Consider the following 57,671-nt stretch of genomic DNA (forward strand, 5'->3'; position numbering starts at 1 on the left):
CGTCCAGGTTGAATTGACCCAGAGATTTGTTGTCACTTGAACGCTTACGTTCACCCTGCAACACATGGATGGTCACTGCAGACTGGTTGTCTTCCGCAGTAGAGAACACCTGGCTGTGTTTCGTCGGGATAGTGGTGTTTTTGGTGATGAGCGGAGTCATCACGCTGCCCATTGTTTCGATACCCAGAGACAACGGGGTAACGTCCAGCAGCAGAACGTCTTTCACGTCACCGGCCAATACACCACCCTGAACTGCTGCACCGATTGCCACAGCTTCGTCCGGGTTCACGTCTTTACGTGGTTCTTTACCGAAGAAATCAGCAACTTTCTTCTGAACCATTGGCATACGGGTCTGACCACCCACCAGGATAACGTCCTGAATGTCAGAAACTGACAGACCTGCGTCTTTCAGCGCCACTTTCAGTGGTTCGATAGAACGGTTTACCAGGTCTTCAACCAAAGATTCCAGTTTTGCACGGGTCACTTTGATGTTCATGTGTTTAGGACCTGTCGCATCAGCAGTGATGTACGGCAGGTTCACGTCAGTTTGCTGAGCAGAAGACAATTCAATCTTCGCTTTTTCAGCGGCTTCTTTCAGACGTTGCATCGCCAGTGGATCGTTACGCAGATCCATGCCTTGCTCTTTCTTAAACTCTTCAACCAGATAGTTGATCATACGGCTGTCGAAGTCTTCACCACCGAGGTGAGTATCACCGTTGGTTGCCAGAACTTCGAAGGTTTTTTCGCCGTCAACTTCATCAATTTCGATAATAGAGATATCGAAAGTACCACCACCGAGGTCATAAACCGCGATAGTACGGTTACCGATTTCACGATCCAGGCCGTAAGCCAGTGCCGCTGCAGTCGGTTCGTTGATGATACGTTTGACTTCCAGACCTGCGATACGGCCAGCATCTTTAGTTGCCTGACGCTGAGCATCGTTGAAGTATGCAGGTACAGTGATAACAGCTTCAGTCACTGGTTCGCCCAGATAATCTTCAGCGGTTTTCTTCATTTTCTTCAACACTTCAGCAGAGATCTGCGGAGGTGCGATTTTCTGACCTTTAACGTCGATCCAGGCGTCGCCATTGTCAGCGCCTACGATCTGGTAAGGCATGATGCCTTTATCACGTTGTACTTCTTCATCCTGGAAGCGACGGCCAATCAGGCGCTTAATCGCGAACAGTGTGTTCTGTGGGTTAGTCACAGCCTGACGTTTAGCCGGAGAACCCACCAGAGTCTCGCCATCTGCCGCATAAGCGATGATGGACGGAGTGGTGCGGTCGCCTTCAGCATTCTCCAGTACACGAGCAGTCGTGCCATCCATGATAGCTACACAAGAGTTGGTGGTGCCCAGGTCGATCCCAATAATTTTACCCATCTAAAACGTCTCCACTTAAATTCATATTCGTTCAGGTTGCTACTGTATATGCGGCCAATCTTATCGATTTCAATAGCCCCATATTACGGATTTCCCGACGGTAACAACTGCGGTTGGGAATAAGATGGGGCCATGCTGCTCAGCATCAAGGGGCAAAGTGAAAAAAAATCTTCAATTGCTGTTACGCCAGATCAATGTTTACTGACGCAACCCTCCTTATGATGCCGCGCGCTTCCAAAGATATGCGGCTTTTTTACCCATTTCCCAAGCGTTTCTTCCCCCGATTATCAATGAATAATAAATCTGATACAGAGGATCTATGCACAGCAAAACCCTGGCAAATCCAGGCCCGCTTGGGCTGATGGGATTTGGTATGACCACTATCTTATTGAATTTACACAACGCAGGCTTTTTTCCCCTGACCGCAGTCATTGTCAGCATGGGGATTTTTTATGGTGGTTTGATTCAGATCCTTGCAGGGATGATGGAATTTAAAAAAGGGAATACCTTCGGTACCACCGCATTCACGTCTTACGGTGCGTTCTGGTTGAGCCTGGTCGGCATCTTAATGCTGCCACGCATGGGCATGGCTGACGCCAGCAGTGAAAGTTTCCTCGGCGCTTACCTTGGCATCTGGGGCGTGTTCACATTATTTATGTTCTTTGGCACCCTGAAAGCCAACCGGGGTTTACAGGTTGTTTTCGGCAGCCTGGTGATTTTGTTCGCACTGTTATGTTTCGGCAACATGACCGGTAACACCGCGGTACTGCACTTTGCCGGTTTTGAAGGCATCTTCTGCGGTGCCAGCGCGATTTATCTCGCCATGGCCGAAGTGCTGAATGAACAATATGGCCGTACTGTTTTGCCTGTCGGCGAACCGAAAAGCCACTCCCCACAAGGAGAGGCAGTGACGGCATAACCGCCCCGCTGTCAGACGACAAAGCCCTGCATCGCAGGGCTTTTTTATGCATAGCGTAAGGCAAAAGGAGCGGGATTTACTGACCTGAAGAGGCACCTTCGGCAAATTTTGCCGCGCGGGTCGTCTCACTGTTCAAATCACGGCTGAGATAAATACCGGTCAGCAACCCAATCGCGGACAAGGCCAGCACATAATATGCCGGTGCCATCGGGGTCAGGCGCATAATCAGCGTAACGAAAACCGGTGTCAGCCCGCCGAAAATCGCGTAGGCCACGTTGTAAGAGAAGGAGATGCCGGTAAAACGCACTTCTGCCGGGAATGCCCGCACCATCACATACGGCACCGCGCCGACCACACCGACGCTCAGTCCCGCCAGGGCATACATGCCCATCAGCACCGAGGCATCCGCCGCGACCATATGATAGAAAGACCAGCTGCAAATCCCGAGGAACAGGCTGCCGAAGATGAAGGTTTTGCTGGCACCGAGGCGGTCCACAATGCTGCCCGAGATAATGCAGCCAAACATCAGCGCGATGGTGGCCAGACAGTTTGCCTGCAATGCCGCTGCCGCCGGAATGCCAAACTGTTTCTGCAACCAGGTCGGCGTCATCAGGATCACCACCACGATGCCGGCCGATAACAGCCAGGTCATCAGCATCGAGACCACGATTTCTTTTTTATGATTGGCCACCACGGCTTTCAGCGGTAACTCTTCCGCCAGCGCTTTGTGCGCTTTCATCTCCATAAAGACAGGCGTTTCCTGTAACCAGCGGCGCAGGTACATGGCGATCAGACCGAAAATCCCACCAATAAAGAAAGGAATACGCCAGCCATACTGGCTGATGGTCGCAGGTGTCATGCTTGTGTTCAGTAAAGTTGCCACCAGTGAGCCCAGCAGGATCCCCAGGGTTAACCCGGCGGTGAGTGTACCGCAGGCAAAACCAATGCGGTTACGCGGCACATGTTCTGCCACGAAGACCCATGCGCCCGGCACCTCGCCCCCGATCGCCGCGCCCTGTAACAGCCGCATCAGCAGCAGTAGTAACGGTGCCGCCATACCGATCGAGGCGTAGGTCGGTAACAATCCCATCGCCAGCGTCGGCAAAGCCATTAATAAAATGCTCAGGCTGAACATCCGCTTACGGCCCACCAGATCGCCAAAGTGCGCCATGATGATGCCACCCAGGGGCCGCGCCAGATATCCGGCGGCGAAAATACCAAAGGTCTGAACCTGACGCAGCCAGTCGGGCATGTCTGCCGGGAAGAAGAGATCGCCAATCACCGCAGCGAAGAAGACGAAAATAATGAAGTCGTAGAATTCGAGAGCGCCGCCCAAAGCCGCAAGGGAGAGCGTTTTGAAGTCCTGCCGGTTCAACCGGCGCGATTGTGCGTGTTGCATAGGATACCGTCAGACACCAGAGAGAAGAATGGAAAAAGGCTTTGCCACCTCATGTAAAGTAATCATTACTATAACGGCAAATATTTTTCACACCAGTGGTGTCTGACGCATAACTACGCTTAATGTTAAAAATGATCGCTATTCAGCTTTTTGTATCGCGGCGGGCACTTTTGGGACGGAAAGCTGCTACCACGTTGTCATGGGTCTCGATATAAGGGCCGTCGAGCAACTGGATGCAGTAAGGCACGCTGGCAAAAATGCCGGAAACAATCACTTTACCGTCGGCATCTTTCAGCCCTTCCAGCGTTTCCTGAATGGATTTCGGCTGGCCGGGTAAATTAAGGATCAGCGCCTGTTTGCGGATCACGCCAACCTGCCGCGACAAAATCGCCGTCGGCACAAAATGCAGGCTGATCTGGCGCATCTGTTCGCCAAAGCCAGGCATCTCCCGGTCAGCCACAGCCAGCGTGGCATCCGGCGTGACATCACGGCGCGCAGGCCCGGTTCCGCCGGTGGTCAGCACCAGATGACACCCGCTTTCATCCACCAGTTCACTGATCGCCTGTTCAATTAACGGTTGCTCGTCGGGGATCAGTTTTTTCTCCAGCTTAAAAGGCGTAATGAGCGCTTTTTCCAGCCACGCTTCCAGCGCCGGAATGCCTTTGTCCTGATAAACACCGTTCGACGCGCGGTCCGACACCGATACCAGACCAATTCGTAATGTATCCATGCTATTTCTCCACAGCATTTTTCTTCATTGTCACAGCCCTCAGTATATCGGTAACCGGCCGGTGGTTTTATCGCAGGCACAAAAAAAGCGGCTGATTAGCCGCTTTTTGCTGAAACTGAGTGCTGATTACAGCAGGTCAGAAATCATTTTTTCCAGTTTGCCCTGATCGACTGCAAACTTACGGATGCCATCCGCCAGTTTGTCGACAGCCATTGGATCCTGGTTGTGCTCCCAGTAGAACTGAGGTTCAGTCAGTGGCGCCGGACGTGGTTTGGTTTCACCGGAGAAGGACAGTTTGCGCTCCAGCGGGCCTTCGCTTTCTGCCAGCTCTTTGAGCAGCGCAGGGGCGATGGTCAGACGGTCACAGCCAGCCAGTTCGATGATTTCGCCGATGTTACGGAAACTTGCACCCATCACGACAGTTTCGTAGCCGTGTTGTTTGTAGTATTCGTAGATTTCAGTCACGGACACAACGCCCGGATCTTCATGCGGTGCGAATTCTTTTTTGTCGCCATTGGCTTTGTACCAGTCGAGGATACGGCCAACGAACGGAGAAATCAGGAACACACCAGCTTCCGCACACGCACGAGCCTGAGCGAAGGAGAACAGCAGGGTCAGGTTACAGTTGATGCCTTCTTTTTCCAGTTTCTCTGCAGCGCGGATGCCCTGCCAGGTAGAAGCCAGTTTGATCAGGATACGGTCGTTGGTGATGCCTGCATCGTTGTAGAGTTTGATCAGGCGTTTAGCTTTCGCCACGCTGGCATCGGTGTCGTAGGACAGACGCGCGTCAACTTCTGTTGAAATACGGCCCGGGACCAGTTTCAGGATTTCCAGACCGATATTTACTGCCAGTTTGTCAGCGGCATCAGTGATCTGCTGGTCATGATCGCTGCTCTGGTCACGTGCCCAGGCGATAGCTTCGTCGATCAGTTTACGGTATTCAGGAATTTGCGCAGCGCTGAGGATCAGTGACGGGTTAGTGGTCGCATCCTGCGGCTGGTACAACTTCATTGCCGCGATATCTCCGGTGTCAGCAACAACCTGAGTCATTTGGCGTAGGGAAGTCAGTTTATCGGTCATTATGGCATATCTCATCGTTTGGACGTTTTCGTATAGGCATTTTCATGCCTTGCCTTTGGCTGATGATAACATGCAAAAAGCCAGGCGCAAGGCGCATATCACGGCATGCTCGGCTACGAACATCTATGGATTTCTCACCTTCTAAAACACACAAATTCAGCCAAAATGCATATGTTACCGGTTCGATAAAAAAGGTATGTTAGCCCTCCGAAGTGGTCATTGCCCTGAAGGAAAACCATAAAAACGATGAAGGGTAATCAACCAAGGATAACTCATGAATGATCTGCTGGATTTTTTCGACACCATTCTCTGGAGTTCGATCCTGATTTACCTGCTGTTTGGCACCGGCATTTATCTGACCTTCCGTCTGGGCCTGATTCCGCTACGCCGCTTTGCCCATCTGTTCTCCCTGTCCCATTTTGCCTCCAACCATGATCCGCGCGGCGTTTCCCCCTGGCGCATTTTGTGTCTGAGTCTGGCTTCGCGCATCGGGACCGGCAACCTGACTGGCGTCGCCATCGCCATTACGCTCGGCGGGCCGGGCGCCGTCTTCTGGATGTGGGTCATTGGCGTGTTCAGCATGGCGACCGCACTGATAGAAAATACGCTGGCGCAGATTTATAAAGGCATCGGGACCCGTGGAAAATTTCGCGGCGGTCCGGCCGATTATATGGAGAAAGGGCTGGGCATGCGCTGGATGGGCGTCCTGTTTTCGCTGCTGATGGTGCTGTCCTGCGGCTTTATTTTCAGCGCGTTACAGGCCAATTCCATTGCGCAGGCGTCTTTCCATCTGCTGCATGTTCCGGTGCTGACGACCGCCTTTATTTTAGCCTCGCTGGTCGCCCTGATGATCTTTGGCGGAATACGCGCCATTGTCTGGCTTTCCAGCTGGCTGATCCCGCTGATGGCCTTCGCATTTTTGCTGCTGGCCCTGTGGGTCATCGGCCATCACATTGGACAGTTGCCCCGCGTTCTGATGCTGGTGTTTAAAAGCGCGTTCGGTCTGCAGGAAGCGGCCTCCGGCGCGCTGGCATACGGTGTCACACAGGCCATCACTCAGGGCATGCAACGCGGCGCGTTCGCCAGTGAAACCGGGGTGGGTTCCTCACCAAACGCGGCGGCGATGGCGTCGGTCAGCCATCCGGCGGCCATGGGGTTTAACCAGATGCTGGCCGTGTTTATCGATACCGTGGTGATCTGCACCGCCACCGCGCTGATCGTACTGACCTCCGGCGTGCTGGATAATCCCGACGCGCCCTCGGGTATCCGGCTCATCCGGGAAGCGATCAGCCCGTCTATGCCCGGCTGGAGCCACATTGTGCTGGCGGTGCTGGTGTTCTCTTTTGCGTTCACATCCATTGCCGGTAACTATGTGTATGCCGAAAATAATCTCAGCTTCGTGCACCGTGCAGCGCCAGTTAAGCTGCTGATTTTCCGCCTGCTGGTGATTGCGATGGTGTTCTGCGGCTGTCTGATGGAACTGCAACTGCTGTGGAAACTGGCCGATATTTTCATGGCCCTGATGGCGATACTCAATCTCACCGCCTTACTGCTGCTGTCGGGCGTCGCGGTCAAGGTGGTGAAAGATTACGATCGCCAGCGGCGCATGGGGAAAACACCGGTGTTTAATCCCGATCATTACCCTGAATTACGCGGTCAGCTGGATCCGGGTATCTGGGATAAACGCCCTCCTCCGCGCTGATTTTCTACGCTTTTACCTATTGATATCATGCCTCCATCGTCGTGGCTTTTTTGCTACAGTAGGGCAACTCATCATTCCTGAATGTGAACCGTCACTGACCAACGGACGAGACTATGCTGACCATTATTTCACCTGCCAAAACGCTCGATTACGAAAGCCCGCTTGCGACAACGCGCTATACCCAACCGGAACTGCTGGATAAATCCAGCCAGCTGATCACCGTGGCGCGCAAAATGTCCCCTGCGCAGATCTCTTCACTGATGGGGATCAGCGATAAACTGGCCCATCTCAATGCCGAACGTTTCAATGACTGGCAGCCGGATTTCACGCCGGAAAATGCCCGTCAGGCGCTGCTGGCCTTTAAAGGCGATGTGTATACCGGTTTGCAGGCAGAAGATTTCAGCGAAAAAGACTTTGATTTTGCACAGAAACATCTGCGGATGTTGTCGGGTTTATACGGCCTGCTGCGCCCGCTGGATTTGATGATGCCGTACCGTCTGGAAATGGGTATCCGTCTGGAAAATCCCCGGGGCGCGAACCTGTATGCCTTCTGGGGCGAGTTACTGACTGACAAACTCAATCAGTTGCTCAGCGAACAAAAAAGCAAAGTGCTGGTGAATCTGGCCTCCGATGAATACTTTAAAGCGGTGAAACCGAAACGGCTGGAAGGCGAAATCATTAAGCCGGTGTTCCTCGACGAGAAGAACGGTAAATACAAAGTCATCAGTTTCTATGCCAAAAAAGCGCGTGGGCTGATGAGCCGCTTTATTATCAAGGAACGCCTCGATAAGCCGAAACAACTTCAGGATTTCAATCTGGAAGGCTATGCCTTTGACGAATCACGTTCGCAGGGCAATGAGCTGGTGTTTACCCGCCCTGAACGCTGATTTACCCGAACGGCAGGCATAAAAAAGCCCTCGTGAAGAGGGCTTTTGCATTTCAGCTCACAGCGTTTATTCAGGCAGCGCCATCAGGAATGCGCGCATTTCGCTGAAATCAGCCGGCAGGTTGTGCGACAGCAACGGCAGGTCAGCGCGATCCGCCAGTTCTTTCGGCAAACCGATATCCTGATCCAGAATCGCTTCCACGCTTTCCTTAAATTTCGCCGGATGTGCGGTGCCGATAAACAGACCGAACTCGCCCGGTTGCAGCTGATCGCGCAGCACGCGGTAGGCGATAGCGGCGTGAGGTTCTGAGATATAACCGATATTCGCCAGCTCACGCATCGCGTCTTCGGTGGTGTCATCGCTGACCGCGCCGAAGCCCAGATCTTTCAGCTGCCAGGTTTTACGGCGATAGAGTTCTTCCACGCGCGGCCAGTTGTTTGGCTGGCTGACATCCATCGCGTTCGACAGCGTCGCAACGGTTTTCTTCGGTTCCCACTCGCCGTTTGACAGGAAACGCGGCACCGTGTCATTGGCGTTGGTCGCTGCGATAAAGCGTTTCACCGGCAGGCCGAGAGATTTCGCCAGCAGACCGGCGGTCAGATCACCGAAGTTACCGCTTGGCACAGAAACCACCAGCTGATTGCGCGCTTCCTGCGGCAACTGGGCCACCGCTTCAAAGTAGTAACAAATCTGCGCCAGCAGACGGCTGATGTTGATGGAGTTGGCCGAGTTCAGCTTCAGCGCATGTTTCAGTTCTTCATCATCAAACGCCTGTTTCACCAGCGCCTGACAGGCATCAAAGTCGCCGTCGATGGCGACAGTATGGATGTTGCCGCCAAGGGTACAGAACAATTTTTCCTGCAACGGGCTGATTTTGCCGCGCGGATAGAGGATTACCACACGGACATTCTTCAGGCCGTGGAAGGCATGCGCCACTGCCGCACCGGTATCACCGGACGTTGCGGTCAGAATGGTCACCGGCTCGTCACCTGAAACCTGAGTCAGGATCTGCGCCATGAAGCGGCCGCCGAAATCTTTAAAGGCCAGGGTCGGGCCGTGGAACAGCTCCAGACAGGCAATGTCTTCTTCTACTTTGGCAACCGGCGCCGGGAAGGCAAACGCATTTTTCACGCGCTGATGTAACTCTTCTTCCGGGATCTCATCGCCGATGAAAGCAGAGAGAATACGGCTGCTGCGGGTGACGAAATCCAGTTCCAGCAAGCGGTCGATTTCAGTCAGTTCAAACTCAGGCAGCTCCAGCGGGAAGAATAAACCCTGCTGTTTTCCAAGACCTTGTTTGACGGCCTGAGCAAAGCTGACCTGCTCGTTGTGATCCTTCAGGTTGTACAGTTTCATTAGTTATCCCAATAAATTATCGAGTTATCCCAATACCCGCGCGCCCGCGGTATCAAGACGACAAATATGAACAAAGCCTTCGTCATTTTGCAGATAATGCGTCTGCAACCAGTCAGCCATACGTTTCGCTGTCGCGCTGTCGTTACATACTGCAAACAGCGTCGGGCCGGAACCGGAAATCCCGCACGCCAGTGCACCAATTTCTTCTGCGGCACTGCGCGCCTCGGCAAAGCCCGGCAGCAAACGGGTGCGGTAAGGTTCAGCAATCACATCTTTCATCAGTTTCGCGGCCAGCGCCGGTTGCTGCGTATGGCAGGCGTGAATAAAGCCTGCCAGATAGCGCCCGTGGCTGATGCAATCCTGACGGCGATATTGCGCGGGTAAAATAGCGCGCGCTTCCGCGGTGGAGACTTTAATCCCCGGATACGCCATCACCCACAGCCAGTCGTCAAAACAGGGCACGTTCTGGCTGATGATATCGTGCTCTTCAAGCATCAGCTGAATGCCGCCCAGGTAGCATGGCGCCACATTGTCGAAATGCACGCTGCCGGAAATACGCCCTTCCAGCTCGCCCATCAGCAACAGCATCTGGTTTTCATTCAGCGGCTTACCGCAGAATTCATTCATCGCCATCAGACCGGCGACCACCGAACAGGCGCTGGATCCCAGACCGGATCCAATCGGCATGTTTTTTTCCAGCGTCATCGCCACCGGCACTTCCCTGCCGATTTCCTGACAGAAACGCTGCCAGCACTGATAAACGATATTGTCTTCCATGCGGTCAGGCAGTTTGGAGACAAACTTGCCTTCGTTTTTCAGACTGAATGCTGTGGCCGCTTCCACGGAAACACAGTCGCCCAGCAGCGTGCCATCCACCGGAGACACCGCTGCGCCCAGAACATCGAAGCCGACGCTGACGTTCCCGATTGAAGCCGGGGCATACACCTTAACCATATTAAACTCCTAACTTCCATGACAGCGTTCTCAAAAGATCGGCAAACACACCTGCCGCCGTCACATCATTACCTGCACCGTAGCCACGCAGAACCAACGGCAATGGCTGATAATAGCGGCTGTAAAACGCCAGCGCATTCTCCCCATTTTTTACTTTATAAAGCGGGTCATTACCATCGACGGCATCGATTTTTACTTTGCACTGACCGTCTTCGATAGCCCCGACATAACGCAATACTTTTCCTGCGGCGGTCGCCTCTGCCACACGCTGCGCAAATTCAGCATCCAGTTCCGGCAGACGCGCCACAAAATCGTTCACTGAGCCTTCTGAATTGAAAGACGGCGGCAGAACAGATTCCACATCGATATCGGTCAGTTCCAGTTTGTAACCGGCCTCACGCGCCAGGATCAGCAATTTACGGGCGACGTCCATACCGGACAGGTCATCACGCGGATCCGGTTCGGTGTAGCCCATCTCCTTCGCCTGCAAGGTGGCGGCAGACAACGACATGCCTTCATCCAGCTTACCGAAAATGAAGGACAGCGAGCCGGACAGAATACCGGAGAAACGCACCAGTTCATCACCGGCATTCAGCAGGTTTTGCAGGTTCTCAATGACCGGTAAACCCGCGCCGACGTTGGTGTCGTAGAGGAATTTACGGCGTGAACCATCCGCCGCTTTACGCAGCTGATAGTAATAATTCATGGAGGAAGTGTTGGCTTTCTTGTTTGGCGTCACGACGTGGAAACCGTCGGCCAGGAAATCGGCGTATTGATCGGCCACTTCCTGACTGGACGTACAGTCAACGATCACCGGGTTCAGCAGGTGATACTCTTTCACCAGACGGATCAGACGGCCCAGATTCAGCGGCTCTTTGGCGGCACCCAGCTCATCACGCCAGGTTTCCAGCGCAATGCCGTGCACGTTGGTCAGTAACGCGCGGGAGTTGGCGATACCGCAGACGCGCAGATCGATATGTTTGGTTTTCAGCCACGCCTGCTGACGGCGGATCTGTTCGATCAACGCCCCGCCGACACCACCGACGCCAATCAGGAAGACTTCGATCACCTGATCGGTATTGAACAACATCTGGTGGCTGACGCGCACGCCGGTCGTCGCATCGTCATTATTGACGACCACGGAAATGGAACGTTCGGAAGAGCCCTGCGCGATCGCCACAATATTGATATTGGCGCGCGCCAGTGCAGAGAAAAATTTCGCCGAAATGCCGCGCAGTGTGCGCATACCGTCGCCGACCACGGAAATAACGGCCAGCTTCTCCATCACATCCAGCGGCTCCAGCAGGCCGTCTTTCAGCTCGAGGTAGAACTCGTCTTCCAGCGCTTTACGGGCGCGCTCCAGCTCGCTCTGCGGTACGCAGAAACTGATGCTGTATTCGGAAGAAGACTGGGTGATCAGCACCACGGAAATGCCTGAACGGGACATCACCGCGAACACACGCGCCGCCATGCCGATCATCCCTTTCATTCCCGGACCGGAAACGTTGATCATCGCCATGTTGTTCAGATTAGTGATGCCTTTCACCGGCGTGTTATCGCCGAGGCTTTCGCTGCCAATCAGGGTGCCCGGCGCCTGCGGGTTGGTGGTGTTTTTGATCAGGCAAGGGATCTGGAACTGAGCAATCGGCAGGATGGTACGCGGGTGAAGGACTTTCGCCCCAAAATACGACAACTCCATCGCTTCCTGATAGGACATCGATTTCAGTAAGCGGGCATCCGGCACGGTGCGCGGGTCACAGGTATAAACGCCGTCGACGTCGGTCCAGATCTCGCAACAGTCGGCGCGTAAACAGGCGGCCAGCACGGCGGCAGAATAGTCGGAACCGTTGCGTCCGAGCACCACCAGTTCCCCCTGCTCGTTACCGGCAGTGAATCCGGCCATCAGCACGATATGATCGGCAGGAATGGCACTGGCGGCGATGCGGCGGGTGGATTCGTTGATATCTACGGTGGATTCGAGGTAATGCCCCTGCGCGAGCAGTTTTTCCACCGGGTTAATCACGGTGACGCCAAAACCTTTGGCACGGAACACCGCTTCCATGATGGCAATAGACAGTTTTTCGCCGCGACAGATGATGGAAGCATTGACGCTGTCCGGGCATTGCCCCAGCAGGGTGATGCCATGCATCAGCTGTTTCAGCTGAGCGAACTCATGATCGACGAAGGCTTTCACTTTCGGTAAATCAAAACCGGGCTGGGCGGCTGCGAGGCCGGTGATCAGCTGACCAAAAATGTTTTCTGCATCACTCATGATGGTCTGAATGTCCTGTCCTGCGACAGTTCGCTCAATCATGGCGACCAGATAGTTGGTGATTTTGGCAGGCGCGGATAATACCGTCGCGACCTGTCCCTGACGCGCATTGCTTTCCATAATGTCCGCAACCCGCAAGAAGCGTTCTGCGTTTGCTACCGAGGTCCCGCCAAATTTCAACACTCGCATTTCTGGTTCTCTCCTGAAGCTCTCGTTAAAAGGTAAAAAAAAAGCCCGCACTGGTTAGGTGCGGGCTTTTTTCTTTTTCCTGTACGCGTCAGCCCGCCCCGTTACCTGTGGTATCGGTGGTGGTAATAATTGTTGTGTTCAGGCTGATGATTCGCATTTTTATTTTCTGTCTGTCTTTAGGTTTGTACTCTGTCTGCCTCTATTAGCTAAAGCATAAGGCACAATAAGTCAATTTTTTTCTGTTTTCGCCCGGTTTATCACGCACAGAATCAAAGGGGTAATGCTCTGCCATCGCAACCCATTCCAGTGGAATCGCCAGGCCTGCGCATCACTCACCGGATATCAAACTGTCGCTGCAAAGATTCCCCTCACATCATTGGGTCAGCTTTTTTTCGATGTCATGCAGCAAAGTATGCAGCATCGCCGCGTCCCGTTGCTGCAACAGACCCAGGCGCTGATGCAGCCAGTCGGACAATTTCTGGTCATCTTCTGCCCCGACATTTTCCAGTAAGCGTCCGACCCGCGCACGCAATGCGGACAACTGTCCGGCTTCGGCATTTTCAGGTTTGGCTGACGTCACCTGGTTAAGCGAAGAGAGCTGATAGCAGAACACCATCACCGCCTGGCCGAGATTGAGTGACGGGTAATCCGCCACCATCGGCACGCCGGTCAGCACGTCGGCCAGTTCCAGTTCCTCATTGGTCAGCCCGGAATCTTCTCGCCCAAACACCAGCGCCGCATGGTTCACCCAGTGGCTTTTCTCTTCGAGCTGCACCTGCAGTTCCTGCGGCGTGCAGTAATAGTGAAACTTCGCCCGGCTGCGCGCCGTCGTGGCTACCGTGAAATCGATACCGGCCAGGGCTTCTGCCAGCGTGTCGAAATGAAGGGCATTTTGCAGGATCTCCTGCGAGCCGTGAGCGACCCAGCCCGCTTCCGGCTTGAGGTGCGCTTCGCTGTCAACAATCCGCAAGGAAGCAAAGCCCATGGTTTTCATGGCACGGGCTGCCGCACCGACATTTTCCGGCCGCGCCGGGGAGACTAAAATAATATGAAGTTGCATATCGCGCCTTTGCAGGGAGAGGGAAGAATTTGTCGCCTGTATTTCAGCGATGAAATTTTATCCTGTTTCAGACCTATTCATCGTTTATATTCTTCACAAGAACTTAACAGTCTACTGGATATATTCCTTTATTTTATCGGAAAAGCTTAGCCGGCAGGTAAAAAAGCTGCTGGCGCGGTTAAGCACATTTCCTTAAAAAATTAGTCATTATTTTTCATATGGATATATAATAATGACCCATACAGATTTTGCATTTATCTTTCGTTTCATGAGGATTTGCTGAATCGTGTACAATAAAGGCCGAAATGTGACTCAAGCGTGCATTCTTGTAAGTGTTTTTCACTGTTCTGTTACCGTGCTACAATTGAACTTGATATATGTCAACAAACCGTAATTTTGTTGGGTGGTAATTTCGGCACTCGCTGTTATATTGCTGTTAATAGGGTTAGGATATGCGCCGCTTTAGGACCCCGTGGAACTGCAGAAAGTGGAATCCCTGACCGAGCTTGCGATGTTGTTGCCGTTGATGGAAATTGCATCGAGAACGCGTTTACGTACTTTAGTCATGTAACGAGTGAGATGGCCAATAAGGCATCATAATTCATTGGGATAACAAGGACTTCTGTACTCCTATTTTCTATTTGTTGGCAATCTTAGGTAGCAATCATGCAGACCCCTCACATTCTGATCGTCGAAGACGAGTTAGTGACACGTAATACGTTAAAGAGCATTTTTGAAGCAGAAGGCTACATGGTACATGAAGCTAATGATGGCGCTGAAATGCACCACATTCTGTCCGAAAATGACATCAATCTGGTTATCATGGACATCAACCTGCCAGGCAAAAACGGCCTGCTGCTGGCACGCGAACTGCGCGAACAAGCCAGCGTTGCTCTGATGTTCCTGACCGGCCGCGACAACGAAGTTGATAAGATTTTAGGTCTGGAAATCGGCGCTGATGACTACATCACCAAGCCATTCAACCCGCGTGAGCTGACCATCCGCGCCCGTAACCTGCTGTCCCGCACGATGAACCTGGGCACTACCGGTGAAGAACGTCGTCTGGTTGAAAGCTACAAATTCAATGGCTGGGAACTCGACATCAACAGCCGTTCACTGATCAGCCCGCAAGGCGAACAGTACAAATTACCGCGCAGTGAATTCCGCGCCATGCTGCATTTCTGCGAAAACCCGGGCAAAATCCAAACCCGTGGCGATCTGCTGAAGAAAATGACCGGCCGCGAACTGAAACCGCATGACCGTACCGTTGACGTGACCATCCGTCGCATCCGTAAGCATTTCGAAGCTACGCCGGATACCCCTGAAATCATCGCCACCATTCACGGCGAAGGTTACCGTTTCTGCGGCGATCTGGAAGACTGATACAGAAGGTTGCCAACCGCTGTGTAGTCGATGTGATCCAACGTTAAAGGCCAGCGAAAGCTGGCCTTTTGTTTTGTGCATCATGCTGAAAATTCAGGGTGCGCTGTGCGCCCACGGAATAATCGGCACCGCGCTGAGCGCATTTTTCGGTGAGCCATCGACGACTTTATCGGAATAGCTCAGGTAGATAAGCGCGTTACGTTTTTCATCATAAAAACGCACCACCTGCAGCTTTTTGAACACCAGCGATGTCCGTTTCTGGAAAACCACGGTGCCCTTATCTTTCCCCTGCTTAATCTTGTCACTGAGATCAATAGGGCCGACCTGCTGACAGGAAATCGCCGCATCCGACGTATCTTCGGCCAGACCTAATCCGCCCTTAATTCCACCGGTTTTTGCGCGACTGATATAACAAGTTACATTTTTAATATCAGGATCATCAAAGGCCTCGACCACGATTTTGTGGTCCGGACCGAATAACTTGAAGACCGTGTCGACAGACCCGACCTGCTCTGCCTGTGCTGCTCCCGAACAAAAAGCAAACATCCCAAAAACAAAAATCCAACATTTATTCATTAAGTTACTCCACGTCATGAGCATGACGTTGTTTTCTAAAGAAACCCCAATCAGAAAGCGTGTATTCACACTTTCGGAATGAAATACTCTGTAACACCTGTAAATAGCACAGATAGCCAAAAAATTCTTAGGAAGTCTTCTCAGGAAAAAGTTGTTATTATGCCGCCCATCATTCTGTGCATTTATCTTAGTTCAACGAGGACGATCTATGGATCAAGCAGGAATCATTCGTGACCTTCTTAGCTGGTTAGAAACCCATTTAGACCAGCCCTTGTCACTCGACAATGTCGCAGCCAAGGCCGGCTATTCCAAGTGGCACCTGCAGCGCATGTTTAAAGATGTCACTAATAATGCCATTGGCGCTTATATTCGTGCCCGCCGCCTGTCAAAAGCGGCTGTCGCTTTACGCCTCACCAGTCGCCCGATTTTAGATATCGCTCTTCAGTACCGTTTTGACTCTCAACAGACGTTTACCCGGGCGTTCAAAAAACAGTTCGCGCAAACGCCGGCCTTATACCGTCGTGCTGAAGACTGGCATTCCTTCGGTATCTGCCCGCCGATCCGTCTGGGAGCCTTCATTCTGCCGCAGCCTGAGTATATCTCGTTGCCGGAACAGCATCTGGTCGGCATGACGCAAAGCTACGCCTGTACGCTGGAGCAAATCACCACCTACCGCAATGAGATGCGTCGTCATTTCTGGCGTCAGTATATCGGCGAGGCGAAAACGCTGCCGCCGATCCTTTATGGCCTGCACCATTCGCGTCCAAGCCAGGAAAAAGATGACGAGCAGGAAGTATTGTACACGACTGCACTGGAAGCCCAGCATCTGCCGGAAAACGTAGAAGGTCAGCCGATTGTGTTGCAGCACGGTGAATATGCCATGTTCCATTACAATGGCACGCCGGAGCATTTGCAGGAATTTATTCTGACGTTGTACAGCACCTGTCTGCCAACATTAAAACTGACCCGCAGAAAGGGACAGGATATCGAACGCTTTTACACGAATGGCCGTGCCCCCGGCACGACGCCAACCGAATTACAGTGTGATTACCTGATCCCTATCCGCCGCTAACGCCTTCTGGCGTTAGCGTTGCAACTCGTCTAACGCGGGCAAATCAAGATGTGAGACATCGCCCGCCGTTTCCACAATCCAGCCATTCGCCAGCCAGGCGCTTTTCTGGTGATCGACACGCGACAGTGAACAGTTACGCAGACGCAGACGGCGCTCCGCATACGCCGGTAATCCGAGGATCGTGCTGATCAGGCAACCCAGCGCGATGCCGTGGCTGACCAGCAGCGGTTTGCTTCCCGGCGGTAAATCCAGGCAGCTGTCGAGCGCGGCACGCATACGCGCGGCCAGTTCGGTCATGGTTTCGCCTTCGGGGATACGCCCTTTCGGTGAGCCATCGACCATCTGCTTACGCCAGCCTTCTTCCTGTTCCGTCAGGCCATCCAGAATACGTTCTTCCAGCACCCCCATATGCAATTCGCGCAAACGCGGCTCATCGATGACTTCACAGCCACAGGCATCAGCGATAATCTGCGCCGTGTGGCGGGTACGTCCTAAATCACTGGTGATAACGTGAGTGATCCCTTCATCGCGCACGCGCTGAGCAACCTGACGGGCCTGATACAGACCTTTTGCTGTCAGCGGGCTGTCTGACTGCCCCTGAATACGGCGTGCGGCGTTCCATTCTGTTTCGCCATGACGGACGAGATATACCTGTAACATGAGTGTTTTCCGTTATACTGCGTGAAATTTGCTAAAGGATGCTAAAACTCTATGTACCATGTTGTCGCTGCAACCACTAACCCGGCAAAAATTAAAGCTATCGCCATGGCTTTTGAAGATATTTTCGGCGCTGAGGCATTTCGCATTGAAGGCGTTGACGTCGACAGTGGTGTTCCCAGTCAGCCTATCGGCAGTAATGAAACCCGTACCGGAGCACGCCACCGCGTAATCGGCGCACGTCAGGTTCGTCCCGAAGCAGACTTCTGGGTCGGCGTGGAAGCGGGTATCGAAGACAATATGACCTTCGCGTGGATGGTGATTGAGAATATGCACCAGCGCGGCGAATCCCGTTCAGCCAGTTTAATGTTACCTGAAATCATTTTACAGGGGATCAACCAGGGCAGTGAACTGGGGGATGAGATGGAAAAACTGACGGGTATCGCAGAAGTGAAACGCAAAGGCGGTGCTATTGGTGTCTTTACCGCCGGTAAACTGACCCGCACCAGCGTCTATCATCAGGCACTGGTTCTGGCTCTGGCGCCTTTCCATAATACGGTTTATCAAACCCGCGCCCAGACCCATTGAAATGAATGAAAGACAGAAACGGGCGCTTCAGTCGTCCGTTTTGTCTGTCAGCAGTTGCTCACCCAGCCAATCCTTCAGCGCAGCCGGTGCCGTTTTCAGGCCATTGGATCCGCGTGTAATCGTCGCGATGCCTGCACCCAGCTGGCTTTTCAGCTCACGCTGACTCATCTCTCCCCGCATCAGCTCCTGAATAATGCGCACCCGCGTACCCAGCGCCGCACGTTCGTCGGGCGTAAGCAGCAGTTGCAGCAGATCCTGATGCAGATTTTCAGCAAAAGATTGCTGTAGCAGTGCCAGAAAGCACTGCCAGTCCTCATTGCCTTGTTGGGAAAGAGCAGGGTCAGTGATTGGTCGTTGAGTCATGAGAAGGCTGCCATACTATTAAACTAGTACAGCAGCTTACCATAAACGATCCGGGATCAGTAACGCCTCTGCCATTCGGCATCGGTCAAAATCTTGGCCGGTTGATGTAAAAAATAGCGATAAAACGCATCATATGCCAACACATTTTTAACATATCGGCGCGTTTCGGAGAAAGGGATACTCTCGATAAAGGCCACCGAATCCACCCTTCCCGCGCTGTTACCCAGCCAGGTATTCACGCGGGAAGGCCCGGCGTTATAGGCTGCGCTGGATAAAATACGGTTGCGGCCAAACATCTGATAGACATATTCCAGATAGCTGGTGCCGATGGTGATGTTCATTTGCGGATCCAGCAGTTGCGCCGGATTGCTGTAGCCCTGCAGACCAAACATATCCACGGTATGCTGCGCGGTCGCTGGCATCACCTGCATCAGACCCGACGCGCCGACCGGCGAACGGGCTTTCGGGTTCCACGCACTTTCCTGACGGGCAATCGCCATCGCGTAACTTTGCGTGATGCCTTTATCATTGGTGGCACGACGGAATTCATCCGGCCATGCCAGCGGGAAACGCTCTTCCAGATAATCCCACAGCTTGCCGGTAATGGTCGCCTGCACGCTGAGATCCGGCCATTTCTGTTCGAAGGCATAACGCGCCAGTGCCGACTGTTGGGATTCCGTGCGGCTGCTGACCAGATAGCTCCATTCGGTACGCGCCAGATTGTCCATCTGCCAGTACATCAGTTCACGAACGCGCGCCACTTCCGGCAGTTTCGCAATGCTGGCATCAGGCGTCGCAGCCACAGAAATCTGCATCGGATAGGTGACGTTCAGCTTTTGCGCAGCGGCCATCGGATAGAATCCGCGCCCCTTCATTAACGTACGCAACATCGCTTCACCCTGCGTGCGCTGACCCTTATCGATCATCACCGACGCACGCCAGTATTGCCATTCATCCGCCTGAAGCGCATCAGATGGCAAACGATCCAGCCACTGACTCAGCCCCTGACGGTCGCCGGCTGCCAGCGCCATGCGGATACGGCGCTCAACAAGCGTGGTGGAATGGCTGCGCAAAATGACGTTGTCGCGCCATGCTGCCTGCTCCGGCGTGGCATCGCTGCCCATATAACGCCAGGCCACGGCTTCTTCCAGATCCAGACGCTCGCTGTCGCTCATTTTCTGTAAACGTGCCAGCACCGGGATCATCGAACGGGCATTATCCGCATCATCACGGGCGATACGGGCGAAGGTAATGCTGGTGGCGTTGCGGGTAAAATCGGTCGGACCGACGCCGCGCGCAAAGCTTTCAATGGTATTCGGGTTGTTTTGCAGATCCAGCAGCGCATCGCGCATGGTCTGATAATCCGGCGGTAACTGCTTCGCCAGATAATTCACCAGATTGGTGTTGCCGGTTTTCATCGCCAGACCGATACGTTGCAGCGTGGTCAGCGCGGTCTGATTACCTGCGCCCTGCCAGACGGAAAACAGTTTGTCGCAGGTATTGGGCAGCGAGGTGCCGGTCAGCCAGATGTCTTTCGCACCGTCAAACGCGGTTTTCTGATCGCCCGTCGCCCATTTGGCGTAATAGTAGTTACAGCGCGCGGCGACCGGTTTCGGCGGCTGCGGGCTGAAAGAAAGCAAACTGTTCCAGTCCTGACGGCGTGCCAGTTCATTCACATAACGGGCAGGCAGGGATCGTGCGGGCGGCAATGTCGGGTTCGCTTTGACAAAAGCATTCACCTGCGACGGCGTCGCGTCAGCCAGATCCTGCGTCAGTTGCCGGTATTCCAGATAAGGATAAAGCGGATAATCTTCCAGCGTGGGCATCAGCTGGCTGACGACATCCAACTGATTGTTATCCCACGCCTGTTTAATCTGCATATAGTGCTGACGTTGTGCGTCCAGCGAGTCAGCTTTCGCCACGCCCGATACCGTTACCAGCAATACGCTCATTGCCAGAGAGTGCCATTTGTCCACCTTGACCATACTTACCTTTATCCTCACGGGTTGTGCCGAAACTGTTCTGCATTGTGTAGACAGCCACTACGCTAATCGATTCATTTTTAAAATTGAAGCGATGCGGGGACGGCATCACAAACTTTACACAGTGTGGTGCAAGCGACGGGCAGTTACCAGACAGCGGCAGATCTATTTTCTGTCACAGAACGTCGCGGCGGAGATCATTTTCAGTGCGGAATATCCGCAATTAAATAGCGGGTATTTCCCGCTATTTGACAGTTAATTAGCAGCCTTACTATTTCAGTAAAAATAACCACACTGACAAAACTCAGCTTTATTTACGTCTCTTTACGTTGATATTTACTTTCTAAACAAATGTTAAATAATATGTAAATAATAACGAAATTCCTAATGCGGTTATCAGTATGATTTTAATAGACATTTATTATTAAACTTAACGCAACAAAGTATTTATTGGCTCAGATCAAATTTATTACCGGATAAGTCTTTATTATCAGAGTCTATTGAAAACATGTTTTATTTGATATTCGCTATTTCACCGTCCGGATTGAAATATTAATAGCGCACTTGTTCATCGCTTATGGAAAAGTATATGACTCATTCACGTTCATCTGTAAAAACGAATGCCAGCCCTTCCTCATCGGTCAGGGCAGAAAACAAAGCCTGGTATCAGATCAGTGGTAGTGATGCCATGCAACGTCTGGATACCGGCGAAAATGGCCTGAGCCAGCAGGATGCCAGCGCGCGTCTGAATGAATATGGCCCGAACGCATTGCCGGAAAAAGCCGCCAAAAGCGCGCTGATGCGTTTTCTGGCGCACTTCAATGACGTCCTGATTTATATCCTGCTCGCGGCTGCGGTGGTGACCGGTGCCATGGGGCACTGGGTTGATACGCTGGTGATCCTGGGCGTCGCCGTCATCAATGCCCTGATTGGTTTCCTGCAGGAAAACAGCGCCGAGAAGTCGCTGAAAAGTATTCAGAATATGCTCTCCAGTCAGGCCGTGGTGGTGCGTGACGGGCAGGTGCAGACCATTAATGCCGACCAGCTGGTGCCCGGCGATATCGTGCAACTGCGTCCGGGAGACAAAATTCCGGCGGACCTGCGCATTGTCAGCGCGCATAACCTGCAGGTCGAAGAAGCGATCCTGACCGGTGAATCCACCGTGGTGGTCAAAAATGCCCAGACCATTGACGATGAAGTCATGATCGGCGACCGCCACAACCTGCTGTTCTCCGGCACCATGATCAGTGGCGGCACCGCAACCGGTGTGGTGTACGCCACCGGTAAAGACACCGAGCTGGGTCATATCAACCAGATGATGTCGTCGATTACGCCACAGCGCACCCCGCTGTTGCAGCAGATCGACAAACTGGGCAAAGGCATTTTCGCCCTGATTCTGCTGATGATGGCATTCCTGTTTGTCTTCGCTTTCATCCTGCGCGATATGCCGCTGGGCGAACTGCTGCTCTCGTTAATCAGTCTGGCCGTCGCCTCGGTTCCTGAAGGCTTACCGGCGATTATCTCGATTATCCTGTCACTGGGCGTGCAGTCGATGGCGCGCAATCACGCCATTATCCGTAAGCTGCCGACGGTGGAAACCCTCGGTTCCATGACCGTGATCTGCTCGGATAAAACCGGCACGCTGACCATGAACGAAATGACCGTGAAAGCCGTCATTCTGGCCGACCGCGCGTATCAGGTAGAAGGTGAAAGCTACCAGCCGAAAGGCCGGATTGTTGACGCGCAAACCCGGAAACAGATTGATGTCATCAATACGCCGGTGCTCAACACCTTCATCACCGCCGTGGATTTGTGCAACGACAGCCAGCTGATGCAGGACGACAAAGGCCACTGGGGCATTACCGGCGGGCCGACTTCCGGCGCGCTGAAAGTGCTGGCCGCCAAGTCCAGCCTGAATATCGGCAAAGTCGAACCGCTGGATAAAATCCCGTTCGATTCTAAGCACAAATACATGTCCACGCTGCAACGTATCAACGGCAAAACCCGTCTGTTCGTGACCGGTGCGCCGGATGTGCTGTTCTCGCTGGCCGCATTTGAACTGACCGAAGACGGCGTGCGCCCTTTCCGCCGTGAGTACTGGGAAGAAGAGATGGCGCGCTACGCCCGTCAGGGTCTGCGCATGGTGGCGGCGGCGCTGAAAGATGAGCCGGAGATCGACGGCGACCTGAATCACCGCCATCTGCAACAGGGTCTGATTTTTGCGGGTATCGCCGGCATGATGGATCCGCCGCGCCCTGAGGCTATCGATGCCATTGCGCAGTGCCAGCAGGCCGGGATCCGCGTGAAGATGATCACCGGTGACCATCAGGAAACCGCCATGGCCATCGGCAAAATGTTAGGGATTGGCAACAGCGGCGACTCGATCACCGGTTACCAGCTCGAGCACATGGACGACGCCGAACTGGCCGTCGCGGCCAGCCAGTACGACATCTTTGCCCGTACCAGTCCTGAGCATAAATTGCGTCTGGTCAAAGCCTTGCAGGATAACGGCGAAGTGGTCGGCATGACCGGCGACGGCGTTAACGATGCGCCTGCGCTGAAACAGGCGGACGTCGGTATCGCGATGGGGATCAAAGGCACCGAAGTCACCAAAGAAGCCGCTGACATGGTGCTGACCGATGACAATTTTGCCACCATCGCCAGCGCGGTCAGGGAAGGTCGTCGCGTTTACGACAACCTGAAGAAAACGATTCTGTTTATTCTGCCGACTAACCTCGCGCAGGGGCTGCTGATTATCCTGGCAATTCTGGCCGGAGCGGTCATTCCGCTGACGCCGGTTCAGATTTTATGGATGAACATGGCGACGTCGACCACGCTCTCCTTCGGTCTGGCCTTCGAGCCGGGTGAAAAAGGCATGATGCGTCGCCGTCCGCGCGCGCCGGGTCAGCACGTTCTCGACCTGCATGCGGTCTGGCGCATCGCGTTTGTCGGTATCCTGATTGCCTGCAGCGCCTTCGTGCTGGAAGCCTGGATGCAGCCACGGGGCTACAGCAGCGATTTGATCCGCACCGTGCTGTTGCAGACGCTGGTTACCGCGCAGTGGGTGTACATGTTTAACTGCCGCGTGATGGACCGCTTCCCGCTGACCCGCGAAGTGTTCGTTAACAAAGGGTTGTGGATTGTTTCCGGCGTGCTGCTGCTCCTGCAACTGGCGCTGATTTACCTGCCGGTGATGAACCAGCTGTTCGGCACCGTGCCGATGCCGCTGAAATTCTGGGGCATTACGCTGGTGGTCGGTGCGATGATCTTCGTGATTGTCGAAATCGAGAAGTGGCTGGTTAACCGCTTCATTCGCAAGAAAGTCTGACCTTTTCCTGCCGCCGGGTGACCTTGTGTGACCCGGCGTTTTACGATAAAAAACATCATCATTCTGAAACTTTAGCCTCTCCCGCACTCAATTCGTCTCAAAGATCTCACAAAACGTCCCAAAGCCCGTTCTGCTGATTTACATCAATCCTTTACCCCCTTATTACTCTCTCCAGGGCTATCCCTTTTCACAGCAATGTTAGTTTTGCCGATGACCGGCAACTTTTACGGGAATGTGCCCCATCGCGACACGGTAAGTTTTATAAAAACGAGCTCTCTGGCTGTTTTGCAGTCAAACAGAGGCCAAAAAATAGGTAAAAAACAATGTCATCGCTCATTGTAGATAAGTGCTATTACACACAGCTGGCATTGCATTCGCTTTTGCAATTAAACGGACAACACCCGAAAGACATTCTTTCGCTTAAGGACATCAATGAACTGCAAGCGACATGCAATTCCCTGACGCCTGAAATCATCTTCGTGAATGAAGATTGTTTTACGTCGGATGCGCAATCCGGCCACGCCCTGCGTGCCGTGATCGACGCGCATCCCGGCACACTGTTTTTTGTTTTCATTTCCAAAGAAAACCTGAATTATCAGAACTATGTGCCGATCCGCAAAAACATCATTATTTTGTCCAAATCCATCCGGACGACCACCATTTATCAGCTGATCGCCCACAATCTGCATCTGTCACGCTCGGGCGATAACGGACTGCCGCTGGATCTGACCCCGGTCAGCCTGAGCCGCACCGAGTCCAGCATTCTGAAAATGTGGATGTCAGGGCTGAACACGGAAAATATTTCCCAGCACCTGAATATCAAACAGAAAACCGTGGCCTCGCATAAAGGCAATATTAAGCGCAAGGTAAAAACCCAGAACAAACAGGCGATTTATCATGTGGTTAAGCTGACGGACATCCTGACCTCAGGGATGTTTGTGGGCCGCATTCAGCCGCTGCGCCCCACCAGCGAGCCGGATGAATTCACGGTTCCTTTCGGCTGATTTTTCTCCCTTCTGCGGCTGGCCGGTCACATTCTTGCCTTACTGTGAACCTGATGGTTGGGAACCCGACTGAAACACGCTAAACTTCCCAGTCGGAACCCTTATCAGTCATGCCGCAGTCAGGCGGGGCTGGCTTTAATTTGCCGCAGCGCCTGCCCTTCGCAGACAGCGCGCGGCCCGCAGAGAAAGAGGCTCAAAACAACGTGGCTCAATACGTATATTCCATGCATCGCCTCGGCAAAGTTGTTCCGCCGAAGCGTCATATTCTTAAGAACATCTCCCTGAGTTTCTTCCCTGGCGCCAAAATCGGTGTTCTGGGTCTGAACGGTTCAGGTAAATCCACCCTGCTGCGCATCATGGCCGGTATCGATACCGACATCGAAGGTGAAGCACGTCCGCAGCCTGATCTGAAAATCGGTTACCTGCCTCAGGAACCTCAGCTGAACATGGAACACACCGTGCGTGATTCCGTGGAAGAAGCGGTATCTGAAGTCGTTGGTGCCTTAAAACGCCTTGATGAAGTCTATGCACTGTACGCAGAGCCGGAAGCTGATTTCGATAAACTGGCGGCTGAACAGGGCAGACTGGAAGAGATCATTCAGGCACACGACGGCCACAACCTGAACAGCCAGCTGGAACGCGCCGCTGATGCGCTGCGTCTGCCAGACTGGGATGCAAAAGTGGCGACCCTCTCCGGGGGTGAACGCCGCCGTGTGGCACTGTGCCGCCTGCTGCTTGAAAAACCTGACATGCTGCTGCTCGACGAACCGACCAACCACCTGGATGCAGAATCCGTGGCCTGGCTGGAACGCTTCCTGCACGACTTCGAAGGCACCGTAGTGGCGATTACCCATGACCGTTACTTCCTCGATAACGTCGCCGGCTGGATCCTTGAGCTTGACCGTGGTGAAGGTATTCCGTGGGAAGGTAACTATTCCACCTGGCTGGAACAGAAAGACGAACGTCTGGCGCAGGAAGCCTCTTCCGAAGCGGCCCGCCGCAAGTCTATTGAGAAAGAGCTGGAGTGGGTTCGTCAGGGCGCGAAAGGCCGTCAGTCTAAAGGCAAAGCCCGTCTGGCACGCTTTGAAGAGCTGAACAGCACCGAATACCAGAAACGTAACGAAACCAACGAACTGTTCATTCCACCGGGTCCACGCCTGGGCGATAAAGTCGTTGAAGTGAAAAACCTGAGCAAGTCTTATGGTGATCGCGTTCTGATCGACGACCTGTCCTTCTCCGTGCCGAAAGGCGCGATCGTCGGCATTATCGGCCCGAACGGTGCCGGTAAATCGACCCTGTTCCGCATGATGTCGGGTCAGGAAGAAGCCAACAGCGGCACCATCGAGCTGGGCGATACCGTGAAACTGGCGTCTGTGGATCAGTTCCGTGATTCCATGGATAACAGCAAAACCGTGTGGGAAGAAGTGTCCGGCGGTCAGGACATCATGCGTATCGGCACCACCGAAATGCCAAGCCGTGCTTATGTCGGCCGCTTCAACTTCAAAGGTGTTGATCAGGGCAAACGCGTGGGCGAGCTGTCCGGTGGTGAACGTGGTCGTCTGCATCTGGCAAAACTGCTGCAGGTTGGCGGTAACATGTTGCTGCTCGATGAACCGACCAACGACCTCGACATCGAAACCCTGCGCGCACTGGAAAACGCCTTACTGGAATTCCCGGGCTGCGCGATGGTCATTTCCCATGACCGCTGGTTCCTTGACCGTATCGCCACTCACATCCTCGATTATCAGGATGAAGGTAAAGTCGAATTCTTCGAAGGTAACTTCACCGAATACGAAGAATACAAAAAACGTACGTTAGGTGCCGAAGCGTTAGAGCCGAAGCGCATCAAGTACAAAAAGATGATCAAGTAATCGTCTGACGAAAACAGATAAGGCCCGGAAACGGGCCTTTTTTATGACGTCACGCCAGTGAAATTTACCCTGCCAGCGCCTCACTATAACTCTTCGCAAAGCCGTACTCTTCCAGCATAAATTCAATAAAGCAGGCCAGCGCCGGTGAATTCAGTTTCCGCCCCGGATAGACCAGATACAGATCATTGCCCTCGGCTTCCCATTCCGGCAATACGCGCACCAGCGAGCCTTTCGCCACCTCGTCATGACATAAAAACGCCGGTAACAACGTGATGCCTGCGCCTGCCAGCGCACACTCGCGGGCATACAGCAAATTGTCGGTGGTATGCGCCGAAGGCAGCAGCCAGCGATGATAAGTGTCACCGCGATGCAGTACCCATTCCGACCAGGCGCGGTGCGCAATACAGTGATGCGACGCCAGTTGCTGCGGCGACTCAAGAGCCGGATGCTGCGCCAGATAGTCCGGTGACGCCAGAAGATAGCGCGGGCTGTGCCCCAGTTCACGGCCAATCAGTGAGGAATCCTGCGGTTTGCCGGTACGCAGCGCGATATCAAATCCTTCCTGTACCAGATCCACCAGCGCATCGGACACGGACACTTCCAGCGACACATCGGGATAACGCTTCTGAAACTCGACGTTCATGCGTGCCAGCAAGGTCGCGCCCAACCCCGCCGGGCTGGTGATCCGCAACCGCCCGCTCGGGTTATCACGCAACCGGCGGATGGCCAGTTCCGCCCGTTCGCTGGCCTGCATCATCTCCTGACAGTGGATCAGATAGCGTTCACCGGCAAACGTCAGATTCAGTTGCCGCGTGGTGCGGTTAAGTAAGCGCAGGCCGACAGATTTTTCCAGCTGGCTGATACGCTGGCTGACACTGGATTTCGGCAAACCGGCGCGGCTGGCCGCCTGAGTAAAACTGCCGCATTCAGCCACCAGCGCAAACAGCGCCATATCCTGCAATTGCTTAAACATGATTGTTCACCTCAGACGAACACTTTGTTAGTTATTGTCCATCTTATCAGCTTCCGTGATGAGGACTACACTGTCTGGATACCTAACGGAGGCAGAAAACATGACCATTAAAGCAATCGCAGTAAACCCGAAAGACCCGGCACATTTCATCGCCGTCGAATTACCCCAACCGGTGGCGAAAGATTACGATCTGCTGGTGGAAGTGAAAGCCGTGTCGGTCAATCCGGTCGATACCAAGGTGCACAAAGGCGTGCAGAAAAGCGGTCTGGATGCGCCAAAAGTGCTGGGCTGGGATGCCAGCGGCATCGTGAAATCCGTCGGCAGCGCGGTGAAAAATTTCAAAGCGGGCGATGAAGTCTGGTACGCCGGGGATATCACCCGTTCCGGCAGCAACGCCACCGAACAACTGATCGACTCGCGCATTGTGTCAGTTAAACCGAAAAGCCTCGACTGGGCACAAGCCGCTGCCATGCCACTGACCACGCTGACCGCCTGGGAAGCCCTGTTCGAACATCTGAAAATTCAGGATGCGTCTGCCGATAAAACCTTGCTGATCATCGGCGGTGCCGGTGGCGTGGGATCGCTGGCGATCCCGTTCGCCGCATTGCGCAGCAAAGTGAAAGTGATTGCCACCGCGTCACGTCCGGAATCAGCGCAATGGTGTCTGGATCGCGGTGCGGATCTGACCGTGAATTACAAAGATCTGAAAGGTGAACTGGCGAAACATGACATCAAACAGGTGGATTTCATTCTGTGCCTGAATGACACCGACGGTCACTGGGAAGCCATTTCTGATCTGATCGCGCCGATGGGGCATATCTGTACCATCGTTGAAAACGAACATCCGCTGGATATGAACAAGCTGAAGCTGAAAAGCGCCGCACTGCACTGGGAACTGATGTATACCCGCAGCATGTTCACCACACCGGATATTGCCGAACAGGGCGAGATCCTCAAACAAGTCGCCGCGCTGGTGGATGAAGGTAAAGTACAAACCACACTGAGCGAAACCCTTCACGGCCTGACCGTGGAAAGCATCGAAGCGGCCCACGCCAAAGTGCTCGACGGCCATATGCAGGGCAAAGTCGTCGTCGCTTTCTAAATACGCTGTCGCCTAAAAAAAGCCCCGTCACTTTCATGCCGGGGCTTTTTCATTCACATATTTCCACTATTCGCCGTCGTCCACTTTCTGCCATTTGGCATCGGGGTCAAATGTCGTGATCGCTTTTGCCGCGGCATCAGTATTCTCGCCTAAATCCTGCTGATACACCTCGCCCTGCTGATTGATCATAAAACTGGTGACACCGGTATGACCGTACGCCGCCGGCCAGGCGATCAGCGCAAAACCTTTGGTCATCTTGCCATTTTCGATATAACTCAAGGCACCGCCGCTGGCATTCGCCCCCTGCGACGTCAGAATGCGATAGTAATAGCCGTGATAATCAGACCCCGCCTTCGCATCACCAAAGGCTGGCCCCAGCGGACTTGGCGCTTCGCCCTCTTTCACCGGCCAGTAAAGGCCATCGTGTTGTCCTTCAGTGCTGACAAAGCGCTGGGCATATTGCCCGGTAATCTGCTGATACTCGTGCTGGGCATCGGCGTAGGCAGACACCGCCTGAATGGCGGAAAGCTCATTGCGTCCAATCGTACGGGTTTCAATTTCAGCGGCACCGGCGACCATATCAAATGACCAGCCCTGCGCCGTGTGTTTCATCGGGATCGGCAACTGCCAGTTCTCCGGCCCGACATTCAGGTGGGCGGTATCGCCGTGTTCGGCGATCGTATGGCTGATATTCCAGTCACGCAGAAAACGCGCCACTTCGTCGGGATCCACATCCTTTTTCGGCAGATAAACCCGCCAGTCGTCGCCCAGAAGCTGCTGCATCGAGGCATCATCGTGCGTCTGAATGGCTTTCACCAGTGCCTGTGAGGCCAGCTCCGGGCTGGTAAACATCTGCTGCGCGAAGCCGGTAAGAGGCAAAAGCAGCAGGCTGGTAGAAATCAAAAAATCACGCAATCTTTTCATTACCTTTCCTCGTCAGTCTAGCGACGGTGTAAATGGCCGGATTCTGCATTCGCAGGACGTGACCGCTGAACGTTCTGCATATGCTCACGGCTCCGGTTGCCCCGGGATTGCTGCTGTTGCCACGACGGCCCGCGGCTGGAATTCCCGCTGAACGCCGTGCTGCGGGATGCATTCAGATTCTGCCGCTGCTGATGTTGCTGATTATGGTTGAGCTGCTGAGCGGGCTGACGGTTCGCATTATGCGGAGACTGCGCCTGCTGATGCTGCGGCAACGTGCGGCCGGTGACATTGTGCGTGCCGCTGTGGTTTCCCACACTGCCAGCGGAGGCTGAACGCGCCAGATTTTGCTGTTGCGAATGCCCGGTGCTTTGCGGCATATTCTGATGATGATTCATCACCGATGCCGCCTGCTGACGGCGCTGATCCAGATTCTGATTCTGAACACCGCCATTATTGCGTCCCACCGCGTTATGGCTTAAACCCGCCGTGTTGCTGTCAAAACCCCGGTAGTTATTACGCTGCGCCGCGTTGCTCAGTGCCTGGTTTTGCGTCGCGCCGTTAAGGTTATTGCTGTGGTTTGGCAAACTGGCGTTAAAGGCCGGATTGTGCTGCCAGCCCGCCGTATTTCCGTTGCCCGGATGGTTGATCCCATTATTATTGTTGCCGGAGATACGGTTGTAATTGTTGACGTTAACGTTGACGTAATTGTTCTGCGAACCGCCGTGATGCCCGTCGTCATGGTGGTCATAATCGTCATGATGATGATCGTCGTCATCCCAGTCGATACCGCCAAAAATGGCGTAGGTGGCGGCCACGCCGACACCAAACCCGATACCCGATGCCATGCCGTTAACGAACTGTTGCCCCGGAGGCGGTGGCAGGTAAACCGGCGGATAGGCCGGTGTCGGCCATGTGCCATACACCACATTCGGGTTGTAGCTCGGCACGTAAACCACCTGCGGATCCGCAGATTCAATCACGATGGTTTGCTGTGCGGGTGCGGATTTCACGACGGTGGTTGAGCTGCCCTGCGCTGCCACTTTCGGTTTTACAGTGACCGTCTGCTGCGGCGTGCTTTTCAGCGCCCCGCTGCTTTGCGCGACCTGGCGGAATTTCTGCACGGTATTCATCACATCGTCCGGCTGCGCCAGAAACGCGTTACCCAGATTCTGCACCCAGGCCGGATCTTCGCCCATCAGCGCCAGCAATTGCGGGAAAGCCACCAGAGATTTCACGCTCGGATCCCATGGCTCATTTGCGACCTGAGTGACGGCGGCATCACCCTGACTTTGCGGATGGTCGCGTGACCATTGCACCGCCTGAATGACGTTCATCGGGTAAGTGGAAGCCATCAGCACTTGTGAAAGCAGGCTGTCAGGATAGAGCGCCACAGGCGCGACCCACTGATCGAGCTGAGCCTGCGTAAACGCCGGTGGTGTTACCGCAGCAGCAGGGACAGGCGCGGCGGGAGGAACAGCAACAGGAGCTGGCACAGGCGCAGTCTGTGCCGTGGTTTCGGCCTGACTGCTGACCGGAAGCCAGCCTTGCATAAACATGACACTGGCCAGAGCAAATGCCCCCACGCCGCACACTACTGCGATACCCCAGGGCTTGAATGATAAATTCATTCGGATCACCTTAGAAAGCCTCAGCCGGAATGCGAGGCATATTGAATGAGTATAATCGGATAAATAAAACTCAACGGCCGCCACTGTATTTTTATTTCACGTCAGGGATTTACACATAAAATGCGCAATAAAATCTCTCAAAAAAGGTACTCATGCCAATCCCATGAATAAAAAGGGGATTTTATTTTACAGCGTTACAAACTGAATTAATAAAATCACGGAGGAAGATAATCAGATGAATTTATTAATAATTATGAGAAATGAATGATAAATAAAGTATTCATAATATGAATGAAAATAAAAAAGCGCGTATTCCGCAGAACACACGCTTTTATTATTGCGGTTTTTTAATCAGCGCACCGGCGGACCATTCAGCCGGCTGGTATCCGCCGCCAGCATGTTTTGTACCAGTTCCACGCATTCCAGAAAACGCTGATCGTAATCCGATGACTCCACGTGAACATATTCCACGTTGTTCTGTTTCAGCATCCCGATAAGCAAATTCTGGAATGACATCCGGTCAGAGGTACTGCCCAGACTGCGCAAGCCGTCAGCAACCCACGGCGTATTGTTTTCCAGCAGGATCACCAGATCGAAGCGGTATTCATCCATCAGCGCCTGCACAAACGGATGCTCACGCCCTTCATACTTTTTACAGAAGGCCTGTGTGGTCAGAAAATCGGTATCAATAAACGCCACTTTGTTGGCATATTTCACCGCAAAATCAATGTACTGCGCCTGACCGAGCGCGATTTTATCGTAGTCGGAATATTGCAGCGCCATCTCGTCACCGCCAAGGTGCGAGAAGACATAATCGCGGCCATACTCCCAGGCGCTGGTGGTGTTGAAGATGTTGGCTAACTTATTGACCAGCGTGGATTTTCCACTGGACTCACCGCCCAGAATCGCCACGGTACGCACGAAAAACGGTTTGACCTCGGTCGGAATGTAATCCCAGTAGCGGAACGGATCCTGACGGATCTGGCGGCCACTGATATTCATGAACGACCGTTTCGGGTCGATCAGCACCGTTTCAATGCCGAGATGTTCGCGGTACTGCGGCGCATCGGCCTCTTCGCTGGAATAAATGGTATTCGGCTCGATGCCCTTCTGGCTCATGAACTCTTTAATGCCACGGCCCCAGACATCCCAGCCGTGCGGATACGGCTCCATCCCTTCTTCGTTAAAGGCATGAATGCGGATGTTTTTCTGGTATTTGAAGGTTTGTAATAACCAGCGCAGACGGTCACTGACGGTCGGCTGCTGGGACATCGAGCTGTTCTCAAACAACTCGCGGTCGCGCGGCTCGTCATAGCCCATGATGATATGCAGCTCATCCACCTGGCTACAGGCGCGCTGGATCAGATAAATATGGCCGGTGTGCAGCGGATAAAACTTGCCGAACACCACGCCGATATTCTTTTCGCGACGGGGAAACTCAAGATCAAGGAAGCGGTGCAACGCCTCCAGCTTTTGGGCGCTGGGGCTTTTTATCTTTGCATTCAACAACTGGCTGAGATAACCCTTGGTCATCCCGCTGGCTTCGGCCACCTGTTGCAGCGTGCGTCCCTGTTGTTTAATCGCGGTTTTTAGATAGTCGAACTGTGACATGCCTTGTCCTCAGGTTTTCTGTACTAAACAAAAAATAGCACAAAGGCACTGAGCAGCGACAGCGGTTAACCGTTACAAATCGTCGAGGATCGCCAGCGCATCGGCCAGTTTTTTCACGCCAAACACCTGCATACCGGCGGGCACTTTTTTCGGCACGTTAGCATGGGGCACAATCGCGCGTTTAAAGCCGTGTTTTGCGGCTTCGGTAATACGCTCCTGTCCGCTCGGCACCGGACGGATTTCACCGGCCAGCCCGACCTCGCCGAAGACCACCAGATCCTGCGGCAGCGGACGGTCACGCAGGCTCGATACCAGCGACAGCAGCAGCGCCAGATCGGCACTGGTTTCCGTCACCTTCACGCCGCCCACCACGTTGACGAACACATCCTGATCGGCCATCTGCAGCCCCCCGTGGCGGTGCAATACGGCCAGCAGGATCGCCAGACGGTTCTGTTCAAGACCCACCGCCACACGACGCGGATTGCCCATCATTGACTGATCGACCAGCGCCTGCACCTCAACCAGCAGCGGACGCGTCCCTTCCCACAGCACCATCACCGAACTGCCGGAGGTAATTTCATCGCCACGGCTGAGGAAAATCGCTGACGGGTTGCTGACTTCGCGCAGCCCTTGCTCGGTCATGGCAAATACGCCCAGCTCATTCACCGCACCAAAACGGTTTTTATGGCTGCGCAGTGTGCGGAAACGCGAGTCCGCATCGCCGTCGAGCAGCACAGAGCAGTCGATACAGTGTTCAAGCACTTTCGGACCGGCCAGCGAACCGTCTTTGGTCACATGCCCTACCATCACAATTGCCACGCCGCGCGTTTTAGCGAAACGGGTAAGATAGGCCGCGGTTTCACGCACCTGTGCCACCGTACCCGGTGACGACTGGATATCCGCCATGTGCATCACCTGGATGGAGTCGATCACCATCAGCTTCGGCTGTTCTTTATCGGCAATGTCACAAATCTGTTCGATACTGGTTTCCGACAGCATGTTCATGTTGGCCGTCGGCAACCCCAGGCGGTGCGCGCGCATCGCCACCTGTTGCAGTGATTCTTCACCGGTGACGTACAGGGTTTTCATGTTCTCGCTGAGATGACACAGGATTTGCAGCAGCAACGTACTTTTCCCCGCACCGGGGTTACCGCCGATCAGGATCGCACTGCCCGGCACCACGCCACCGCCTAATACGCGGTCGAATTCTTTAAAACCGGTGCTGAAACGCGGCAGTTCATCGAGGCTGATGTCAGAAAGTTTCTGCACACGGCTGACGCCCGCATCACCGGCATAACCGGTCAGACGTTCGTTACGCGCCACGGTCGGCGAAGCGGCCAAACGGATTTCAGTAATGCTGTTCCAGGCCTGACAGGCACTGCACTGCCCTTGCCAGCGCGGATAATCTGCGCCACATTCATTACACACAAATGCACGTTTTGCTGCTTTTGCCACAACTTACCTCGATGATATTCAGAAGAAATTTATAATGCCTGGCTACCGCTGAGAATACACAGCACGCCGAGTAAATCAGCATGGCGGATACAAATGGAAGCCTGCTCATACACTTTTGGCTTGGCGTGATAAGCAATACCCATGCCTGCCACCGCCATCATTTTCAGGTCATTGGCGCCATCGCCAATAGCCACGGTCTGTTCGTGGGAAATCCCCAGTTTTTCCGCCAGTTTCAGCAGGGTATCAGCTTTATATTGTGCATCCACAATCGGCCCGATCACCCGGCCGGTCAGTTTACCGTCACGGATTTCCAGCTCGTTCGCGGCCACATCCACCAGATTCAGCTGGTCACGCAAATATTCGGCGTAATAGGTGAAACCGCCGGACGCAATGGCCACGTGCCAGCCTGCTTCCTGCAAACGCTGAACCATCACGGTCAGCCCCGGCATCAGCGGCAGGGTTTCACGCACCTGCTGCAGAATGCTGGCATCCGCGTCTTTCAGGGTGGCGACGCGCTGACGCAGGCTGGCGGAGAAATCCAGCTCACCACGCATGGCGCGTTCCGTGACTTCCGCCACCTGCTCACCGACGCCGGCCAGTTTGGCAATTTCGTCGATGCATTCAATCTCAATCGCGGTAGAATCCATGTCCATCACCAGCAGACCCGGTGCGCGCAGATACGGCACTTTGCCCAGCTGAGCGACATCAAATTCAAAGGATTCGGCGAGAAGCTGCGCGTCAGCAGTGAGTGAACCGGCCAGACGCACCACCTGATAACCTTCGACGGCCCAGGCACTGACAATCACCAGAGCGCGGCCTAAGCGGCGCTGGAACAGCGTAATGCGCGTTTTATCAAGTTTTCTGCCATACAAGAGCCAGCCGGTGTGTCCTGCCCGGTAATCCAGCGGCATGACTTCGTCACCGCTCAATGAAAGGGGAAGTCCCGGCCATTGATGGATCTCCGCAGGAAGATCGCAATAGGTCAGACTGTTTGGCATGATGGCTCCTGTAGGGCGTTATGGCATTAGAAAAACAAATATCACTATTTACCCAAAATCATTCGAGTTGCATCAAGGCGGCAACTGAATGAATCTCCGGGAGCTGACACAGGTCAGTGACCGGAGTGAATGAAGGCAGCCAACGCAGAGGCAGCTTGAAGGATGCAGGGTAAAATGAGGCATCAAGCTACCTTATCGTGACGTCTTCTGGCAACATAAAGTCATCGAAAAACGCAAGGAAACAGAATGGCTAAGGCCAAACTTAAATTTCGCCTGCATCGTGCCGCTATCGTACTGATAAGTCTGGCATTATTAGTCATCCTCATGCAAGGCGCATCCTATTTCAGTCTCGGACATCAGCTGGCACGTTCAACGCAGGTGGAACAGCTTGCCCAGACGCTCGCCAGACAGGTGGCGTTTTCCCTCGCGCCGCTGATGGACAGCGACAATGATGGCGCTGATATCGCACAAATTTCCACTATTTTGAGTCAGCTTACCGATGGCAGTCGCATTCTCGACGCCAGCGTTTACCAGTCTGACGGCTCTCTGGTCGCGCACGCGGGCGAACAGGTGCCGGTACGGGATCGTCTCTCGCTGGATGGTAAACGGGCGGGCAGCTATTTCAATCATCAGATTGTGGTGCCGATCGAAGATAAAAACGGCCCGAGCGGATTTTTACGTATCACGCTGGACACGCACGTGCTGGCGACAGAATCCAAGCAGGTGGATAACACCACCAATCTGCTGCGTCTGATGATGCTCGCCGCGCTGGGCGTCGGTATTATTCTGGCCCGCACGCTGTTGCAAGGCCGCCGTTCCCGCTGGCAGCAGTCGCCGTTCCTGCTGACCGCCAGCAAGCCGGTAAAAGAAGATGATGAGCAGGAAGAAGAACCGGATGAGTTCGGCCCGCCGCCGGTGCTGAACATCCCGGAACCGGAATCCGACGTAGTGCCCGCCAAACCTGCGACCGAAGCACAAACCAAAGAAGCGGCACAGGCCGCTTACCGCAGCCTGAAACGCAGCCGGCCGAAGTGATTCAGGAAAACAGCTTAATCACCCTGGCTATGCATAGCAAAACGGGCACCCATCGGTGCCCGTTTTAGTCTCTGCAATATCTGCAGAATTTATTCTTTATCGCCCAGCAGAACGGATTCCAGCGCGATTTCAATCATGTCGTTGAAGGTCGTCTGACGTTCAGCGGCAGTGGTTTGCTCGTGCGTACGGATATGGTCGGAAACGGTACAGATGGTAAGTGCTTTTGCACCGAATTCTGCAGCCACGCCGTAAATACCGGCGGCTTCCATTTCCACACCCAGAATGCCGTATTTTTCCATTACGTCGAACATCTGCGGATCTGGCGTGTAGAACAGGTCAGCGGAGAAGATGTTGCCTACGCGCGCGTTGATGCCTTTGGCTTTCGCCGCGTCAGCCGCGTTGCGTACCATGTCGTAATCAGCGATAGCCGCGTAATCGTGGTCTTTGAAACGCATGCGGTTCACTTTGGAATCTGTGCAGGCACCCATGCCGATCACGATGTCGCGCAGTTTGATGTCTGCACGCACTGCGCCGCAAGAACCGACACGGATGATTTTCTTCACGCCGAATTCAGTGATCAGTTCTTTGGCATAAATGGAGCAGGAAGGAATGCCCATGCCGTGACCCATCACAGAAATTTTACGGCCTTTGTAGGTGCCGGTGAAACCCAACATGCCACGCACGTCGTTCACCTGCTTCACATCCTGAAGGAACGTTTCTGCGATGTGCTTGGCGCGCAGCGGGTCGCCCGGCATCAGCACGACGTCAGCGAAGTCGCCCATTTCAGCATTAATGTGTGGAGTTGCCATCTTCTTATTCCTTAATCAGCGAGGTGTCATATTCATTATAAAAAACGCGGCCAGTATAAGAGACTGGCCGCGTAAGAAAAGTATCAGAGCATGGATTTGCCGTAATCCATCGGTGTCAGATCGAAGTATTTGGCGACGGTCTGTCCGATGTCCGCGAAGGTTTCGCGGTGGCCTAATGAACCCGGTTTGACTTTCGGGCCATAGATTAAGACCGGGATGTGCTCGCGGGTATGATCCGTGCCGCGCCAGGTCGGGTCGCAACCGTGGTCAGCGGTGAAGATAATGATGTCATCTTCTTTCACCAGCTCCAGCAATTCCGGCATGCGGCGGTCGAACAATTCCAGTGCGGCAGCGTAGCCCGGCACATCACGGCGGTGGCCGTAAGAGGAGTCGAAATCAACAAAGTTGGTGAAGACGATGGTCTTGTCACCGGCTTCTTTCATCTCTTTGATGGTCGCGTCAAACAGCGCGTCCAGACCGGTGGCTTTCACTTTTTTGGTGATACCGACCTGCGCGTAGATATCGGCAATTTTACCGACAGACACCACGTGGCCGTTTTTCTCATCAACCAGCTTTTTCAGGATGGTCGGAGCCGGTGGTTCCACCGCTAAATCGTGACGGTTACCGGTACGTTCGAAGTGACCGGCTTTGTCGCCGATGAACGGACGGGCAATCACGCGGCCAATGTTGTAGCCGCCTTCGGTCAGTTCTTCACGGGCGATTTCGCACAGTTCATACAGGCGATCCAGCCCGAAGGTTTCTTCATGGCAGGCAATCTGGAAGACCGAGTCGGCAGAAGTGTAGAAAATCGGCTTGCCGGTTTTCATGTGCTCTTCGCCCAGATCATCCAGCACTACGGTACCGGAAGAGTGACAGTTGCCGAGATAACCCGGCAGATTGGCGCGCTCTACCAGTTTATCGAGCAGTTCCTGCGGGAAGCTGTTGGTGGTATCGCTGAAGTAACCCCAGTCAAACAGCACAGGCACACCGGCGATTTCCCAGTGGCCTGACGGGGTGTCTTTACCGGAAGACAGTTCACTGGCGTATGCATAGGCGCCGGTAATTTCGGCATTACCGTCCATGCCGTCAGGAATTTTACCGGTGGATCCTTCTGCGGCTTTCGCCAGCCCCAGACGGGTCAGGTTAGGCAGATTCAGAGGGCCCTGACGGCCTTTGTCCGCATCGCCACGCGCACAGGCAGCCGCGATATGACCCAGAGTGTCAGAACCGGCATCGCCGAAGCGCTCGGCATCTTCACTGGCACCGATACCGAATGAGTCTAACACCATGATAAATGTACGTTTCATTTTGCTCTCCTGCGAATGGTTACGCATTGGGTCACGCGGAACTGCCGCGCACCTGATCAATCTTAAATGGGGGCGATGTGGCCTGAAGTCAAGCGTTACCACCGATCCGGCGGTACACCACCGGTGTGCTTTCCGGCGCGTTGTCACTCAGAACAATGGCCGCACGCACTTCCTGCGCTGCCTGCTGCCAGGCCGCTTCACTGTTGGCGTGGATCATCGCCAGTGGCTGTCGGGTATCGACCTGCTGGCCCAGCTGCGCCATATGGGTCAGACCGACGCTGTAGTCGATGGCATCGCTGGCGCGGCGACGTCCGCCTCCCAGTGACACCACGGCCATGCCCAGCGCGCGGGTATCCATCGCGCTGACAATCCCGTTGCCTTCGGCATATACCGGTTTGCTCAGCGTCGCCCGTTGCAGGTAATTGTCGTAATTCTCGATGAAATCGGTCGGGCCTTTCTGCGCGGCAATCATGCGGCCAAACACTTCTGCGGCCCTGCCGTTATCCAGCACGGCCTGCAATTTGCTGCGGGCTTCTGCGTCATCTTTTGCCAGCCCACCTGACAGCAGCATTTCCACGCACAGCGCCATGGTGACTTCCAGCAGACGCGGATTGCGGTATTCGCCGGTCAGGAAGCGCACCGCTTCGCGCACTTCTACCGCATTACCGGCGCTGGATGCCAGCACCTGATTCATGTCGGTCAGCAGCGCCGTGGTTTTGCACCCCGCGCCGTTCGCCACATCAACAATCGCCTGCGCCAGATCTTCGGACAGCTGGTAGGTCGGCATAAACGCACCGGAACCCACTTTGACGTCCATCACCAGCGCATCCAGCCCTTCGGCCAGTTTTTTGGCGAGGATCGACGCCGTGATCAGCGGAATAGAATCGACAGTTGCGGTGATATCGCGGGTGGCATAGAAGCGTTTATCCGCCGGTGCCAGCGAGCTGGTCTGGCCGATAATTGCCACGCCGACATCCTGAATGATGCTGCGGAAACGGCTGTCATCCGGGAAAATGTCAAAACCCGGAATGGCTTCGAGTTTATCCAGCGTGCCGCCGGTATGACCGAGGCCACGGCCGGAAATCATCGGCACATAACCACCGCAGGCCGCCACCATCGGCCCCAGCATCAGGGACGTCACGTCACCCACGCCGCCGGTCGAATGTTTGTCGACAATCGGACCATTCAGATTGAGCGATTTCCAGTCCAGGACGGTACCGGAATCACGCATTGCCATGGTCAGCGACACGCGCTCATTCATGGTCATGTCGTTGAAATAGATAGTCATTGCCAGCGCGGCAATTTGTCCTTCTGACACCTGACTGTCACGAATACCGTTGATAAAGAAACGAATCTCTTCGTCGCTTAAAGGCTGACCGTCACGTTTTTTACGAATAATTTCTTGTGCGAGAAACAAGGTATCCCCCTGCCTGAGCTGGATGCTAAATGTGGACGCGAATACCGGACGCCATAACGCAGCGCCGGTATCCGTATAACAACCGTGATTAGTAGCTGCTGGTGGCTTTCTGGCCAGCGTGACCCAGCGTGGTCAGCAGGCTTGCCAGCAGGCTGGAGGCGCCGAAACGGAAGTGACGTGCGTCAGCCCATTCACGGCCCAGCAGGCGGTCAGCCAGCGCCAGATATTGCGCGGCATCTTCAGCAGTTTTTACGCCACCGGCCGGTTTGAAACCGACGGTTTTGCCCACGCCCATCTCAGCAATCACGCTCATCATCAGCTCTGCGCTGTGCAGCGTGGCGTTTTCAGGCACTTTGCCGGTAGAGGTTTTGATGAAATCAGCGCCAGCTTTAATGGCGATTTCGGAGGCTTTACGGATCAGCGCATCCTGTTTCAGCTCACCGGTTTCGATGATCACTTTCAGCAGGACATTGGCAGCGGCACAGGCTTCTTTGCACTGTTTCACCATTTCAAAACCAATCTGCTCGTTACCGGCGATCAATGCGCGGTACGGGAAGACCACGTCCACTTCATCGGCACCGTAGGCGATCGCCGCGCGGGTTTCTGCCAGCGCGATCTCAAGATCGTCATTCCCGTGCGGGAAGTTGGTCACGGTCGCAATGCGGATGTCCGGCGTGCCTTGCTCGCGCAGGGTTTTGCGGGCAACAGGAATAAAACGAGGATAAATACAGACAGCAGCGGTGTTACCTGCCGGGCTTTTCGCCTGGTGACAAAGCGCGATCACTTTTGCATCGGTGTCGTCTTCGTTCAGGGTGGTTAAATCCATCAGGTTCAGCGCACGTTGCGCTGCGGCGGTTAAATCGGTCATATAACTCTCCAACAATTTTCAATTCCAGCGACCGGCCGGAACTGAGCATACAGTCATGAATTCGTTGCGGCGTTAGACGCCGGCAGGGGAATTCTGCACGTTGGCGAGCGGACTTGGTTCCTTGAAGATAGCGTGCGTAAGCGGCGTGTCATGGCTTACGTGGCAACTGAGATCCTTCTCACCGCGCTTTGACTGGCACAAGCCAGTTCGTTGTGACTATTTGAACACGTCACATCAGGTTCCTGTGTGCAGTATTTCACACAAAATGAAAACCGCTTGCAACGTTGCTTGGCGAAATGAGATCTAAATCACATTTCACTGCCGTTATGCTCAGTATTCGACCTTTATATGAGTGTATACCCGAATCATGACAAACGGAGTCCGGGCGGCCACACGGCGATCACCGAACGGCGATCTTACGAGCAATGTTATAATAATAACATTTTAAAGAGAACAGAAATCGCCACCTGTCAGATGTACAGCTGAAAAAGGCCATGAAAGATAAAAATAAATGTTATTTAAATCACAAAACCGGCTATCTGGGGAATTAACGGACAGGAAGATCAAATACGCGGCGGGTATTATCGAGCAAGGCAGCGGCAATCTGTTCCGGCGTTTCGCTGCGCAGGCTGCACAGAACCTCGAACACGCAGGCCGCACGCTCCGGGCGATTCGGCTGCCCCTGAAAGCCCTGCAACGGCATGTCCGGTGCATCGGTTTCCAGCAGTAAAGAAGAAAGGGGAAGTTCAGCCATCACATGACGGGTTTTCTGCGCGCGCTCATAGCTGATGGTGCCGCCCACACCTATCGCGAAGCCCAGTTTGATAAACGCCTGCGCCTGCGAAAGACTGCCCGCAAAGCCGTGTACCACACCGGTCGCTGGTAATTTTGCCTGACGCAACATGGCCGCCAGCTGATCGTGACTGCGGCGGGAATGCAAGATCACCGGCAGCGCCTCGCGCTTTGCCAGCGCGAACTGCGCTTTCAGCAGCCGCTGTTGCTGCTCAAACTGTGGCTCTTCCCTGTACAAATCCAGCCCGATTTCTCCGACCGCGATCAGGTTCCGGCTCCGCTGGCTGAGCAGCGAATCCAGTAACTCCAGACAACTGTCTTTGTGCTCTGCAATATAAAGAGGATGTAAGCCCAGCGCAGCGTGCAATGGCGGGAAGGTTTCTGCCAGCGAGAGAATGCCCTGAAAACGATCGGACGTGACCGCCGGAACAATAATCTGCCGCACGCCCGCCCCGGCGGCGAGACGCAGGCTTTCGGTTTCCGCACCGGTAAAGGGCGGAAAATCGAAATGACAGTGCGTATCGACGAAGGTATGACTCACAGCTTTTCGCCCTCGCTGGACGGATAATTTTCTGATGGCGCCGCGCTTTCCGGCGGTGGCATATCAGACGCCGCGCGTTTCGGCTGCGGGTCATGAACCACGCTGTCTTTAAATGCCGCCGGACGCACCACGCCGCCGTCGGCCACCATATCCGTCAGCACGGCAGGATCGAGAATAATTTGCTCCGCCGTGCTGACCGAGGCCGCCAGCGGGATCACATTTTCCGGCTCGTCCTGCGGCACGATAACCCGTTTCGGACGGCGGGTGACCCGTGGCTCGATGTGCGGATAAGGGCGCTCATTTTCACGCGGCAACAGCCAGTGTGACGCGGCAGACAGGAAATACCGCCCGCAACGGCGGCCAAGATGATAATCCTGATTCAGGGCAGGCAGACGGCTGCCGAGCGCGTGACTGGCCAGCGGTTTCGGCGGGAAGATCTCAAAAATGCGCACGTCGTCTGGCGGATTCTCAATAAATTGCTGAATACGGTGATAGCTTTCTTCGTGGTGCTGCATCATGCGCACCAGTTGTTGCAGACTGCTTTCGCTCAGCCATTGCTCCATACGTTTCATCCACTGCGGCGTATAGAACATCGCCGACGGCACGGTGCGGATCACCACAATGGTATCCGCGCCACGGCGATAGGCTTCCTCGACCGGGATCGCGTCACTGATCCCGCCGTCCTGATAGCTGACGCCATCGAGATCCACGCCGAGACGATAAAATCCCGGAATGGCGCTGGAGGCTTTGATCACCGGCAGCCAGTTTTCCCGCGTCGGGGAAAAATAGTTGGCGGCGTAATCGTCACTGCGGCAGGCACACATCAGGAATTCACGGCCATCGATGAGCAGCTTTTCGGCGGTATCCATCGCCAGCGGCATGTTTTTGGCGGTTTCTTCGACCAGCCAGTCGAGATCGATAAGGTGTCCGCCGCGCACAAAGCGCAGAGGATTAAAAAAGTCGGGGCTGGTGGTGTAACGGGTGATCACCCTTCTGGCGTAGCCGGGCTGCCCGCAGACGAAGGCGGACAGATTTTGCGCGCCCGCTGAGGTCCCCAGATATAAATCAAAGGGATTAAAACGCGCGCGCTGAAATTCATCCAGCACCCCTGCAGTAAAAATGCCTCTCTGCCCGCCGCCTTCGCATACCAGGGCGATCTTTCCCGGCGTATAGGGTTTGTACGCCAGCGGCGCGATATTGCCCAGCGTGACAGGTATTCGGTATCCCAACGCACTTTCCTCACAAAGTCGGCATGACAAAAATGGCCTTATTCAGTTGGCCTTCATTTCTGAGCATACCTCGTCTTACCGGCTTGGGTGAATTTCTTGCCAAAATCGGGCGATAAAATCGTTACGTCCTGTTAACGGGATGCGTGCCACAGGCACAAAAAAATCGCCCCCTTCAGTGAAGGGGGCGATGTCATTATTTACTGCAGTCTGGCATCACAGGTTAATGCGTCAGAGTCGTTTACGACCGGTAAACAGGCTGACCAGGAACAGGATGATACCCACTACGAATACGATTTTTGCAGCCCAGGCAGCTGTACCCGCCAAACCACCGAAACCAAGAGCCGCCGCGATCAACGCGATGATTAGAAAGATAATGCCCCAACGAAACATAAGCTTCTCCTTTACCCTATTTTCACTTTGCCAGTTTAAAAGGTGGTGCCCCGCTTCGGGCCTGATTCATTCTCAACAGAGGCCTGATGACACTTTATTAACCGGCAGTACGCCGGGAACTAAAAAACAGCCTACTTAATAAAGGTAGTCGAAAAATGAAAGTGTTAGAGCTTCCGTCACGATATTTTTCGAACTTCAGGCAAATGTTGTCTGTCCCAAACAGAGAGCGGGCAACACAAATATTTTTATGCATTATTCAAAAGATGTGGCGCCCTGCCCGTGGGAGGGCGCCGGGTGGTTCAACGAGCCGTTACGGTGCGACTTTCAGGTCGTTTTTAACGCTTTTCACGCCATCAACGGTTTTCGCTACGCTTTCGGCACGATCAGACTGTGCCTGATCTTTCACTGCGCCGGAGAGCTGTACCACACCGTCAGTGGTTTCCACTTTCACGTTACGTGAAGGGACGATGTCATCCGCCAGCAGTTTCGCTTTTACAGACGCGGTGGTCGCGCTGTCACCGGCGTAGCCTTTGACGCTCTGATCTTTGCTGTCTTTGGTGTGCAGTTTGTCACTGACAGATTTCACACCTTCAACTTTGGTGGCTGCGGCAACAGCCTGTTCGGCCTCAGCCTGCGAACCGACAAAACCGCTCAGCGTAACAATGCCGGCATTGGTCGTGACAGAAATGTCGCTGCTTTTGATGGCTTTATCGTCCACCAAAGCACTTTTCACTTTTGCTGTGATGGCGCTGTCGCCCATGTAGTTATCAACTTTCTTCATGGAACTATCGATTTTTGCACCTGCGCTATCCGTTGTGCTGGCTGCTAATGCACTACCGCTCATCAGCGCGGTACCCAGAACAACGGCCATCATGGAATAGGCAAATTTAGAGTTTTTCATCGATTTCTTCCTTTCAGTTTATGAGCCTGAATTGCGGCCCTGTACGTCACATTCTTGGTGACGCCTTCTAACAAATTGTATTGCTGCTGTTTTTACTTCCGTTGTAGCAGAGTGCGTTGTTTTCTTCTGGCTTTTAATTGCCACACGATATAACTCTCTGCATGGTGACTTCAAAGTAGTGCTTTAAGCCACCATTTCCGGAACACACATTTAATATAGTCAAGATTGATCAAAAGTGTAGGAAGATCGTCGAATAGGAACCCTAATGCAGACAAGTCCGAAGTTTTCCCCCTAAATCTGCACAAAATATCGGCATAGTGATAAGAAATATCTGGAGACTGACAGTCGTCAGATAAAAAAATGGCTCCTGTAAAAGGAGCCATTTGACATTATTGCGTCAGAAATTTGCTTTAAAAATCAGACTTCGGTTTCAGGTTACTGCTTATCCCACGCATCCTGCCAGTTAGTCCCGGTCGCTGGCGCATAAGCCCAGGAAGCCTGACCACACCAGCCAGAGTATGGGAACGGTTTGCACTGATAGATGCCGCCATCGCTGCCCAGGACTTTGGTACCCGCAACATATTTCTCACTGCTTTGCGGATAAACATAGTCGTAACCAGTGGCCGCCGCTTTGGCTTTCACCAGAATGGTGGTGGTCGCGGTATCCGTTAAACCTGTGTTATCGGTGACGGTTACGTCAACAGTGAAGCGTGTATCTGCGGTCACTTGCGGAGCCGTGATCACTTCAGTGTTGGATGCTGCACCCTGAACCGGTGCAACAGGCAGCCCGGCCGGGTTCGCCCACTGATAATGCAGATCCGCAGCCAGCGTATCCGGATCGGTCACTTTGGCAGTCAGTGTCAGCGATTCGCCCGCATTCACGGTATAAGACGGCTCGATGGAGATGGACGGTGCAACAGGTTTGGACGCATCAATCACATTCACGCTGGTTTGTGCTGTGGTGCTGCCTTCGCTGTCGCTCACGGTCAGCGAGAAGGTGTAAACCGCATTGGTCACAGGCTGCGCTACGCTGAAGGTCGCTTTCGCAGAGTTGCTGTTTTGCAGTGTCACTGCCGGGCCGGAAATCTGCTTCCACTGATACGTCAGGCTGTCGCCCTCTTTATCGGTGCTGGCAGAGCCGTCCAGAGTGATCACACCGGTGCCGTTAACCTGTTGTGCCATACCCGCATTCGCAACCGGCGGAGTATTGGTGGCAACCGGTGCCGCTGAACCGCTGGTGATTGGCGCAAAGATCTGGCTGTAAGCATAGAGCGGCGCCTGTTCAGGGGTCATGCCGCTGTGTTCAGCGGAGACTTGTCCGGACACACCCGGCTGATCGCGGGCCATAGACCAGGCACCGATCATACCCAGGCCATAATCTTTCGCCTGCTGGTAAACCAGACGGGCATCAGAGAGATAGAATACCTCGCCCTGTACGTCGTTATAGCCAATCATCGGGGTCGTCCCCAGCATGGCGTAAACCTGTGCCGCGCTCTTCTCAGGGTATAAACCTTTCACCTGAGCAAACAGATTGTCGATGGCGGAAGTCGCACATTTACCGTGGATGTTCTGGCCTTCGGTATTGGCGGACTGGCACTGAACGTTGCCGTAGTCCATCGCCATCACGTTGACGCCGGTCAGCACCACGCCCTGATCTTTGGCATCCTGCAATACTTCCATGCCTTCATGGGTCAGGCCGGTTGGCAGAACAGGCAGGGTATACCAGACGCCGATGTGACGGCCTTCCGCTGCCCAGCGATCCTGCACGACTTTGACCGCGGCATTACGGCGCTGGATGGATTCTTTATCCGCCAGCCAGTTGCCTTCGATATCAAAATCAAGCACCTGCAGGTTCAGGTTTTCGACGATGTCATAATAATGCTGTGCCAGATCATTCACGTTATGGCAGGCCGCAGCCAGCGGTGCGTTGTTGGCACCGCCGATGGAGACCATGATGTCGCCGCCCGCTTCACGCAATGCTTTGATTTTGCTGTACTGTGCGTAGTTGGTGACGCTGTAAGCGGTGCCCCATGTTGGCACACAGGTGTTAGCATCTTTAGCGACCATAAAGGCCATGGTGAAATGGTTAACGTTCTGGTTTTTCGCCAGACCCACCAGATCAGGCTGCATGTTTAAGGTGAAATCGACATAAGGCGCATAGAACTGTTTTGGCCATGGATTCTTCGGAGTACCCACACGTTCTTTGGTACCGCTCCAGTCCATATAAACAGCCCACGGTGTCACATCATCAGGTTTCACTTTCTGAACCATTACAGAAGACTGATAATTCTTACCGTTATATTTCACTAATGAATTAGCTGGATACAATGTATTGAGATCTAATGCCGGAGCATGATCAATTTGATCCTGAGAATAAGATTGCACCGGACCTAATGGTTTCCACGGGTGACCATTATTGCCTTCAGGATTCTGATTTTCCGCCAGTGAAGGGTCATTATTAATGGTATAGAACAGCGCTTCGTACATAACGCCATTTTTCTGGACTTTATCACCCTGATTATATGTGGTGCTGCTGCTCCAGACCGGCGGCGGCGCATAAACGACCCACGGGTTATTTTCTGCAGGGGCGAAACTGTGTGCAGGGGTGGCTTTGGCGGTTTTGTAGGTCATTCCATTCGCCAGAACAATATCACCGGCTAAATAATCACGGCTACTGTCGTAATCGACATAATGGTTCTGAGTGCCATCACCGGCGATTTCACAAACGGTCGGATTGCCATATTGGCTCATTTCCGTCGCTGAGGCGTCGCGCACTTTACGCCACGGATTGGCACCCTGATCTTGTTCAGCCGTGCCCGGGCAATTGGTCGCACCGACCCACCAGGCGTTGGAGTAAACACTGCCGTCGAAGATGACTTCATAGGTGTCGCCGCCTTCCTGTCCGTTCCACGCTTCCAGCGCAAACGCGCTGGCCGAGGCCATCGTCAGACCGGCAACACACAACATCTGTGTGATTTTATTCATTTTCATAACTTACATTCCTTATATATATATCATTGCCACGGCGGGATATTCATAGAATACATATATGTTTCACGAGAAAACCTATTTGAAACTATGGTGGATTAAGACTATTTTTATTAATTCATAAATACAAAGCATGACTTCATTGCGATGTATATTGAATAAATATGAAGTGATTTGTGGCCCGCGTATAATGACATAGGTTTTAAGAAACAAGCCAACCTAAAAATAACGAACAGCACTAATAAATACAATTAAGTATATTTAATAAACTGAGCGTATTTCCATCAAAAAATATATACAAAGAAGTAATGAAACAAAAAGCCTGATACGCTATTTAATATATAATTATTTAATAGCTTATTAAGCAGCAATAAAAAAGGCGACAGTCATGTCGCCTTTTTTGAAACGGGAACCGATTAATGCTCGCGGGTTTTGCGGAATTTCACTTCCGGATAACGCTCTGAAGCCAGATTCAGGTTCACCATAGTTGGCGCGATGTACGCCAGATTATCGCCGCCATCCAGCGCGAGGTTGGTTTCGTTTTTGCGTTTGAATTCTTCGAATTTCTTCACGTCGCTGCATTCTACCCAGCGCGCCGTCGAGACATTCACGGATTCGTAAATCGCTTCCACGTTGTATTCGCTTTTCAGACGTGCCACAACCACTTCAAACTGCAGCACACCGACCGCACCGACGATTAAATCGTTGTTAGAGATCGGACGGAACACCTGCACCGCGCCCTCTTCAGAAAGCTGTACCAGACCTTTCAGCAACTGTTTCTGTTTCAGCGGGTCACGCAGACGAATACGACGGAACAGTTCAGGGGCGAAGTTAGGGATGCCGGTGAACTTCATGTTTTCACCCTGAGTAAAGGTGTCGCCAATCTGGATCGTGCCGTGGTTATGCAGACCAATGATGTCGCCCGGGTACGCTTCTTCAACGTGCGAACGGTCACCGGCCATAAAGGTCAGCGCGTCGGAAATGACAACGTCTTTACCGGTACGCACCTGACGCAGCTTCATGCCTTTTTCATATTTACCGGACACCACGCGCATAAATGCCACGCGGTCACGGTGTTTCGGATCCATATTGGCCTGAATTTTGAACACGAAACCGGTGAATTTCTCGTCATCGGCTTTCACTTCGCGCACGTCTGTTTTACGCGGCATCGGCGCAGGCGCCCATTCCACCAGACCATCCAGCATATGATCGACACCAAAGTTACCGAGTGCCGTACCGAAGAACACCGGTGTCAGTTCGCCCTGCAGGAAAGCTTCGTGATCGAATTCATGGGATGCGCCCTGTACCAGTTCCAGCTCATCACGCAGCTGCGCAGCCAGATCGTCACCCACCGCCGCATCCAGTTCAGGATTATCCAGCCCTTTAACGACACGCACTTCCTGAATCGTGTGACCTTTACCGGTCTGATACAGATACACTTCGTCTTTATAGAGGTGATATACCCCTTTGAACAATTTACCGCAGCCGATCGGCCAGGTAATCGGCGAACAGGCGATTTTCAGCTCGCGTTCTACCTCGTCCATCACTTCCATCGGATCGCGGATGTCACGGTCAAGTTTGTTCATGAACGTCAGGATCGGCGTATCGCGCAGACGGGTGACTTCCATCAGCTTACGGGTACGATCTTCTACACCTTTTGCGGCGTCGATCACCATCAGACAGCAGTCGACGGCGGTCAGGGTACGATAGGTATCTTCGGAGAAGTCTTCGTGCCCCGGGGTGTCGAGCAGGTTGACCAGACACTGTTTGTACGGGAACTGCATCACAGACGTGGTGATGGAGATACCACGTTGTTTTTCCATTTCCATCCAGTCAGATTTGGCGTGATGGCTGGAGCCACGGCCTTTTACGGTACCGGCGGTCTGAATGGCCTGTCCGAATAACAGGACTTTTTCTGTGATCGTGGTTTTACCGGCATCGGGGTGCGAGATGATGGCAAATGTGCGGCGCTTGGCCACTTCAAGGGCGTATTCACTTGGAGACATGTTTTTCACGTTTCTGCGGTTGGTCCGCCCTGCATCGGTATTCACATCACGTCAGAAGGTGACGTCAGGCAAAGCGGTAATAAAAGTTATAGCCGGCTATTTTCACTGATTTAGACGGGATGGGCAATCAATGGTTTTTTTGTGCTCTGTTCAGGAAAATCTCAAAGCCTGAAGTCGGTGGGCAACGAGGCCCAGTGTTCTCGCAGAACTATTTTATGTTCTTCAAGCATCGGCAGCTCTGTAAGCAAATCTGGCCAGCGTTCACGTGCAATTTCAATGGCTTCATTAAGATGAACTTCAACGGCAGACCACGGTACACCAATTCTTTCAGCCCAGCGCTCGAAGGTCTGCATATTAATCACACCCCATCGTTTTTCTTTTGCCATATTCAAAGCCACACCCTCTTCCCTCTTAACATAGGGTTTGGTCGAAACAATGTCATAGGCAGGTGAAAGGACAGCGTCCACTCGATTGGGGTAGATCACCGTCCAGTTTTTTAGATGGGCATCCCCATTCGCCACTAAAATGTTCGCCAGCATCCGGCGCGCCATCTGCTGAATATCGATGATTCCTCCCGCGCCCACTCTGTAAAGAGCACGACCAATATCGTCGTAGCTATAGCCCTTATATTTATTCCGCGCATAAACCTGAAAAATCTGTGCAAAATCCTCGGTATGCACACGCCCTTCGTCCGTGCGGTCAAAGCGACGAATCGCGTAAGCATAAGGCTCATCAGGTAAAGGGATATCAGGTAAATTGACCAGATTTCGAAGCTCAACAAGCTTAATCTCAGGGATGTTGACCCCGATTACCTGCGCTAATTTCATCGCACTAAATTCATTCTCAGGCACTGCACCATGTGCCGTTGACGGAGTTTTGATAATCCAACTGTCTCCCCCGACATCCGTACTCACGTTGAAACGGTCATCTTGTCGTAAGGCAGAGAACTTCATCTGGACACCTGCCAGAGAAAATTTGTCTGCGCTATGCGAAACATCAATTTGAACGGCTTCAAGTTTGTCGCCACGAGAAGTCAGCGCCCAGTCAGGTATTTCGCCCCCCTTAAGTGGCACGGCGGTTATCCCACCTGGCAGGTTGTTACCGGCATAGGCCAGTAATGGGAACTCATCGTCATGATGGACTTTTAGCGTCACCGCCATCCATTCCCGCAATGCGCCTTCTGACAACAAATTTGAAAGAACGGGGGGAAGCTTGTGAAAACTGATAAGCGGCTTATTGAGATATTCTGCCCCCACTTTTTGCGTCAATGTAAACACGGGACGCTGACTGACGGGCAGTTCGAGATACTCCGGGGCAAAAGACAGTATATTGCGGCTGCCTGCATAATGCGCTAAAACCCCTACACGCTGCTCATCAAGATACAGTGCCAAGGCCTCGACTGACTCCACCCGCTTTTCCATGTTTACTCCTTTAGATCCCGTAAGATGTCATCCCAGTCATTGTTAAGACTCTCTGATTCCCGTTCAGATGGGCGATGACAACTGCTGACTGTCGAATCAAGCAGCTCTTTAATCTCTTGTACACGCTGACGCGGCACCAGCATGAGCTCCAGTTCCATGCCTTCCAGGAGCCTGAGTAATGTTGAAAGACGGGGATCCGCGCCCGCTTCAATCTTCTGATATTGCTGCTGAGTCATCCCCGTTCTCATACGCATATCTTGTTGGCTCAGCCCCAGCTGCAGGCGTTTTTGTTTTAATAAGGCAGGCAATTCATTGAGAGTTCTCATTTGCTATCTCCTGACAGACCACTTACAACACACTAGCTATTTTCAGGTTCACCCAACAACATATTAATTGTAATAATGCTATTTTACATCTAATTTGCTGTAAATAACGCTGATTACAACGCTTTAACTGTAAATAAAAACAATTACACCTTTTTAATTGTAATCAGGCAGGAATACAACTCATTGGATGTAAAAAATATCAATTACAGTAAATGAGATGTTGTTACAGTATCAGCCCAGCGGCAGCGCCATCATGATGGCATCTTCGCGGCCTTGTGCGGCGGGATAGTAATTGCGGCGGATGGAGAGTTCGTTAAAGCCGAGGCTTTCATAGAGCGCGATGGCTTTGGCGTTGGAGGCGCGGACTTCCAGCCATAAGGTGAAAACATCTTTTTGCTCAAGCTGTTGTATCACCTCTTCCAGCAATATGCGGCCTAAGCCCTGACGCTGAAACGCCGGATCGATAGCAATGTTGAACAGTGTGGCTTCGTCGAGCACGATTTGGGTAATGGCAAAACCGGCCATCACTTCGCCTTGCATGATTTTGAGGTTCAGATAGCGCTCGCCCTGATTGCTGGCCAGCGTGTTTTCAGTCCACGGAAAGGCATGGCTGGCCTGTTCAATCACGAAGGCACGGGGAAGATCAGCGGGCGTCAGGATAGAAATGTTGTTCATTTTCACAGATCTGCTGCCAGAGCGCGCGTTTGGCGCCGGCGTCTTGATAAAGTTCGGCCAATGCCGGACTGGATAACTGCGGGCCGGTCAGGGTGAGCGGTTCGCCCTGCCCCAGCCGCCATATATTGCAGCGGGTTTCTTCGGGCAACATCGTCACCTGTTCAGGTGTCAGGCGGTAAACCTGAGATCCGGTTAACGCCAGACTGCGCAGGACATCATTCACCAGCGGATCATCTTCAGCAGGCGGCACATCGGCCACAATCAGCAGTCTGGTGTCTGCGGGCAGGCTGACCGCCACTTCGCCCTGTAATACCGCAGGCCGGCGCAGCGTCCACTGAGTAATCCCCAGTTGCTGTAACAATGTATCTCGTCTGGATGCCATGCCTGTTTCCTGCCCGTTGAAATGCGAAAAGCCCGGCTATGCTAGCAAACACATCGAATATGCGCCAATAAAGCTCGATTACTCAATCAGGGGCGAAGAGTATATAATCGCGGGCCAAACCCTGAGGAGCCTTATCCTGATGTCTGCATTAACTCCGGCCAGCGAAGTCATACTGCGCCATAGCGAAGAATTTGAAGGCCGCCGCGTCCTGTTCGCCGGTGACTTACAAGACAGCCTGCCTGCTGAAATCGACGCCGAAGAAGTCCGCGTCCACACCAATATGTATCACCACTGGCAAATGCTCAGCAAACCGCTGGGTGACCACGTTCAGTTTGGTTTAGTGGCGGATGCTGAATTCATCGCCCCGTGTGATGTGCTGGTTTATTACTGGCCGAAGAGCAAACTGGAAGCGAAATTCCAGCTGTTTAACCTGCTGTCCCAACTGCCGGTCGGCATCGATGTGTTTGTCATTGGTGAAAACCGCAGTGGTGTCCGCAGTGCGGAAACCACGCTGGAAGGTCTGTGTGAACTGAGCAAAGTCGACAGCGCGCGTCGTTGCGGTTTGTATCATGGCCGTCTGGAAAAACAGCCTGAATTTGATGCTGACGGCTGGTGGGATCAATACATGGTCGAAGAAGTGACCATCAAAACCCTGCCGGGCGTGTTCAGCCGTGAAGGTCTGGACAGCGGAAGCCTGTTGCTGATCAACAGCTTCGAAGAACCGGTGAAAGGCAAAGTGCTGGATGTCGCCTGCGGTTCCGGCGTGCTGGCCTCTGTGCTGGCGATGTATTCGCCGAAGATGAAAATCACCCTGAGCGATGTGAGCGCAGCCGCTATCGAAGCCAGCCGCGCGACACTGGCCGCGAACGACCTGCCGGGCGAAGTGATCGCCAGCAACGTCTATTCCGACATTGCCGGTCGTTTCGATATGATCATCTCCAACCCGCCATTCCACGAAGGGCTGCAAACCAGCCTGACGGCGGCGGAGCAACTGATCCGCGGTGCGGTAAGCCATCTGAACATTGGCGGCGAACTGCGTATTGTGGCGAACGCCTTCCTGCCGTACGCCGCTCTGCTCGATGAGACCTTTGGCAGCCATGAAGTGCTGGCACAAAATGGCCGTTTCAAGGTGTACAAAGCCGTACGCGGACGTCCGCCACGGGATCTGAAAAAGAAAAAACGTTAATCCGTTTTACCCTGTTCAGACACTGAGGATACGCATCATTTCTGCGTTGTAGCGATCCCCTGCTGCCACGCGGAAAGGAAAGACTGCTTCGATCGCCGCGATTTCGGCTTCACTCAGGGAGACATCAAGCGCGGCGATGTTTTCCTCAAGATAATGACGACGTTTGGTGCCAGGGATCGGCACCATGTTGTCACCGCGCGATAAAACCCAGGCCAGCGCCAGCTGCGACGGTTTCACGCCTTTCTCCTGCGCCAGTTCTCCGATTTTTTCCGCCAGTTGCAGATTCTTCGCGAAATTTTCACCCTGAAAACGCGGGCTGTCGCGACGGTAATCGTCGGCATCAAGATCATCCACTGAACGGATTTGCCCGGTCAGAAAACCGCGACCCAGCGGGCTGTATGGCACAAAACCAATCCCCAGACGTTCGCAGGCCGGTAAAATATCCGCTTCCACATCCCGCGACCAGAGCGAATATTCGGTTTGCAGCGCCGTAACCGGATGCACGTTATGCGCCCGCTCCAGAATGCTCACCGGCACTTCACTCAGCCCGATATAACGGATCTTGCCTTCACGCACCAGATCCGCCAGCGCACCCATGGTCTCCTCGACCGGCACGGTCGGATCCGGACGGTGCTGATAATAGAGATCGATAACGTCGGTGCCCAGACGCTTCAGGCTGGCTTCTACGGATTTGCGCACATAATCAGGATGACCGTTGGTGCCGCGCGCCTGCGGATTTGCCGGATCCCGCACGATACCGAATTTGGTGGCTAAAAAGACCTGATTGCGACGCCCTTTGAGAAAGCGCCCCAGCAGCTCTTCGTTGGTATGCGGCCCGTAGACGTCGGCGGTATCCAACATCGTGACGCCCAGTTCCAGCGCGCGTTCCAGCGTCGCCAGTGACTCTTTTTCATCAAGACCGGTGGTGTAGAAATCGCTCATGCCCATGCAACCCAGTCCCAGCGCAGAAACCCACGGACCGTTTTTACCTAACTGACGTTGTTTCATGTTTTTTCCTTAAGACTCAGTGAGGGAGAAGTAACGTGATGAAGTCTGGTTGTTATGCAGGAAAAGATAAATCAGTGAAAACGTGCAACACTGTTCAGAAATCACAAACAATCGGCGGAAGGTTATGGACCACATTCAGGCGATGAAAATTTTCATTCGTATCGCTGAGCTGGAAAGTTTCAGCCGGGCAGCGGAAGACCTTAATCTGCCCCGTGCGACAGTCAGCACCACCCTGAAAGGGCTGGAGCAGCGGCTCGGCGTCCGCCTGTTTTTACGCACCACGCGACAGGTCAAAATCACTGACGAAGGTAAAATCTATTACCAGCGTTGCCTGCAATTGCTGGCGGCGCTGGAAGAAACGGACTCGCTTTTTGCCCATCACAAAAATCAGCCCGCCGGCACCGTCAGGATCGACATGCCGCATTCGCTGGCGCGCGTGATGGTGATCCCGGCGCTGCCGGATTTTTATCAGCAATATCCGCAGATTACCCTGAGCATCAGCGCCAATGATAACGCCATCAATTTGCTGGACCAGGGAGCAGACTGCGTGCTGCGCGCGTGGCCTTCAGAAGATGAAAATTTGCAGTCACGCCATCTGGCCGATCTCAGGCAGATTACCTGCGCCTCGCCGGACTATTTAGCGAAATTTGGCACGCCGCGGACCCCGCAAGATCTCGCGGGACATCAGGCTGTAGGGTATTTTTTCGCGCATCAGCGGACAGAATCGCATCTGGAATTTGTCACTGACGGCAAGGTTGAAAAGCGGGCGCTCACCCGCACGCTGACCGTCAGCGGAGCAGACGCCTATGTCGCCGCCGCAAAAGCGGGCTTTGGCCTGATTCAGGCCTCAGAACTGGCCATGGAGCAGGAACTGGCACAGGGAAGTCTGGTGGAAGTGTTACATCAGCATCGGCCGCCGCCGATGCCGCTGTACCTCATGTATCCGCCGGGACGTTTTCTGGCACCGAGGATCCGTGTCCTGCTGGACTGGCTGATCCGGTTGTTTTCCGGGCCGGTTCCGCCCCATGTACAGGACAGCGTTAACGGAAAAATCGTTTATTAAACCATCGATTAACCTGACGACGCACTGACACAGGGAACCATTCACCGGGAATATGCTGTTTTTTACATCAAACGTCCGCAATGGGGGAAATAACTGTTGACGCACCCGGGAAAATCTCTAGAATTCGCCTCCGTGGTTGTGTTACTCACTGATGACATTCTTATGAACGCATCAATGCAGTAATCAATTGGAACGCGATGGTGGCGGAATTGGTAGACGCGCTAGCTTCAGGTGTTAGTGTCCTTTGGATGTGAGGGTTCGAGTCCCTCCCTTCGCACCAATACAATCACGAGATTTATATTGCACGGCACGGTACGCGATGGTGGCGGAATTGGTAGACGCGCTAGCTTCAGGTGTTAGTGTCCTTACGGATGTGAGGGTTCGAGTCCCTCCCTTCGCACCACTCCGGTGATATAAGTCGAATCAGCAGTAAGCAGAAATCATCTGTGCGAAGGTGGCGGAATTGGTAGACGCGCTAGCTTCAGGTGTTAGTGTTCTTACGGACGTGAGGGTTCAAGTCCCTCTCTTCGCACCACATGATTCTGTTCCTCCGGTTTTCCTTCCTGCAACACTTCTTTCAGTTTCAAAAAATAAAAAATCCCTGCAGATTTATTGTGCTTTCTGTTTTTCATCTCAAAATATCCTTGTATTACAACAAACTAAAATTCAACGTAACCGCAGCCAGACCACCTGCCAGCGCCATGAATGAAGGCAACAGCATATAATGGCGTAACGTGCGGTGGAACAACATGCCCAGCGTCACCAGCATGGCGACGACGACCAGCACACGCAGCTGATCCAGCGACATATGTGCCAGCGCCAGCAAAGGCATCAGGGCGCAAGGCAACAAGACGCCCCAGCCACTGGTCAGGCGCTTACCCAGCATCCATACAACCGCCCAGATCCCACATGCCATGACAATTGCCGGTATCATAACCCTGCTCCAAACGTTGATAATGAGAACTAATATCATATAGGATTTTTTCTCATTTACCACCTATTTGCTTGCGGGTCCTTCGTATGGGTGACACCTGCCGACAAAAGTGCTAATTTTGATGCCGTTAAATCAAATTATAAAACAGCCATAAATACACAGTGACGATAAAAACGATATTTATTGCATTCTAATAATTACGGATTAGTACTATTAGCCTGCCTGCATGGAACTTGTCTTAATGGAATAAGCACGCGGTATAGGGCGATAAGACACTTTATCTATTCAGCACAACACACAATAAATAGAGTACATTTGATGATATCTCATTCCTATGATGAGCTGCTGAAAAGCAAACATCGGTTGGCGATGTTGCTATTCTTTTTTTTAAATAGTGCCACTGCCCTATTTAGTATGGTTTACCCACCAGAGAACGCGGCATCAACTCCCCTTCCGCTGGTACTGATCTTTGGACTTTGCTTTGCCGGGTTAATATTTTCTTTTTTCAGTAAGAAAAATTACTCTGCCCATCTGAATATGTGTTCCGTGATGGTCGGCCTGTTATGGGCGTGGCAAATTGCATTACGTTTCGAACAAATTGGCCATCTGGATAAGAATTACCTGCTGGTGAGTTTACTCAGTATATTCTTTATCAGTGCCATCGCTTTGTCAGATAATTTTCTGGCTTTTTGCCTTCACGCAGTACCTTCTACTCTTTGCGTCATCTTTTTGGACGATTTTCAACACGTCGGACGCATCGTGTTTACCGTGTCATTACCGCTTATCGGGCTGTGGCTGCACCATCTGATGCTCAAACGCAGCGATGAATTTACCCGCAGAATGGTCTCGAATCTTTACAGCGAACGGGAGAAATTCAGCGATCTGAGCATGCTGGATCCCCTGACCGGATTGTACAACCGCCGCGGCCTGCAAAATAAGCTGGAAACCC

General features: G+C 53.3%; 50 protein-coding genes, 3 tRNA genes and 1 other annotated feature (2 of these 54 cut by a window edge). Of the genes, 17 read left to right on the top strand and 36 right to left on the bottom strand.

Features of this window, described 5'->3' with window-relative positions:
• Positions 1 to 1,381, bottom strand: the 5' portion of a protein-coding gene (gene dnaK, locus EYY67_RS09415) for a molecular chaperone DnaK (RefSeq protein WP_119822503.1). The gene continues 521 nt to the left of window position 1, outside the view; the window shows 1,381 of its 1,902 coding nt (coding positions 1-1,381); the start codon lies at positions 1,379 to 1,381; its stop codon lies beyond the left edge, outside the window.
• Between the two features lie 319 nt (positions 1,382 to 1,700).
• On the opposite strand from dnaK, the gene satP reads away from it, so the two are divergent.
• Positions 1,701 to 2,300 (top strand): acetate uptake transporter, encoded by a 600-nt coding sequence (satP, locus tag EYY67_RS09420; RefSeq protein WP_095924599.1) that lies wholly within the window; start codon positions 1,701 to 1,703, stop codon positions 2,298 to 2,300.
• 76 nt (positions 2,301 to 2,376) lie between these two features.
• On the opposite strand, the gene EYY67_RS09425 is transcribed toward satP, so the two are convergent.
• The 3 genes from EYY67_RS09425 to tal all read right to left on the bottom strand — a co-directional run bounded on the left by EYY67_RS09425 (position 2,377) and on the right by tal (position 5,509).
• Positions 2,377 to 3,699, bottom strand: coding sequence for an MFS transporter (locus tag EYY67_RS09425; protein ID WP_119822502.1), 1,323 nt, complete (start codon positions 3,697 to 3,699; stop codon positions 2,377 to 2,379).
• Between the two features lie 142 nt (positions 3,700 to 3,841).
• Positions 3,842 to 4,429: a molybdopterin adenylyltransferase gene (gene mog / locus EYY67_RS09430; protein WP_095924597.1), complete on the bottom strand. Its 588-nt coding sequence runs from the start codon at positions 4,427 to 4,429 to the stop codon at positions 3,842 to 3,844.
• Positions 4,430 to 4,555: 126 nt separating this feature from the next.
• On the bottom strand, positions 4,556 to 5,509 hold the full coding sequence (tal, locus tag EYY67_RS09435) for a transaldolase (RefSeq protein WP_119822501.1): 954 nt from the start codon (positions 5,507 to 5,509) through the stop codon (positions 4,556 to 4,558).
• A gap of 274 nt (positions 5,510 to 5,783) precedes the next feature.
• On the opposite strand from tal, the gene EYY67_RS09440 reads away from it, so the two are divergent.
• Both EYY67_RS09440 and yaaA read left to right on the top strand, forming a co-directional pair.
• Entirely contained in the window at positions 5,784 to 7,211 is a 1,428-nt protein-coding gene (locus EYY67_RS09440) for an alanine/glycine:cation symporter family protein (protein WP_095924595.1), read from the top strand.
• A 113-nt stretch (positions 7,212 to 7,324) separates the two neighbouring features.
• Positions 7,325 to 8,098 carry a peroxide stress protein YaaA gene (gene yaaA / locus EYY67_RS09445; protein ID WP_095924594.1) on the top strand — a complete coding sequence of 258 codons (774 nt, stop codon included), beginning with the start codon at positions 7,325 to 7,327 and terminating at the stop codon, positions 8,096 to 8,098.
• 66 nt (positions 8,099 to 8,164) lie between these two features.
• On the opposite strand, the gene thrC is transcribed toward yaaA, so the two are convergent.
• The 5 genes from thrC to EYY67_RS09470 form a co-directional block, all read right to left on the bottom strand.
• Positions 8,165 to 9,454, bottom strand: a complete 1,290-nt coding sequence (thrC, locus tag EYY67_RS09450; protein WP_095924593.1) for a threonine synthase — start codon at positions 9,452 to 9,454, stop codon at positions 8,165 to 8,167.
• Positions 9,455 to 9,478: 24 nt separating this feature from the next.
• The gene (gene thrB, locus EYY67_RS09455) at positions 9,479 to 10,408 is read right to left on the bottom strand and encodes a homoserine kinase (protein ID WP_119822498.1); all 930 of its coding nucleotides are present in this window, start codon (positions 10,406 to 10,408) and stop codon (positions 9,479 to 9,481) included.
• A 1-nt stretch (position 10,409) separates the two neighbouring features.
• Positions 10,410 to 12,869: a bifunctional aspartate kinase/homoserine dehydrogenase I gene (gene thrA, locus EYY67_RS09460; RefSeq protein ID WP_095924591.1), complete on the bottom strand. Its 2,460-nt coding sequence runs from the start codon at positions 12,867 to 12,869 to the stop codon at positions 10,410 to 10,412.
• 34 nt (positions 12,870 to 12,903) lie between these two features.
• Positions 12,904 to 13,019 (bottom strand) — a sequence feature (Thr leader region).
• Entirely contained in the window at positions 12,958 to 13,026 is a 69-nt protein-coding gene (thrL, locus tag EYY67_RS09465; protein WP_071823645.1) for a thr operon leader peptide, read from the bottom strand. (Overlaps the previous feature by 62 nt.)
• Before the next feature lie 216 nt (positions 13,027 to 13,242).
• The gene (locus tag EYY67_RS09470; RefSeq protein WP_131693383.1) at positions 13,243 to 13,929 is read right to left on the bottom strand and encodes a tRNA/rRNA methyltransferase; all 687 of its coding nucleotides are present in this window, start codon (positions 13,927 to 13,929) and stop codon (positions 13,243 to 13,245) included.
• Between the two features lie 666 nt (positions 13,930 to 14,595).
• On the opposite strand from EYY67_RS09470, the gene arcA reads away from it, so the two are divergent.
• Positions 14,596 to 15,312: a two-component system response regulator ArcA gene (gene arcA / locus EYY67_RS09475; protein WP_013577079.1), complete on the top strand. Its 717-nt coding sequence runs from the start codon at positions 14,596 to 14,598 to the stop codon at positions 15,310 to 15,312.
• A gap of 93 nt (positions 15,313 to 15,405) precedes the next feature.
• Here arcA and creA read toward each other — a convergent pair whose 3' ends face one another.
• Entirely contained in the window at positions 15,406 to 15,888 is a 483-nt protein-coding gene (gene creA / locus EYY67_RS09480) for a protein CreA (protein WP_095924589.1), read from the bottom strand.
• A gap of 208 nt (positions 15,889 to 16,096) precedes the next feature.
• On the opposite strand from creA, the gene robA reads away from it, so the two are divergent.
• Positions 16,097 to 16,960 (top strand): MDR efflux pump AcrAB transcriptional activator RobA, encoded by an 864-nt coding sequence (robA, locus tag EYY67_RS09485; RefSeq protein ID WP_095924588.1) that lies wholly within the window; start codon positions 16,097 to 16,099, stop codon positions 16,958 to 16,960.
• A 12-nt stretch (positions 16,961 to 16,972) separates the two neighbouring features.
• Here the strand turns inward: robA and gpmB are convergent, their stop codons facing one another.
• Positions 16,973 to 17,620 carry a 2,3-diphosphoglycerate-dependent phosphoglycerate mutase GpmB gene (gene gpmB, locus EYY67_RS09490; RefSeq protein ID WP_119822497.1) on the bottom strand — a complete coding sequence of 216 codons (648 nt, stop codon included), beginning with the start codon at positions 17,618 to 17,620 and terminating at the stop codon, positions 16,973 to 16,975.
• A gap of 51 nt (positions 17,621 to 17,671) precedes the next feature.
• Here gpmB and yjjX point away from each other — a divergent pair, with 51 nt between their 5' ends.
• Complete coding sequence (gene yjjX, locus EYY67_RS09495; protein ID WP_095924586.1) at positions 17,672 to 18,205, top strand: inosine/xanthosine triphosphatase; 534 nt, start codon at positions 17,672 to 17,674, stop codon at positions 18,203 to 18,205.
• 27 nt (positions 18,206 to 18,232) lie between these two features.
• Here the strand turns inward: yjjX and trpR are convergent, their stop codons facing one another.
• Both trpR and sltY read right to left on the bottom strand, forming a co-directional pair.
• Positions 18,233 to 18,568, bottom strand: coding sequence for a trp operon repressor (gene trpR / locus EYY67_RS09500; protein WP_095924585.1), 336 nt, complete (start codon positions 18,566 to 18,568; stop codon positions 18,233 to 18,235).
• Between the two features lie 56 nt (positions 18,569 to 18,624).
• A complete protein-coding gene (sltY, locus tag EYY67_RS09505) occupies positions 18,625 to 20,553 on the bottom strand; it encodes a murein transglycosylase (RefSeq protein WP_095924584.1) in 1,929 nt (642 codons plus the stop codon).
• A 586-nt stretch (positions 20,554 to 21,139) separates the two neighbouring features.
• On the opposite strand from sltY, the gene EYY67_RS09510 reads away from it, so the two are divergent.
• From EYY67_RS09510 to ettA, 3 genes are all read left to right on the top strand, one after another.
• Entirely contained in the window at positions 21,140 to 23,878 is a 2,739-nt protein-coding gene (locus EYY67_RS09510) for a cation-transporting P-type ATPase (RefSeq protein WP_131693384.1), read from the top strand.
• Between the two features lie 323 nt (positions 23,879 to 24,201).
• The gene (gene rcsA / locus EYY67_RS09515) at positions 24,202 to 24,882 is read left to right on the top strand and encodes a transcriptional regulator RcsA (protein WP_095924582.1); all 681 of its coding nucleotides are present in this window, start codon (positions 24,202 to 24,204) and stop codon (positions 24,880 to 24,882) included.
• 203 nt (positions 24,883 to 25,085) lie between these two features.
• Positions 25,086 to 26,753, top strand: a complete 1,668-nt coding sequence (ettA, locus tag EYY67_RS09520) for an energy-dependent translational throttle protein EttA (RefSeq protein WP_095925274.1) — start codon at positions 25,086 to 25,088, stop codon at positions 26,751 to 26,753.
• Positions 26,754 to 26,817: 64 nt separating this feature from the next.
• On the opposite strand, the gene EYY67_RS09525 is transcribed toward ettA, so the two are convergent.
• Positions 26,818 to 27,726 carry a LysR family transcriptional regulator gene (locus tag EYY67_RS09525; protein WP_119822496.1) on the bottom strand — a complete coding sequence of 303 codons (909 nt, stop codon included), beginning with the start codon at positions 27,724 to 27,726 and terminating at the stop codon, positions 26,818 to 26,820.
• Between the two features lie 100 nt (positions 27,727 to 27,826).
• Between EYY67_RS09525 and EYY67_RS09530 the strand changes: the two genes are divergently transcribed.
• The gene (locus EYY67_RS09530) at positions 27,827 to 28,828 is read left to right on the top strand and encodes a zinc-binding alcohol dehydrogenase family protein (RefSeq protein ID WP_131693385.1); all 1,002 of its coding nucleotides are present in this window, start codon (positions 27,827 to 27,829) and stop codon (positions 28,826 to 28,828) included.
• 66 nt (positions 28,829 to 28,894) lie between these two features.
• On the opposite strand, the gene EYY67_RS09535 is transcribed toward EYY67_RS09530, so the two are convergent.
• The 5 genes from EYY67_RS09535 to serB form a co-directional block, all read right to left on the bottom strand.
• A complete protein-coding gene (locus tag EYY67_RS09535; RefSeq protein WP_131693386.1) occupies positions 28,895 to 29,752 on the bottom strand; it encodes a DUF2950 domain-containing protein in 858 nt (285 codons plus the stop codon).
• A gap of 17 nt (positions 29,753 to 29,769) precedes the next feature.
• A complete protein-coding gene (locus tag EYY67_RS09540; RefSeq protein ID WP_131693387.1) occupies positions 29,770 to 31,380 on the bottom strand; it encodes a DUF3300 domain-containing protein in 1,611 nt (536 codons plus the stop codon).
• A 351-nt stretch (positions 31,381 to 31,731) separates the two neighbouring features.
• Entirely contained in the window at positions 31,732 to 32,991 is a 1,260-nt protein-coding gene (gene nadR / locus EYY67_RS09545) for a multifunctional transcriptional regulator/nicotinamide-nucleotide adenylyltransferase/ribosylnicotinamide kinase NadR (protein WP_095924577.1), read from the bottom strand.
• A 72-nt stretch (positions 32,992 to 33,063) separates the two neighbouring features.
• Positions 33,064 to 34,446, bottom strand: coding sequence for a DNA repair protein RadA (gene radA / locus EYY67_RS09550; RefSeq protein ID WP_112289023.1), 1,383 nt, complete (start codon positions 34,444 to 34,446; stop codon positions 33,064 to 33,066).
• Between the two features lie 29 nt (positions 34,447 to 34,475).
• Entirely contained in the window at positions 34,476 to 35,444 is a 969-nt protein-coding gene (gene serB, locus EYY67_RS09555) for a phosphoserine phosphatase (protein WP_119822492.1), read from the bottom strand.
• Positions 35,445 to 35,690: 246 nt separating this feature from the next.
• Here serB and EYY67_RS09560 point away from each other — a divergent pair, with 246 nt between their 5' ends.
• Entirely contained in the window at positions 35,691 to 36,479 is a 789-nt protein-coding gene (locus EYY67_RS09560; RefSeq protein WP_095924575.1) for a YtjB family periplasmic protein, read from the top strand.
• A gap of 89 nt (positions 36,480 to 36,568) precedes the next feature.
• Here EYY67_RS09560 and deoD read toward each other — a convergent pair whose 3' ends face one another.
• From deoD to EYY67_RS09630, 14 genes are all read right to left on the bottom strand, one after another.
• Entirely contained in the window at positions 36,569 to 37,288 is a 720-nt protein-coding gene (gene deoD, locus EYY67_RS09565; RefSeq protein ID WP_013577098.1) for a purine-nucleoside phosphorylase, read from the bottom strand.
• Positions 37,289 to 37,371: 83 nt separating this feature from the next.
• The gene (gene deoB / locus EYY67_RS09570; RefSeq protein ID WP_119822491.1) at positions 37,372 to 38,595 is read right to left on the bottom strand and encodes a phosphopentomutase; all 1,224 of its coding nucleotides are present in this window, start codon (positions 38,593 to 38,595) and stop codon (positions 37,372 to 37,374) included.
• A gap of 88 nt (positions 38,596 to 38,683) precedes the next feature.
• A complete protein-coding gene (gene deoA, locus EYY67_RS09575; protein WP_095924573.1) occupies positions 38,684 to 40,012 on the bottom strand; it encodes a thymidine phosphorylase in 1,329 nt (442 codons plus the stop codon).
• Positions 40,013 to 40,100: 88 nt separating this feature from the next.
• Positions 40,101 to 40,880, bottom strand: a complete 780-nt coding sequence (gene deoC / locus EYY67_RS09580; RefSeq protein WP_095924572.1) for a deoxyribose-phosphate aldolase — start codon at positions 40,878 to 40,880, stop codon at positions 40,101 to 40,103.
• 547 nt (positions 40,881 to 41,427) lie between these two features.
• Complete coding sequence (locus EYY67_RS09585; protein ID WP_131693388.1) at positions 41,428 to 42,213, bottom strand: TatD family hydrolase; 786 nt, start codon at positions 42,211 to 42,213, stop codon at positions 41,428 to 41,430.
• The gene (locus tag EYY67_RS09590) at positions 42,210 to 43,442 is read right to left on the bottom strand and encodes a patatin-like phospholipase family protein (RefSeq protein ID WP_095924570.1); all 1,233 of its coding nucleotides are present in this window, start codon (positions 43,440 to 43,442) and stop codon (positions 42,210 to 42,212) included. The genes EYY67_RS09585 and EYY67_RS09590 overlap by 4 nt, the downstream gene beginning before the upstream one ends.
• A gap of 228 nt (positions 43,443 to 43,670) precedes the next feature.
• A complete protein-coding gene (locus tag EYY67_RS09595) occupies positions 43,671 to 43,832 on the bottom strand; it encodes a DUF1328 domain-containing protein (protein ID WP_013577105.1) in 162 nt (53 codons plus the stop codon).
• Positions 43,833 to 44,142: 310 nt separating this feature from the next.
• The gene (gene osmY / locus EYY67_RS09600) at positions 44,143 to 44,733 is read right to left on the bottom strand and encodes a molecular chaperone OsmY (RefSeq protein WP_095924569.1); all 591 of its coding nucleotides are present in this window, start codon (positions 44,731 to 44,733) and stop codon (positions 44,143 to 44,145) included.
• A 435-nt stretch (positions 44,734 to 45,168) separates the two neighbouring features.
• On the bottom strand, positions 45,169 to 47,724 hold the full coding sequence (locus EYY67_RS24830) for a PKD domain-containing protein (protein WP_131693389.1): 2,556 nt from the start codon (positions 47,722 to 47,724) through the stop codon (positions 45,169 to 45,171).
• Positions 47,725 to 48,137: 413 nt separating this feature from the next.
• A complete protein-coding gene (gene prfC / locus EYY67_RS09610; RefSeq protein WP_095924567.1) occupies positions 48,138 to 49,727 on the bottom strand; it encodes a peptide chain release factor 3 in 1,590 nt (529 codons plus the stop codon).
• 161 nt (positions 49,728 to 49,888) lie between these two features.
• A complete protein-coding gene (locus tag EYY67_RS09615; RefSeq protein WP_131693390.1) occupies positions 49,889 to 51,148 on the bottom strand; it encodes a type II toxin-antitoxin system HipA family toxin in 1,260 nt (419 codons plus the stop codon).
• Positions 51,149 to 51,150: 2 nt separating this feature from the next.
• Complete coding sequence (locus tag EYY67_RS09620; protein WP_119822487.1) at positions 51,151 to 51,474, bottom strand: helix-turn-helix domain-containing protein; 324 nt, start codon at positions 51,472 to 51,474, stop codon at positions 51,151 to 51,153.
• Positions 51,475 to 51,705: 231 nt separating this feature from the next.
• Positions 51,706 to 52,149, bottom strand: a complete 444-nt coding sequence (gene rimI, locus EYY67_RS09625; RefSeq protein WP_095924564.1) for a ribosomal protein S18-alanine N-acetyltransferase — start codon at positions 52,147 to 52,149, stop codon at positions 51,706 to 51,708.
• Positions 52,118 to 52,531 carry a DNA polymerase III subunit psi gene (locus EYY67_RS09630; RefSeq protein WP_131693391.1) on the bottom strand — a complete coding sequence of 138 codons (414 nt, stop codon included), beginning with the start codon at positions 52,529 to 52,531 and terminating at the stop codon, positions 52,118 to 52,120. The genes rimI and EYY67_RS09630 overlap by 32 nt, the downstream gene beginning before the upstream one ends.
• Positions 52,532 to 52,670: 139 nt before the next feature.
• Between EYY67_RS09630 and rsmC the strand changes: the two genes are divergently transcribed.
• Positions 52,671 to 53,717, top strand: coding sequence for a 16S rRNA (guanine(1207)-N(2))-methyltransferase RsmC (rsmC, locus tag EYY67_RS09635; RefSeq protein ID WP_131693392.1), 1,047 nt, complete (start codon positions 52,671 to 52,673; stop codon positions 53,715 to 53,717).
• A gap of 15 nt (positions 53,718 to 53,732) precedes the next feature.
• On the opposite strand, the gene EYY67_RS09640 is transcribed toward rsmC, so the two are convergent.
• Positions 53,733 to 54,725: an aldo/keto reductase gene (locus EYY67_RS09640; RefSeq protein ID WP_131693393.1), complete on the bottom strand. Its 993-nt coding sequence runs from the start codon at positions 54,723 to 54,725 to the stop codon at positions 53,733 to 53,735.
• Positions 54,726 to 54,849: 124 nt separating this feature from the next.
• Here EYY67_RS09640 and EYY67_RS09645 point away from each other — a divergent pair, with 124 nt between their 5' ends.
• The 4 genes from EYY67_RS09645 to EYY67_RS09660 all read left to right on the top strand — a co-directional run bounded on the left by EYY67_RS09645 (position 54,850) and on the right by EYY67_RS09660 (position 56,323).
• Positions 54,850 to 55,788: a LysR family transcriptional regulator gene (locus EYY67_RS09645; protein ID WP_131693394.1), complete on the top strand. Its 939-nt coding sequence runs from the start codon at positions 54,850 to 54,852 to the stop codon at positions 55,786 to 55,788.
• 194 nt (positions 55,789 to 55,982) lie between these two features.
• Positions 55,983 to 56,068 (top strand) — tRNA-Leu (locus EYY67_RS09650).
• A 36-nt stretch (positions 56,069 to 56,104) separates the two neighbouring features.
• A tRNA-Leu gene (locus tag EYY67_RS09655) sits at positions 56,105 to 56,191 on the top strand.
• Between the two features lie 45 nt (positions 56,192 to 56,236).
• A tRNA-Leu gene (locus EYY67_RS09660) sits at positions 56,237 to 56,323 on the top strand.
• Here EYY67_RS09660 and EYY67_RS24835 read toward each other — a convergent pair.
• A complete protein-coding gene (locus tag EYY67_RS24835) occupies positions 56,286 to 56,420 on the bottom strand; it encodes a hypothetical protein (RefSeq protein ID WP_267890972.1) in 135 nt (44 codons plus the stop codon). The genes EYY67_RS09660 and EYY67_RS24835 overlap by 38 nt on opposite strands.
• 17 nt (positions 56,421 to 56,437) lie before the next feature.
• Positions 56,438 to 56,722 carry a DUF1435 domain-containing protein gene (locus EYY67_RS09665; RefSeq protein ID WP_095924559.1) on the bottom strand — a complete coding sequence of 95 codons (285 nt, stop codon included), beginning with the start codon at positions 56,720 to 56,722 and terminating at the stop codon, positions 56,438 to 56,440.
• 318 nt (positions 56,723 to 57,040) lie between these two features.
• On the opposite strand from EYY67_RS09665, the gene EYY67_RS09670 reads away from it, so the two are divergent.
• Positions 57,041 to 57,671 carry the 5' portion of a GGDEF domain-containing protein gene (locus EYY67_RS09670; RefSeq protein ID WP_131693395.1) on the top strand. It continues 464 nt past the right edge of the window, so the window shows 631 of its 1,095 coding nt (coding positions 1-631); its start codon is at positions 57,041 to 57,043; its stop codon lies off the right edge, out of view.

Origin of the sequence: Rahnella victoriana (assembly GCF_004330295.1) — a bacterium.
GTDB classification, from domain to species: Bacteria; Pseudomonadota; Gammaproteobacteria; order Enterobacterales; family Enterobacteriaceae; genus Rahnella; species Rahnella victoriana.

What these genes read in the sequence shown, in the direction of transcription:
- rimI (WP_095924564.1), bottom strand. Translation starts at nt 52,149, where the DNA reads ATGAACAACATTTCTATCCTGACGCCCGCTGATCTTCCCCGTGCCTTC.
- mog (WP_095924597.1), bottom strand. Translation starts at nt 4,429, where the DNA reads ATGGATACATTACGAATTGGTCTGGTATCGGTGTCGGACCGCGCGTCG.
- EYY67_RS09630 (WP_131693391.1), bottom strand. Translation starts at nt 52,531, where the DNA reads ATGGCATCCAGACGAGATACATTGTTACAGCAACTGGGGATTACTCAG.
- arcA (WP_013577079.1), top strand. Translation starts at nt 14,596, where the DNA reads ATGCAGACCCCTCACATTCTGATCGTCGAAGACGAGTTAGTGACACGT.
- EYY67_RS09645 (WP_131693394.1), top strand. Translation starts at nt 54,850, where the DNA reads ATGGACCACATTCAGGCGATGAAAATTTTCATTCGTATCGCTGAGCTG.
- thrB (WP_119822498.1), bottom strand. Translation starts at nt 10,408, where the DNA reads ATGGTTAAGGTGTATGCCCCGGCTTCAATCGGGAACGTCAGCGTCGGC.
- EYY67_RS24830 (WP_131693389.1), bottom strand. Translation starts at nt 47,724, where the DNA reads ATGAAAATGAATAAAATCACACAGATGTTGTGTGTTGCCGGTCTGACG.
- robA (WP_095924588.1), top strand. Translation starts at nt 16,097, where the DNA reads ATGGATCAAGCAGGAATCATTCGTGACCTTCTTAGCTGGTTAGAAACC.
- thrA (WP_095924591.1), bottom strand. Translation starts at nt 12,869, where the DNA reads ATGCGAGTGTTGAAATTTGGCGGGACCTCGGTAGCAAACGCAGAACGC.
- EYY67_RS09665 (WP_095924559.1), bottom strand. Translation starts at nt 56,722, where the DNA reads ATGATACCGGCAATTGTCATGGCATGTGGGATCTGGGCGGTTGTATGG.
- yjjX (WP_095924586.1), top strand. Translation starts at nt 17,672, where the DNA reads ATGTACCATGTTGTCGCTGCAACCACTAACCCGGCAAAAATTAAAGCT.
- rcsA (WP_095924582.1), top strand. Translation starts at nt 24,202, where the DNA reads ATGTCATCGCTCATTGTAGATAAGTGCTATTACACACAGCTGGCATTG.
- trpR (WP_095924585.1), bottom strand. Translation starts at nt 18,568, where the DNA reads ATGACTCAACGACCAATCACTGACCCTGCTCTTTCCCAACAAGGCAAT.
- serB (WP_119822492.1), bottom strand. Translation starts at nt 35,444, where the DNA reads ATGCCAAACAGTCTGACCTATTGCGATCTTCCTGCGGAGATCCATCAA.
- sltY (WP_095924584.1), bottom strand. Translation starts at nt 20,553, where the DNA reads ATGGTCAAGGTGGACAAATGGCACTCTCTGGCAATGAGCGTATTGCTG.
- EYY67_RS09620 (WP_119822487.1), bottom strand. Translation starts at nt 51,474, where the DNA reads ATGAGAACTCTCAATGAATTGCCTGCCTTATTAAAACAAAAACGCCTG.
- EYY67_RS09470 (WP_131693383.1), bottom strand. Translation starts at nt 13,929, where the DNA reads ATGCAACTTCATATTATTTTAGTCTCCCCGGCGCGGCCGGAAAATGTC.
- EYY67_RS09560 (WP_095924575.1), top strand. Translation starts at nt 35,691, where the DNA reads ATGGCTAAGGCCAAACTTAAATTTCGCCTGCATCGTGCCGCTATCGTA.
- gpmB (WP_119822497.1), bottom strand. Translation starts at nt 17,620, where the DNA reads ATGTTACAGGTATATCTCGTCCGTCATGGCGAAACAGAATGGAACGCC.
- nadR (WP_095924577.1), bottom strand. Translation starts at nt 32,991, where the DNA reads ATGTCACAGTTCGACTATCTAAAAACCGCGATTAAACAACAGGGACGC.
- deoD (WP_013577098.1), bottom strand. Translation starts at nt 37,288, where the DNA reads ATGGCAACTCCACACATTAATGCTGAAATGGGCGACTTCGCTGACGTC.
- EYY67_RS09535 (WP_131693386.1), bottom strand. Translation starts at nt 29,752, where the DNA reads ATGAAAAGATTGCGTGATTTTTTGATTTCTACCAGCCTGCTGCTTTTG.
- deoC (WP_095924572.1), bottom strand. Translation starts at nt 40,880, where the DNA reads ATGACCGATTTAACCGCCGCAGCGCAACGTGCGCTGAACCTGATGGAT.
- satP (WP_095924599.1), top strand. Translation starts at nt 1,701, where the DNA reads ATGCACAGCAAAACCCTGGCAAATCCAGGCCCGCTTGGGCTGATGGGA.
- EYY67_RS09510 (WP_131693384.1), top strand. Translation starts at nt 21,140, where the DNA reads ATGACTCATTCACGTTCATCTGTAAAAACGAATGCCAGCCCTTCCTCA.
- EYY67_RS09595 (WP_013577105.1), bottom strand. Translation starts at nt 43,832, where the DNA reads ATGTTTCGTTGGGGCATTATCTTTCTAATCATCGCGTTGATCGCGGCG.
- EYY67_RS09440 (WP_095924595.1), top strand. Translation starts at nt 5,784, where the DNA reads ATGAATGATCTGCTGGATTTTTTCGACACCATTCTCTGGAGTTCGATC.
- EYY67_RS09540 (WP_131693387.1), bottom strand. Translation starts at nt 31,380, where the DNA reads ATGAATTTATCATTCAAGCCCTGGGGTATCGCAGTAGTGTGCGGCGTG.
- rsmC (WP_131693392.1), top strand. Translation starts at nt 52,671, where the DNA reads ATGTCTGCATTAACTCCGGCCAGCGAAGTCATACTGCGCCATAGCGAA.
- EYY67_RS09640 (WP_131693393.1), bottom strand. Translation starts at nt 54,725, where the DNA reads ATGAAACAACGTCAGTTAGGTAAAAACGGTCCGTGGGTTTCTGCGCTG.
- prfC (WP_095924567.1), bottom strand. Translation starts at nt 49,727, where the DNA reads ATGTCTCCAAGTGAATACGCCCTTGAAGTGGCCAAGCGCCGCACATTT.
- tal (WP_119822501.1), bottom strand. Translation starts at nt 5,509, where the DNA reads ATGACCGATAAACTGACTTCCCTACGCCAAATGACTCAGGTTGTTGCT.
- osmY (WP_095924569.1), bottom strand. Translation starts at nt 44,733, where the DNA reads ATGAAAAACTCTAAATTTGCCTATTCCATGATGGCCGTTGTTCTGGGT.
- yaaA (WP_095924594.1), top strand. Translation starts at nt 7,325, where the DNA reads ATGCTGACCATTATTTCACCTGCCAAAACGCTCGATTACGAAAGCCCG.
- creA (WP_095924589.1), bottom strand. Translation starts at nt 15,888, where the DNA reads ATGAATAAATGTTGGATTTTTGTTTTTGGGATGTTTGCTTTTTGTTCG.
- EYY67_RS09530 (WP_131693385.1), top strand. Translation starts at nt 27,827, where the DNA reads ATGACCATTAAAGCAATCGCAGTAAACCCGAAAGACCCGGCACATTTC.
- EYY67_RS09425 (WP_119822502.1), bottom strand. Translation starts at nt 3,699, where the DNA reads ATGCAACACGCACAATCGCGCCGGTTGAACCGGCAGGACTTCAAAACG.
- thrC (WP_095924593.1), bottom strand. Translation starts at nt 9,454, where the DNA reads ATGAAACTGTACAACCTGAAGGATCACAACGAGCAGGTCAGCTTTGCT.
- EYY67_RS09615 (WP_131693390.1), bottom strand. Translation starts at nt 51,148, where the DNA reads ATGGAAAAGCGGGTGGAGTCAGTCGAGGCCTTGGCACTGTATCTTGAT.
- EYY67_RS24835 (WP_267890972.1), bottom strand. Translation starts at nt 56,420, where the DNA reads ATGAAAAACAGAAAGCACAATAAATCTGCAGGGATTTTTTATTTTTTG.
- deoB (WP_119822491.1), bottom strand. Translation starts at nt 38,595, where the DNA reads ATGAAACGTACATTTATCATGGTGTTAGACTCATTCGGTATCGGTGCC.
- EYY67_RS09525 (WP_119822496.1), bottom strand. Translation starts at nt 27,726, where the DNA reads ATGTTTAAGCAATTGCAGGATATGGCGCTGTTTGCGCTGGTGGCTGAA.